A 57671-nucleotide genomic window follows, 5' to 3' on the forward strand; every position below is an offset into this window, starting at 1 on the left:
CCCAGCAGCGTGCCGGGCACCACGAACCACTCCTGCACGCCGCTGCCGAACAGCTCGAACGCCTCGACCTCCAGCGCGTCCAGCGAGAACGTCTTGGTCAGCGCCTTGCGCAGCATCGGCGGTGGCCCGCTGTCCGCCGGCGGCAGGACACCCCGCTCGGTCAGCGTGTCGAGGATCAGCTGCAGGGGCGGATCGTCGGTCTGCAGCCGTTCGACATGGCTCGCGGCCCGGCCGAGCTGGGGGTCCAGCTCCCGCCGCGGGGCCGGCGAATCGGCGAGGGGGACGGTACCGGGCAGCCCGAGTTCGTGCGCCATCCGGTTCGGCACCTGGAACTCCATGCCGTTGTGGACGTCGACCGTCGCCCAGCGCTGCACCACCGCCGGGTCCGAGCCACGCCAACCCTTGACCGTCACCGTGAACCGGACCAGCTCGGGTCGGTAGCTGTGCACCGGCCCCTTGTAGGTGGCGCGGGTGACGTCGATGCTGCCGGATCCGCTGGATGCGGAGCGACCGGACTCCGTGGCGGCGTGTGCGGAGACGTAGCCACCGCCGATGTTCGACGCCGCCGAGTCGTCGGCCGTCCGACGGCCGCCCGAGTAGTACGCGCCACCGCCGGCGCCGATCGAGACCGCCTGCTCGGTCTCCTCCGCGACGTCGAACTGGGACGCCGCCTGGGCGTACTGCTCGATCTCCACCGCCTCGCTGGTCCCGAGGTGGGGCACGTCGTGCACCGAGGCGGTGATCTCGGCCTCCACGGTCATGCCGTCGCGGGTGCCGAGCGGGATGGTCCAGCGCTGCTCCGAACTGGTGAGGGCCGGCAGGTTGGCGCTCAGTTTGGTGGGCACCGCGAGTTCGGCGTCCCACAGCTCCACGGGCCACTTCGACGGGTCGAGGTGCCAGTCGGCGGCGAGGCCGTGCGCCTGCCCGTAGAGGCGGGCCACCGTGGCCGGAAGCTCGTGCAGCTCCCCGAACCGGGGGTACACCCCGGTGACGCCCTCGCGCTCGAACGGCACCGCGCCGGGCAGCGGCGGCGGTGGGCGGTTCCCGTGCGTCTGGACCGTGACCCCGACCGCGGCGATCTCGGCGGCGGTCGGGGTCGTGGCCGGCAGGTGTTCGACCGGTACGACCACGTGCTGCTGCACGTCCGGGCCGTCGATCAGCCACCTCGTGGGGGCCCCGTCGTCCGGCCAGACGGTGACCTCGTACACCAGGTTGTAGTCGTGCTGGACGACGTCCTTCGTGGTCTCCGTACGCCGGTAGCTCTTCAGCGTCCGCGAGTGGCCGCGCTCGGTGCTGCGCTCGTACGACCCGTCGACGTGCAGACCCGCCAGTTGTCCCCGGACGCTCTTGTCGTATCCGAAGGAGGCGTTGGCCGAGAGACCGCCGTGCAGCCGCTGCTTGTTGGTGACGCCGGCGCTCACCTTCGCCGTCGACATGGCCCGGTTGTTGACCGGCATCGGGTACGTGCTGCTGCCGATCCACTCCCGGGGGTGCGCGGTCACCAGCACCTTGTACCGTTCGCCGTCGATGTCGAAGGTGGTGAAGATGCCCGCCCGCACCCGCGCCGGGTCGGCCTCCAACGCCGGCAGCCCGTAGCGGATGGAGGCGAGCCGTCGCACCTCGCCCCACGAGTCCGTGCCCGGGGTGAGGTCGTCCATTCCGAGCCGGTTGCGCAGCTCGCGAACCCGGCCGACGGTGTCGCGCAGCGCGGTGAGCACCTGCGGCATGACCCGCTCGCCGCCGGGCAGGTGGTTGGTGGTGCCCGGACCGTCGCCCTGCCGCGCCGCCATGAGCAGCGGCTCCCGGTCGGCCGCCTGGTCCGGCCGGAACGGCGCGCGGACCTGTGGCGCGTTGCGCCGGGGCGCGCCGAGCCGGTTCGTGGCCTCCTCGGCGGTGACCGGTGCCGTCGGCGTCACGGTCGGCACGACGGCCCCGTACCAGTGCGGTTGCGCCGGGGCCGGTGGCAGGGGCTTACCGTGGTGCTGCCGCTCGAACGCCTCGGCGTCGGTCGTCGGGACGCCGAACTCGGCCATCACCCGGGCGTCGAACCACGGGATCCGGTGGGTGCTCGAGTCCACCTTGACGTTCACCGACACGTCGGCGGCGTACCGGGCGTGCTCGGCCGAGCGGACGAGGATCGTGTGGTTCATCGCGCCGCCGCCGACGTCCTGCGAGACCGACTTGCCCCACTCCATCCCGACGTTCGGCCCGAGCCCGCCCCGGTCGTTTCCGGCGGCGGTCGCGGTCAAGCCGCTCGGTACGACCCGGGGCGCGAAGCCGAAGGAGTAGGAGCCGGAGCGGGTCTCGGAATCCCCCTGCGCGGCGCCCAGGTCGTCGCGGACCGACACGCCGTCGGTCTCGCCCAGGCGTTGCAGCCGGCGTACGACGAGTTCGACGGTCACGTAGCCCCGGAACTCCTTGCCGGTGCCGATCGGCGCCGTCAGTTGCTCGGACATGTCCCCGCCGTTGAGCAGCCACCGGCTGCGTCCGCGCGCGGTCCGTTCGTTGAGCAACTGCTGGGTGACGTGCTGCGAGACCGTCGCCACGGTCTGCGCGGGCAGGTCGTGGTCGCGGAGCTGCCGGTGCAGCGCCGCGACGGCCGGGGTGTAGTCGATCGCGGTCAGCACGTCGTGGGCCGTGGCCGGCCCCGGCTTCGCCGCCTGGTCCGGGTCGACCGTGGCGCCGGTACGCGGCCGCTGGTCCCGCCCGACGTACTGCTCGGGGAACTTCACCACCAGCAGGCCGTCGTCGGGGTCGAGTTCCCGGGTGTCGCCCCAGCGCCGACCGTCGACGAACACGTCGACCGCCAGCCCGCTGGCGTAGCTGGGCCCGCCGTTGAAGAAGAGCTTCCGCCCCGAGATCACCCGATCCGACGAGCTGACCGAGTGCGAGTTGGCGTACTCGGCCTCCAGCGGCAGCCCGATCGGCATGAGCTGGAACTTGCGGGGGAGCTTGAGGATCAGGTCCGGGCCGGTGCTCAGCTCGCCCGGCTTCTTCTGGTCCCGGGCCGAGCTGGACGCGGTCGAGTTGAAGGCGACCTCGAACTTGTTCCCCTGCGCCGGGCGGGCCGGCACGGGCTTCGCCGCGTGCAGGCGCGGCTTGATCCAGACCAACCGGCCGTCGATGACCTCCGTCCAGCCCTCGCGCAGCAGCTTGTCCCACCGGTCGGTGTTCGCGTCGGCGGAGGCCAGGTCGACCAGTGCCGCGGCGCTGACCGGGGACTCGTCCGGCCGGTTCGCCGCGGGCGGGGTGTGGCCGTCGATGCCGAGGAGCGCGGTCAGCCGCGCCCGTACGCCGTTGCGCAGGCTCTCCGACTCGGTGACGGTGGCGTTCGGCGCGCCGTCCGGCAGCGCGGCCACGATCTGCGCGGCGACCCGCCCCGGGTCCGCGTACCCGGCCGACTGGATGCTCATCGCGCCCGTCGCGCCGTGCTCGATGTACCAGGGCGGCTGCGGTACGTCCTCCGGCGGGTTCACCGGCTCCGCGGGCGACTCGGGGGTCGACCCGGGGGTCGACCCGGGGGTCGATCCGGGCTCGGCCGGTGGATCGGTGACGTTCGTCGGTGTGTCGACGACCGACTCGGGGGTCGACCCGGGCTCGGCGGGTGGATCGGTGACGTTCGTCGGTGTGTCGACGACCGATGCGGGGTCGGCGGGTGGATCGACGACGTCAGTCGGCGTCTCGGCTGTCGATGCGGGTCCCGCCGGTGGTTCGGTCGTCACCGCGGGTGTGGCCGGCGGTGCCGACGACGGCTCGGCGGCCAGGTTCTGCGGGCCGCCGTCCACGGCCCGGCGGGCGCGCTCCGTCAGCTCGTCGACGGCTTCCGGGTCGAGGCCCGCACGCGCGAGCGGGTTCACCGGCTCGACCGGCAGATCGACGGCGAAGCGCACCCCCGGTCGCAGGCCGGGCGGGAGCGGCGGGACGTGCTCGCCCTCGACGGCGGCGAGCGGCCCGGTCGTTTCCGGGCCCCGCCCGGGCGCGGCCGGCGCCGGGGTCACCGACGCCGGCGGCGGGACCGGGGTCGTCGGCTCGCTCACCGGCCCGTCCGTCGGCGGCACCGCGGGGGCCGTCGTGGAGGTGGCGGCCGGCTCGACGAAGGACGCGGGTCCGGCCGGCGGCGGCGTGCCGGGCGTCGGAGTCACCGCCGTGAGCTCGGCCGCCATCGATGTCACGGTCGGCGGCACGGCCACCGTGTCCGGCACGGCGGAGGTGAGGACCGGTGCAACCGTCACCGGCGCTGGGGTCAGGTTCTCCTCGCTCTCCCGGGGCTGGTCGGCGGAGTACGTCGAGGCCTCGCTCACCGACGTCTCCGGCGTGGGCGGGGCCGCCGGTGGGGTGGGGGAGCGCCGCCCCCGCCGGAACAGGGCACCGTAGCGGTGGTCGGTCGGCGCGTCGACGATCGCCCGCGCGACGGACTCGGACTCGGGCCCGGTCGGGAGCACCACCGGGGCCGGCTTTCCGGCGTCGGGTCCGTGGGCCGGTGGCTGCTCGGTGAGCGGGATCTCGCGCCCCGTCGGGTCGAGGACGAGCACCCGCGCGGCGATGGCGGAGCCCAGGTCGTCACGGGTGACGAGCCGGCTCCCCTTCGGCTGCTGCGGCTCCAACCACTGCAACGGTTCGGAGAGGTCGGTGGTGTGGTAGAGCGCGAAGGCGTGGCCGATGCCGCTGGGCTGCTGCCACAGGACGAGCGCCATGCTGCCCGGCCCGGCCTGCTCGACGGCCCGCTCGACGTCCGTCCAGGACGAGATCGGGCGCCACGTCGCGCCGCCGCCGAGCCGGTCCGCCACGTGCCCGGTGCCGACCTTCAGGTCGTCGGTGCTCCGGCCTGCTCGGGCGATCGGCGCCCGCTGCGTGAAGACCGACTGCTGGATGGCGATGAGTTGGTCGACACAGAGCTCCGGATCCGGCTGCCCGTCCGGGTTCCCGGACTGCGGGCGTACCCGGTCGGCGACCTCGTCGACCAGCTGCTCGACGCCGTCGCGGTCGAGCCGTACGGCCGGCTGGTCCCCGAACTGCGGCACCTGCGACGGGACACGCCGCGGCCCGTCGCTCTCGGATCCGGGTGGGGTGTCCCGGCGCGTGCTTTCCGCTCGCCGCCCGCCGGTCTCGTCGAGACTCGTAGCCGGCGTCGGGCTCGCGGGCCCGCCCGGCGCGGGCGCCGGCGCGTCGCCGGAGTCTCGGTACGGGTTGTTCGACCCGAGCCCGTCGGTGGGCGCGGGGGCCGGCGTCTCGACGGAGTCTCGGTACGGGTTGTTCGACCCGAGCCCATCGGTGGAGGCGGGCGCCGGAACCTCGGCGGCGACCCGGAAGGGGTTGTTCGCTCCGGTCTGATCGGTGGCCGTGGGGGTGGGCACCCCTGCGGAGGTTCGGAACGGGTCGTCCACCCTGCTCGGACCGTTGCCGGCGCCGGAGCCGTTCGGTGGGCCGCCGGTGCCGTTGTCCCGGATCGGCGTGGGCTGCGACGTCGTCCCGGTCGACGCGGCGGGGCCGTTGGCGGCCGTGCCGCTGCCGGTGCCGGTCGACCCGCTGCCGGTCGTGGTGGTGCCGCTCGTGGTGGTGCCGGGTCCGGTCGTGGTGGTGCCCGTCGTGCCGGGTCCGGTGGTGCTGGTGGCGCCGGGTCCGGTGGCTCCGGTAGTGCCGGGCCCACCGGCGGGCGACGGGGCGGCCGGTCCGGCGGCGGGTGTTCCGCTCCACGTGCCACCCGCGGCCGGCGGGCCGCTGTCGACCGAGGTGCCGTCGCCCTGACCGGTCGTGTCGGCCGTGCCGGAGGTGTCGGACACGCCGCTCGTGTCGGTGGTGTCGATCGTGTCGAAGGGGCCGAACTCCACGGGCACCACGGTTATCGGTGGCGGTATGTAGAGGCCCTCCTCGTCCGGGGTGGTCGAGCTCCCGGAGTCGGAGTTCGTCGAGCCGTCGGAGACGTCCCTGGTGGGGGAGTTCGGCCCGTTCGCGTCGGTCGGGCCGTCGCCGGGGTGCTGCTGGTCCACGCTCGGCGGGTCGGCGTACGGCGGGGGCGTGACCCGCGTCGGCCCGTCGTCGCTGTCGTCGCCGCCGGGCCGCGCGCCACCCTCCGCGCCACCCGTACCGGTGCCGGAGGTGTTCCCACCGTTCGAAGCTGCGCCGTTCGAGCCCGCGCCGTTCGAAGCTGCGCCGTTCGAGCCCGCGCCGTTCGAGCCCGCGCCGTTCGAAGCTGCGCCGTTCGAGCCCGCGCCGTTCGAGCCCGCCCCGCCGGTGGAACCGCCGCCACCGGATGCGCCCCCGGTGCCACCCGCCGATCCGGGTGTGGTCGAGGGTGGCGCCGTCGCCTCGTCGTAGGACGGTGGCGGGTCGACCGGTATCGGCGGGCCGCCGACGGGCGGTCCGTCGCCCGAGGAGCCCGCGCCGATGCCGCCACCGGGACCGTGGGTCTCCATCCGGAGGTGGGTTCCCGCTATCGTGCCGAGTCCGCTCAGCAGGCCGGAGAGGGCGCCGGAGACGAAGGTGGCCGGTGTGCTGCTCCACTCCCAGCCCTCGCCCGTCATCGCGCCGTAGGTGCCCTCGCCGACGACCTCGGTCGCGCCCTCGTGCAGCGTCTCCCCGGCGAGCGACTGGTGCCCGGCCGCCGGGTCGTGCTTGCGGTACGGCGGCGGCGCGTCGGGGTCCTTCTTCGTGTACGGGGGCGGGGCGTCGGGGTCGTTCTTCGAGCCGGAGTACGTCGGTGCGTTGTCGGACTCCTTGACCACGGTCTCGATGACGGGCTGCTTGACCGGGGGCGGGAGTGGGCCGTCGTCCTTGATCGGAGCCGGGGTGGGCAGGTCGTCCGCCGCGCCCTTTCCCGGCGGCGGGATCGGCACGTTGCCCTTGCCGAAGAGCTTGTTGAAGATCGCGCCACCGCCGGCGCCCAGGACCATGCCGACCACGCCGATCCAGGCGCCGATCTCGGCGGCCTTCCCGGTCTGGTCCCAGTTCCAGCCCTTCTGGTTGCCCTCCGAGATCATGATGCTCTGCGCGATGATGTCCATGAGGACCTGGAGGCCGACGCCCATCGCCTGGCTCATCGCCACCGCGTAGATGAGCTTGGCCAGCCATCGGGCGATCATCAGCTTCTCGACCAGCAGGCGCATGGCGAGCTTCTCGAGGACGCCGGGCACGAGCCAGGCGATCGCGAGCGCGATGGCGACCTCGATCATCAGCTGGATGACCGAGAGGAAGATCATCAGCTTGGCGTACTCGACCTGGTTCGCGGTCTTGTCCAGCTCGTCGCCCATCCGCCGGACGTACCGTGACGCGACGCCCAGGAAGCCGTCCTCGGAGAGGAAGCCCTCCATCGACTCGACGAAGGCCTGCTCGGACTTGCCCATCACGCCGTCGCGGATGTTGTTCACCCCGGTGATGAGCAGCGGCACGACGCGTTCGATGCCGTCGGCGGTGTCGCCGAACGCCTCCGCGATCGCGCGCACCTTGTCGGGGTTGGTGGCCGGGAACTCCTCGCCCGAGAGCCACTTGAGGAAGGCGGCGGCCTCGTCCGACATCTCGATGTCCACGGCCGTCACACCTCCTCGTCATTGAGGGAGGGGCCACACCGCCACTGTGCGGTGTGGCCCCGGAAACTCACTCCGGGCCGACGCTGGCCCGTAACTCAGTGCCGACCGCCACCGTCGCCCTTCGGCGTCGCGAGGTCGATGTTGGTCTCCTCCACGCGGGACAGTAGCGAACGCAGCGAGTCCACCTTCGAGCCGTCTCCCCGGGAGAGCCGGACGAGGCCGTCGATGATCGACGTGACCAGCTCGATCTGGGTCTTGAGCCCGTCCTGGATCTGCTTGTCCACCTTGGCGCGGACCCCGCCGGGCGGGTTGTTCAGCTCGACCACGGAGGCGAAGTTCTTGTTCACCGCGGTCATCTCGCGCTGCGCCGGGGCGAGCTTGCCGCTACGCAGCAGATCGGTGTCGGCTCCGACGCTAGCCACGGTTCACCCCCGGCTCCCCGCCGGCCGGCGACTTCGCCTCGCCGAACGACTCGTTGATCGACTGCATCGCCTCGTCGAACATCTGGTCGGCGGTCTTCGAGCCGCGCAACAGACCGGCCAGCGGCAGTCCGGGCGGCAGGATCGACTCGAACAGCTTCATCGCCTTCTCCCGAGCCTCCTCCCGCGCCGTCTTCTGCGTCTCCACCAGGAGACTGGCCAGCTCCGCGGGCGCCATCGTGCGGTAGGCGTTCGTCGGGAACTTGACCTCGACCAGGTCACCCCGGCCGTCCACGGTGACGCTGACGGCCCGGTTCTTGGCCGTCACCGTCGTCTGCGCCCCCGACATCTGCTGTTCGACACCGCTGATCGCGGCCTTCTTCTCCTCGAACTCGGCGTACGCCTGCTCGATCCGGTCGTACAGCGGACTGGTCATCTCGTTCTCCTCTCAGTTGGCGCGACGGACCTGCTGGCCACTGCCCCGACCGGGGCCGTACGGGGAGCCGGGCGTCTGCGGCGCGGCCGGCGACCAAGGGGTGCGCTGCCCGCTCGATGGCTCGGGGAGCTCGTCGCGGCCGATCACCGCGGGGGCCACGTCCGGGTCGGTGCCCCAGACCTCTTCCTCCTCGGCCAACCAGGTGGTGCGTTCGCGCTCCTTCTCCTGCTGGTTGCCCGCCCCCATGCCGCCCATCGGCGGCATCATGGGCGGGTAACCGCCGGCCGGTCCGAACGCGCCGGGCGCGCCGTTCAGGCCCGGCTGGTTGACGCCGGGGACCAGGTTGAGACCGTTCAGCCCGGCGCCGGCCGGTGCCGGACCCAGCGAACCGACCATCATCCCGTTGGGGTTGTTGGAGCCCGACCCGGCGCCGCCGTTGCCGAGACCGGCACCACCGAAGTCGTCGAAGGCGTGCCCGCCCGAGGCCCCGCCGAAGAAGTCGTTACCCCCGAGGCCGCCGGTGCCCGAGCCGCCGAGGCCGGGGAAGTTCCCGCCGTCGCCCGAGCCGCCGAGGCCCGGGAAGTTGCCGCCCGCGCCGGGGCCGTCGGAGCCGCCGAGGCCCGGGAAGTTGCCGCCCGCGCCGGGGCCGTCGGAGCCGCCGAGGCCGGGGAAGTTCCCGCCGGCACCGGGACCGTCCGAGCCGCCGAGGCCGGGGACGGTGATGCCGGACCCGGAGCCCGAGCCGCCCGATCCACCGAGGCCGGGGAAGTTCCCGCCGGCACCGGGACCACCGAGATCCGGGAGATCGTCGATGGAGGACGGCCCCTCGTCGAAGTCGCCACCGGTGGTCGGCCCGTTCTGCGACGGCGGTTTGTCGTCGTTGCCCCGCGGACCGTTCAGGCCGCCGAATCCGGGCAGGCCACCGAGACCGAGGTTGCCGCCGAAGCCGGCGCCGCCACCCGCGCCCGATCCCGACCCGGTCAAACCCTCCAGCCCGGTACCGCCGCCGCCACCGTTGCCGTTGCCGAAGAGCCCGTTGGTGTCGAGGCCGCCTCCGCCGCCGCCTCCGCCGCCGCCGAAGAGGCTGTTCGCGTCGAAGCCGCCACCACCGCCGCCTCCGCCGCCGCCGAAGAGGCTGTTCGCGTCGAAGCCGCCACCGCCTCCGCTTCCGCCGCCACCCTTGTTCAGGATGTCGTCGAGGTTGATGCCGCCGCCGCCGCCCCCTCCGCCGCCACCGCCCTTGTTGAGGATGTCGTCGATGTCGAGCCCGCCGCCTCCTCCGCCACCCTTGTTGAGGATGTCGTCGAGGTTGATCCCGCCGTCGTCGCCTCCGCCGTTGAGGTCGTCCTTCGACGGCGGCGGGGGCGTGTACGTCCGGGGGTCGACCAGGTTCCGGTAGGTCGTCTCGAAGCTGTCGTGCAGGTTGCGGTACTGCGTCGTCATCGCGTCGTTCAGCACCTTCGCCGCCTCGGCGAAGAACGCCTTCATGTTGTTGTTCAGGCTTTCGAGTGCCTTGTCCGCGTGGATGAAGTCGTACGTCTTCGGCCCGTTGCCGATGTCGATCGTGATGGGCCAGGTCGTGAGGTCCTTCCAGACCACGAGCAAACCGTTGTCCCAGGCGCGGCCGTTCCAGTCGTCGGTGTCGTTGCCCAGTTGGTCGACCGCCCGCTCGAGGTCGCGCATCGCGGCCTCGGCCATCGCCCTCGGGCTCCGCCCCGGGTGCTTGTCGAAGGCCTCCCACGCCTTCCCTATCTCCGTGAGGAAGGTCTGCACCGCGTCGCCGTTGCGGTGCAGCATCGCCACCCAGTCGTCGGCGGTCTTGAGGTCCTCCCGGAGCAGCACCATCTCGTCCCGGAGGTTCGTGAGCGACTCACGAAGCCCCTCCGCCGCCGCGCCCTTGAACCCGTCGCCGAGGTTGTCGACCTCGGTCTTGAGCTGCTGGGACGCCGTGTCGAGCCACATCGCGAGGTTGTAGAAGCTCTCCGCCGACTCGTGCAGGGTCGCCGGGTCGAGCGGCGGTGGCAGCGGCGGACGGGACAGCGCGTCGTCGGAGCTCTTGTAGAACTGGTTCCAGTAGTCGTCGGGCGCGTAGTCGCCCGACTTCTCGTACCAGTTCACCTTCCCCTTGATGATGTAGAACGCGGCGTGGGACTTGCCGATGTACCCGTCGCCCTCGTAGTACCACGCCTGCGCCGTCCGGCGGTAGAGGGTGAACTCGTTGTTCGCCGGCGTACCCATCGGGTCGTCCCACGGCTTCGCCTTCGAGTTCACGTAGAAGCCGGAGTTCGAGAGGCTGATCCAGGTCGGCTCGGTGAACTGCCGAGAGTCCATCTCGGACGCGCCGAGCACCTCCCGCATGCCCTGTTCCCAGGCCGGCAGGCTGTTCGGCAACGGATTTGGCTGAGTCATCGGGACCTTCGTTCACCGCGGAGCAGACGGTCGTGAGGGGGTCGGGGTCGCGGACCGGTCAGGGGGTCTTGTTGCCGTTACCGGTCGGGCCGTTGTTGCCGAGACCGGTCGACGACGCGTACGAGGTGTTGGCGTTCTCGATGTCGTCACTCGAGGCGATGATGCGCTCAAGATTCTGGCCGTAGCTCGACAGCTTCTGGTCGTACGCGGCGAGCCGCTGGTCGACCTGGCCGCCCACGGTCCTGATCCGCTCCCGCAGGTCCTTGCCGGCGGTGAAGTTGTCCGTGCCGGTGCGGACCACGAGGCTGTTGAGGTGCCCGCCGTGCGGGTGGGCCATGTCGTTGGGGTTCGCTCCGGCCCGGACCGTGGTGACCTGGTTCCTGATCCCCTTCAGCTTCTGGACCACGCCGCGCAGGTACGCCTCGTCGATCTTGATTTCTTTCGGCACCGCTGGATCCCTTCCCTTGATCTCTCGCTCTGGACAGGTCCCGGCCGGGCGGCGCGGGTGCTTCCGGGCCGCCCGACCGGCTCAGCCTGTGCCGGGGTGAGCCCCGGGTCAGGCGACGAAGAGAGTCGCGCCCTGCTGGTCACCGGCGTGGTAGTTGTCGCCGATCTTGCGCAGCTCGGCGACGGCCTTCGCCGTGCCGCTCTCCACCATCCGCATGCCGTCTTCCCACTTCTTCTGGACGGCGTCGTAGTTGTCGATCGTCTGACCGGCGTTCTCGCTCAGGAAGACCTGAACCTGGGACTTCAGCTCGTCGAGGGACTGCCGCAGCCGCTGCGCGACGCTCTCCAGCTGGCTCGCCGCGGCGTCGACGTCGGAGAGGTCGACGGTGTAAGTGGCCATTGCTCGTTTCCTTCCTGCCTGACGTGTCGTACGGAAAAGATCAGTTGGTCCAGCTCGCCTTGGGGGTGAAGGTCTCCGTCTGCAGCGAGATGCTGGCCGCCGCCGCGATGTTGTCGTCCTCGGTGGAGTCCGTGATCGCCGCGAACCGCTGCATGGAGCCGCTGATGTCGCCGAGCCCGGAGCGGATCTGCACGATCCCCTGCGAGATCTCCTGGAGCCCCTGCTGGTAGCGCATGGACGCCTCGCCCAGCCAGCGGGCGCCGAGCTCCGAGGAGCTGCTGATCACCGTCCGCTCCGCCTGCTCCAGCTCGTCCACCATCCGCTGGAAGGCGTAGATGACGCCGGTTCTGGTCTCGTCGTCGGATCGCTGCTGAGTCCAACTAGCCACGGCCCTGCTCCTCTCTCGTCTGCTGTCTCCGGGACGACTCCGTACCGAGCCGTCACCGCACTTCTGCCTTGCTCTCTCCGGTCGCCCGGCGACCGTCGGGTGATCGCGTGCCGGTCGCTCGCCGGCGCTGCTGGAAGGGCGATCACCCCCCGCCCGCGGCGGATTCCAGCAGGGGTCCGGTGGGCAACATCTCCAGGAGCTGTCGGGGCACCGGGCGGGCCGAGGCCGGCGGGAAGCCGAGCTGGTTCGCGACCGTGCTCGAACCCACCGGATACTTGATCCCGGCGTCGGTGACCAGGTAGAAGCCCGACCCGGCGGCCTGGTCGGCCCGGCCCGCCAGCACCAGGCCGCCGACCCCGGGCTGCACCTCGACCGCCTCCGCGCTCGCCGAGGTGCGGGTGACGCCGACCCCGTCGGAGAGGGTCGTCGCGGAGGGGGCCGGCAGGTCGGCGGTCACCTCGACCGCACCGCCCGACATCGAGTGGCGTATGCACCAGGTGCCCTGCTCCGGCGTCTTCGCGAGGCTCGGCGGGGTCGCCGGCAGCGCCGCCACCCAGGCCGGCTGCGGGGCGACCGGCAGCGCGACCAGGGCGGCGGGGCTCAGCTCCCGCGGCTGCACCGGCCGCCCGTCGTACACCTCAGCGGTCGCCGGGTCGGCGGCGACGATGGCGTACGCCATCGGGCTCAGCTCGGCCAGGCCGTTCTGCTGGAGCAGGTAGCGCCGCTCCGCGCCGTCCGGCGTACGGGCCGTGAAGAGCTCACCGACGACGCCGCGCCGACCGTCCACCGTCGGTCCCGGGCTGCCCCGCCCCGGCACCTCCGGCGGCGCGATCTCCGCCCCGACCGGTACGGACTCCAGCCAGCCCGCCTCCACCGGGAGCGCGTTGCGGTCGTAGCCGAGCACCCGGGCCAGCCACGGCTCGGTCAGCCGCAGCCGCCGACCCTGCCAGACCAGGAAGCTCTGGCCGCCCGAGGTGACCAGGATCGCCTGGTCCCGATCGAGGGGCCGGTCCCGGCGCGCGCCGCCGCTCGGCTGCTCGATGCGTACCGTCGTCGCCGTGAAGGTCGTGCCCGCGTCGTCCGGCATGGCCAGCGCGCAGACCGTCCACACCTGACGGTCGACGGCGGTCGTGGTCGGCAGCGCGTCGGGCGCGCCCGCGATACCGAGCGGCTGACCGTGCGCCACGTCCCGCAACGACTTGCCGGAGACCGAGACGACCTTGGGCTCGGCGCCGAAGAGCAGCCGCGCCGACGTGTAGTTGAGGACGGGACGCAGCAGGCCCTCGTCGTAGACGTAGCGGCTGCCGGTCTCCTTCTCCACCACCAGCACGCCCGGCTGCCGCCACTTGGTGGCCCCGCCGGGAAAGAAGAATCCGAAGATCACGAAGCCGACGAAGACCACCGCGGCCACGAGCACCCCGGAGACCGTGCCGACCACCATGCGCCGGTTCGGGTTCTCCAGGCCGTCCGGCTCGGCGGCGATCAGCGCGCCCGTCAGCCGGCCCAGCACGTACGTCTGGGCCTGCACCTGGTCACGGCGGGACTGCACGGCTCAGCCCGCCAACGCCCGGGCGGCCGCGTACGCCCCGAGCACGGCGAGCAGCACCGGCACCATGGCGACGGTCGCGGTGAGCTGGACGACGTCGCCGATCCGCGCCCAGTACGGCATGAGCCGCCGGTCGGGCAGCAACCGCCCCAGCAGGAAGAGCAACGCCCCGGCCAGCGGCAGCAGCGTCACCGGCGCGAGCAGCCGGAACAGCGACGGTGCCCCGGCCAGGCTGATCACGGTCAGCGCGGCGACCCCCACCACCGCCGGCAGGGCGTGCGCGAGTCGGTGCCACGCGCTGGTCATCGTGCGCAGCGCCAGCAGCCGGACCAGGGCGACCAGCCCGAGCAGGGTCCAGGCGGCCCAACCACCGGAGACGGCGACGAGCAGGAGGCACCCGACGACGGCGGCCGCCGCACCGGCGTACAACCCCGTCATGTACCGGTCGGCCACGGCCGTGCGCTCCAACAGCTTCTCGCTCGGCTCCGGGTCGATGTCCTCCTGGAGGTGCTCCGGCTCCGTGGGCAGCGGCGCCAGGCGGATGCGGGCGAGGCGGAAGGCGACCAGCGGGATGCGTACCGTCGCCACCGTGGCGGCCACCGCGACCACCGCGGCCGACTGGCCCGCGTCGAGCCCGACGAACGCGGTCAGCGCCGAGCCGACGGCGGCGAAGAGCGCGCAGCTGACGACGGCGGCGAAGAGCGGCCCGGCCCAGCCGACCAGGACCGCCGCCAACGCCGCCACCACCAGCGCGGAGACCGAGGCGGTGAAGACCTGCGGGCCGGCCACGACCAGCGGGGAGCTGTCCCGGGTCAGATCCGGGGCGACCATCCCGGCCAGCGCGGCGAAGCCGATCGCGGTCACCGCCGACGCGAGTCCGAACGGCCGGTCCGCGCCGGCCCGGGTGAGCCCGAACGCGCCGGCCAGCGCGAGCACCGCGACGGCGGCGGCGCAGAGCGCCCGGGCCAACGGCGGACCGGGCATGGCCAGCGTGACGGCGCCGAGGCCGGCGACGAGGACGAACGCGCCGAGCGCGGTCCACCGGATCATCTCGGGGCGCCACAGCCCCGACCGGGTACGCACGCCGGTGGCGAGGCCGTCGGCCAGGTCGTCGAAGTCGACCGGAGGCAACTGGTCGGCGCGGGGACGCAGGAAGACCGTCTCCCCGTCCTGCAGACCGAGCAGCGCGACTGTGCTCTCCTCGTCCAGGGGCGGGCCGCCCAGCCGTTGCAGCACCCAGCCGCGGTGCGCCAGGCCGGCGTCGGCCAGGTTGTCACCGAGGTGATGAAGCAGTGCCGGAAGAAGGTCCGCGACCAGCACGTTCGCCGGTACGGCCACCTCGATCTGCCGCCCAGGACCGGACACCACGAGGCGGCACATCTCCGCGGGGGCGGTGACGCTCATGCCCACACGACGGTCCGCGAACCCCGCCGGTTCAAACTTTCCCCGCGAACTGGTTGCCGAAGCCGTTGACCCGAACCGGCTCCGGCTCCGTCGTAGAGGTGTCGGGCGGCGACGCACGCGGCCCGACGTGAGCGCAGGAGGCGGGCGACGCCCGTGACGTGGAAGGCTGCCCCTTGAGTACGGTGCTGTTCCGACGCCCCGCACGCCGCAACGGCCCGGAGATGCCGTCCGGTGAGATCAGTCTCCAGGAGCCACCGGCCCTGCCCGAGCCGCAACGCAACGGGCTGCGGCAGGCGTTCCTGATGCTGCCGATGGCGCTGATGTCCGGTGTCATGGTGCTGCTGTTCATCAGCCGCAGCGGCGGCGCGTTCACCTGGATCATCCTGGCGCTGATGGCCGTCGCGCTCGGTGGTCTGGTGGTGGGTCAGATCGCCGTCGGCGGCATGGAACGCAAGTCCCGGCTCGGCGGTGACCGCCGCGACTACCTGCGCTACCTGGCGCAGAACCGCAAACGGGTACGGCAGCACGTGCTGCGGCAGCGGGAGGCGAGCGACTGGCAGCACCCGGAGCCGAACGCCCTCTGGTCGTTGACGATGACGTCCCGGCGCTGGGAGCGACGCCCCACCCACCCGGACTTCCTCGAAATCCGGGTGGGCACCGGCGAGCAGCGCCTGACGGTGCGGATCACGCCGTTGCAGACCAAGCCCATCGAGGACCTGGAGCCGCTGGCGGCCAAGTCGCTGCGGCGGTTCATCCGCGCCTACACCACCCTCGAGGACCAGCCGATCGCGTTGTTCCTGCGCGGTTTCGGGCAGATCCGGATGTCGGGGGAGAAGGAGCAGACCCGGGCCGTCGTCCGGGCGCTGCTGGTGCAGCTGGTCAGTTTCCACGCCCCCGAGGAGGTCCGGCTCGCGCTCTGCGTCGCCGACGACACGGTCGCCGAGTGGGAGTGGACGAAGTGGCTGCCGCACCTGCAGCACCCGACCGAGCAGGACGCCGCCGGCGCGGTGCGGCTGGTCGGCAGCACGGTGGAGGAGGTGGAGCTGCGGCTCGGCGAGACCTTCACGGCCCGGCCACGGTACGAGTCGGGCGCGGCGCCGAGCCGGGAGGAGCCGTACGTCGTCGTGGTCCGCGATGGCGGGCGACTGGGCAACGGCAGCCGGATGGCGACCGCCGGCTACCGCAACGCCGTCCTCATCGACCTCGACGACGCCACCCCGGCCGCCGGCAAGGGGGCGCTCTGCCTGGAGGTCGAGGGCGACGACCTGCTGATGGTCCGGCAGGACCGGGTCGGCAGCGAGGTGCGTACCCGGCTCGCCACCCCCGACCGGCTCGGCGTCGCCCAGGCCGCCGTGGTGGCCCGGACGCTGTCGCCGTACCGTCTCGGGGTGGTCACCGAGACCCCGGCGGACACGTTGAAGACCGACTTCGACCTCGGCGCGATGCTGCAGATCCCCGACCTGCGGCAGCTGGACCTCAGCCGGCTCTGGGCGCCTCGTACGGTGGGGGAGCGGCTGCGGGTGCCGATCGGCATCGACGCCACCGGCCAACCGGTCTCGCTCGACCTCAAGGAGTCCGCGCTCGGCGGCATGGGGCCGCACGGCATGCTCATCGGCGCCACCGGCTCCGGCAAGAGCGAGCTGCTGCGCACCCTGGTGCTCGCGCTGGCCAGCACGCACTCCTCGGAGACGCTGAACTTCGTCCTCGTCGACTTCAAGGGCGGCGCCACGTTCCTCGGTCTCGACCGGCTGCCGCACACCTCCGCGGTGATCACGAACCTGGCCGACGAGGCGGCGCTGGTCGGCCGGATGCAGGACGCGCTGCACGGCGAGATGGTGCGCCGGCAGGAGCTGCTGCGTCAGGCCGGCGGGTTCAGCTCGGTGCTGGAGTACGAACGGGCCCGTACCCAGGGCGCCCCGCTGGACCCGCTGCCCACCCTCTTCGTGGTGGTCGACGAGTTCAGCGAGCTGCTCGCCACCCACCGCGACTTCATCGACCTGTTCGTGATGATCGGGCGGCTCGGCCGGTCGCTCGCCGTGCACCTGCTGCTGGCCAGCCAGCGCGTCGACGACGGGCGGATCGCCCAGCTGGAGTCCCACCTGTCGTACCGGATCGGGTTGCGGACCTTCTCCGCGATGGAGTCGCGCTCGGTCATCGGGGTTCCCGACGCGTACGAGCTGCCGCCGGCCCCCGGCAACGGGTATCTGCGGACCGACGTGTCGACCCTGATCCGGTTCAAGGCGGGTTACGTGTCGGGCCCGTACCGGACCACGAGTGCCCGGGTGCGGCAGGAGATCGTGCAGCAGCAGGTGGTGCCCTACTCGCTGGAGCACGTGCCGTTCCGCGAGCCGGAGCCGGCGCAGGTCGAGGAGGCGGTCGAGGAGCCGGCCGACGGCGACCAGGCCACCGCCGAGCGCAGCGTGCTGAGCGTCGTGGTGGAGCAGCTCATCGACCAGGGGCCGCCGGCGCACCAGGTGTGGCTGCCGCCGCTGGACGCCTCGCCGACGCTGGACCAGCTGCTGCCCACTCTCGCGCCCGACCCCGATCGCGGGCTCACCGCCGTCGACTGGCCGGGCAACGGAATGCTCGTCGCGCCGGTGGGCTTCGTCGACCGGCCGTTCGAACAGGTACGGGACCTGCTCCTCGTCGACCTCTCCGGCGTCGGCGGGCACGTCGGCATCGCCGGCGGACCGCGCAGCGGCAAGAGCACCCTGCTGCGTACGCTGATCAGCAGCGTCGCCCTGACCCACAGCCCACGCGAGGTGCAGTTCTACTGCCTCGACTTCGGCGGCGGCGGGCTCGGCGCGCTGGCCGAGCTGCCGCACGTCGGCAGCGTCGCGGGGCGTCTCGACACCGACCGGGTGAGCCGCACCGTCGCCGAGGTGACCGGCCTCATCGTGGATCGGGAGCGCCGCTTCGCCGAGCTCGGGGTGGACGGCATGGGGACCTACCGGAAGCTCCGCGCGGAGGGCCAGGTCACCGACGACCCGCACGGCGACGTCTTCCTCATCGTCGACGGATGGTTCACGCTGCGCCAGGAGTTCGAGACGCTGGAGAGCGCCGTGCGGCAGATCGCCGCCCAGGGCCTCAACTTCGGCGTCCACCTGGTGCTGACCGCGTCGCGCTGGTCGGAGGTGCATCACGCGATGCGCGACCAGATCGGCACCCGGCTCGAACTGCGTCTCGGTGACCCGGTCGACTCCACCATCGACCTGCGCCTGGCGGCCACCGTGCCGAAGCTGCCCGGTCGTGGCCTCACGCCCGAGAAGCTGCACTTCCTCGGCGCGCTGCCCCGTATCGACGGGTTCGCGGACGCGTCCACCGTGACCGAGGCGGTTCGGGGCCTGACCGCCATGGTGGGGGACTTCTGGGACGGCCCGGCGGCCCCGCCGGTGCGTACGCTGCCCGCGCTGCTCCCCGCCGACACGCTGCCGGTGCCCAACGGTGACGTGCGCGTCGCGATCGGTCTGGACGAGGCCGGGATGCAGCCGGTCTGGCACGACTTCGGCGACGTGCCGCACCTGACGGTGCTCGGCGACACCGAGAGCGGCAAGACGAACATGCTGCGCCACCTCGCCCGGTCGGTGATGGCCCGGTACACGCCCGACGAGGCCCGCATCATGATCGTCGACTATCGCCGGCAGCTCTTCGACTCGGTGCCGCAGGAGTACCGGCTGGGCTACTCCGTCTCCACCGACTCCACCCGGGAGACGGTGGCGGACGCCGTGGCCGGGCTGGGACCGCGCATGCCGGGCGCCGACGTCACCCCGGAGCAGCTGCGCCGCCGGGACTGGTGGACCGGACCGCAGCTCTTCGTCCTGGTCGACGACTACGACCTGCTGGCCGGGCACGACAGCCCGCTGACGCCGCTGCTGCCGTACCTGGCGCAGGGCGCGGACATCGGATTCCACCTGGTGCTGACGCGGGGTGCGGCCAACGTGCTGCGGATGTCGATGGATCCGCTGATGCGCCGGATGCAGGAGACCAACAGCCCGGACGTGGCGCTCTCCTGCCCGCCCACCGAGGGTCCGCTGCTCGGCAACACCAAACCGCGTCACCTGCCGCCGGGGCGGGCGCTGCTCTGCACCCGGCGCGGGGCGCGGTTGATCCAGACGGCGTGGAGCCCGACGGAGGTGGAGCAGCCCGCCTGAGGACGTCGCGGGTGGACGGGGCCGGCGCCGGCGCCGGGGCCGCTCGACAGTGTCGGCTCGGCGCCGCCCCCGCCGGGGTGGTGCCGCGTCGCCCCGGCTGCGGGTGTCACCGCCGCGCCGCGTGCTCCCCGGGTGTCCGGGACCGGTTCACGGGCGCCAGCGGCGGCGGCGGCCCCACTTGACGGTCATCGCCGAGAGGTACGCGAGCCCGGCCAGGCCGACCATGCCGGCCGCCACGGAGCCGGCGATCAGCGTCGTCGGCTCGCCCGGATCGGCCGTCGGCAGCGGCCGCAGGACCTGGGGCTGGGACGGCACCGGCGTTCGGCCCAGCTCCAGCGCGGCGACCGCGTGGTACAGGTCGAGGGTGCCGTACCCGACGCTCGGCGCGGGCCACGAGCCGAGCGGGTGTTCGGCGGTCAGCTCCAGCCGGCGCCGGACGTCGGCCTGGGAGAGCTTCGGGTAGTGGGCACGGATCAGCGCGGCGGCCCCGGCCACGTAGGCGGCGGCCACCGCCGGGCCGGCGACGGCGTAGTGCCCGTCACCGCGCGGTGCGACGCTGACCGCGTCGGAGGCGGGCGCCAGCAGGTCGACGCCGGCCTCCGCCGGGGACTTCTCGGTCGGTACGCCCTTGGCGTCGATCCCGCCGACGGCGAGGACGTCGGGGTGCGCCGCCGGATACCAGGGGGCGGGCTTCTGGGTGGTGCCGGCCGGTCTCGTGTCGTCGGAGACGGAGGCGACGAGCACGACGTCCCGGGTGACCGCCTCGCGGATGGCGGCGCGGAGCTCCGCGTCGGGAGCAGAGGTTCCGACTCCGAGCAGGACGACGTCGGCCTTCGCGGCGGTCGCCGCCCGGATCCCGGCGGCGATCGCCCCCGGGGCCACCTTCCCCTTTCCGTCGACGATGCGGATCGGCAGGATCGTCGCCTCGGGCGCCACCCCGACGAACGCGCTCCCGGTGACGGGCCGGGCCGCCACGATGCCCGCGAGCGCGGTGCCCCGGCCGTAGCAGTCCCGGTCGGCGGCGCCGGAGCCCACCACGTCGGTGCCGCGCCGTACCGCGCCGCGCAGGGCGGTGGCGCCGGCGCTCACCCCGGTGTCGATCACCGCAACCACGACGCCCCTGCCCCGCGTCAGTGGCCACACCGCGGACGGGAGCATCCGGCGTAGAGCCCACGGCGCGGTGTCGGCGACCGTCGGTGACTCGCCCACGCAACCCCCGGTGACCTGCGGCAACGCGGGCGGTTCCGCGGCCGTGGTGGTGCGCTCCGCGGCGGCCGTACCCGCCTGCGCGGGCACCGCCGGCACCGCGCCGACGACTCCGGTGATCAGCAGCGCCGCGGCCACCGCGCGGGCTCGGACCGGCGAGGTCACCAGCGTGCGCCGGCCGGGTCGGTCCCGGACGTACCGGCGGCGGTCGCCATGGTGGTCGCCTCGCCGGTGGCGTCGGCTCCGCTGCTCGCGTCGTCGGCGGTCGGCTCCGGATCCTCGCCGGGCGTGGCCGGGCCGCCGTCGTCGGTGGCCGTGGCGTCGTCGGGCCGTTCCCGCCCGGCCGGCTCGCCGCCGTCGTCCCCGGCCTCGTCGCCGGTGTCGTCCGTGGCCGCTTCGCCGCCCGCGCCGGGACGCCGGGCCAGCAGCGCGATCGCCGCGATTCCCGCCACGGCGAGCAGGGCGATGACGAGGATGCGCAGCGCGCCGGAGCCGCCGGCGTCGTCGGGGGCGGGCGGCGCCTCCTCGGCGAGAGTCGTGACGACGGCCGCGTTGGGGTCGATCATGCCCCAGCCGGTCGCCGGGTCCGCGTCGGGACGTCCGGCCCGGTCGGCCGTGGTCTTGATCCGGTGGGTGACCTGCGCGGCGCTCAGGTTCGGGAACGCGCTCCGGACCAGGGTCGCCGTGCCGGCCACGAAGGCGACCGCGTACTGCGATCCACTGCTGGCGCGTACCCCGGAACCGCCCGCGCCGAGGCTGGCCACGTCGATGCCCGGCGCGATCACATCGGCCCCGGAGGGCTGGTAGTTCGCCGCGGGCTGCCCCTCCGGGCCGACGCCGCCGACGCGCAGCAGGGCCTCCGGTCCGTCGCCCGCGGCCGGTGACGGCGAGGCGGCGGTGCCGGTCGCGGCGGGCGCCACGACCACGACGTCGTGTTCGGACGCCCGGCCGATCGCCTCCGCCACGGCAGGGTCGGCGAGGTCGACGAAGGCGCCGAGCGCCACCACGCGGGCCCCTGCCGAGACCGCGACCTCGATGGCGGTGGCGGCGTCGGCCGGCTTGGACTGCGGCACGTCGCCCACCACCCGCAGCGGCAGGATGGTTGCCTCCGGTGCGACTCCGACGACCGGCGCCGCGGCGGCACCGGCCGGCGGGGTCTCCGCGGGGCGGGCACCGATGATGCTCGCCATCGCGGTGCCCGAGCCGAGGCAGTCGACGTCACCCCGGCCGCTGCCGGAGGGGATGTCCGCGCCGACGGCGACCCGTCCGCTGAGCTCCGGGAGGCCGGCGTCCACACCGGAGTCGACGACCGCGACGAGCACCCCCGCGCCGCGGGTACGGCCCCAGGCCTGGTCCGGGGCCATCCGTTCCTGCGCCCAGCCGGAGCCGGGGCGCGACGGCACGGAGTTGGCGCACTGTGACGAGGCCGGCAGCCGGGTGCCTCCGCCGGGCTTGGCCGGCGGCTTCGGTGGCTGAACCGGCGGCACCGGCGGCGCCTGGTCCGGTCCCGACGACGGCTGGGTGGGCAGCGGTCCGATGCGCACGCCGTCCCCGACCGCATCCCAGGGCAGGATGAGCGTCCAGCCGGCGCGCAGCTGACGGGAGTCCGTCAGGCTCTGACCGTCGGCCTGCCGACGGCCGACGTTCAGCCGGTAGAGCTCCTCGGCCCGGTTCGCGGCACCGAGCAACCGCCCGGCGATCGCCGCCAGGCTCTCCGCGCCGTCGGCGCCCGCCGCCACGGTGTAGTACTTGACGAACGCGCCGTTCTGCGCGTCCGCGTTGGGAGTGGGCGTCGCCGGTGCCGCGACGGACACCAGGGCCGGTCGGAGCGGGTCCGATCTCTGACCGGCACCGCTCAGCTGCGGCAGCGCGGCCACCATCGCCACGCCGCCGAGCAGGATGGGCCAGGCCCGCACCTTCGCCGTCACCGCCGGCCTCCTTCGCCTCGCCGTCTGCTCGTGGGTGATCCGCGGTGGAACGCGCAGTCGCCCTCACCGACGACGCTGCGCCCCGCCCGCCGGTTCAAAACTGCGGTGGGTGATGCCGAGGAAACGCCGCCGACCGGCGCGCCGGAGGTCGGCCGGTGGCCGAACCGGCTCAGCGCGCCGACCCGGTGACCCGTACCGACCAGCGCGATCGCACCACCTCGCCGACCAGCACGGGCAGCATCCGATGGCCGGTACGGGCGGCCAGGCCGCGCGCCGCGGTCAGCTCCGCCCCGCGCAGGCCACCGCTGAAGATCACCGCGGGTCCGGTCGCCGTCGCGCCGATGCCGGCCGCGTCGGCGAAGGTCGCCAGCCGCCGGTACTGCGCCGGAGCGTCCGGGCCGAGCGCGTCGCCCACCACGAAGACCGCCGCGCCCGCCGCGTCGAGCTGCGCGGCGAACGCGAGCGCCTGCCGGCGGGCGACCGGCGTCGCGCCGGTGACGGTGAGGACGTCGGGCGCGGCGGCGAGGTCGACGAAGAGCCGCCGCTCGCCGTCCCGGCCGAGGACGACGGGCATCGTGGCGTCCGGGAGCGGCCCGTCGCCGATCCACGCGCAGGGCGTCTGCGCGCCGCCGTCGCCCGCGGTACCGAGCAGGCGTACGTCGAGACGATCCGGGTCGGCCGTCAACGACTCCAGTTGCACGGCCACCCGACCCGACGTGGTCAGCAGCGGGACCGGGCGGACGACGACCACTGTGGTGGTCGCGACCTCCACCGGCGGGGCCGGGGCGGGCTCGCCGTCGTCGGGATCGACGGTGCCGGTCGGTCCGTCGGCCTCGGGCTCGACGCTCTCGGTCGGCCGGGCCGTCGCGGCCGGATCGCCGGTCGCCGCGGGATCGCCCGGCTCGGTGACTCTCGGCTCGGCGGGTTCGACGGTCTTCGGCTCGCCCGGCTCGGCGATATCCGGCTCGGTGGGTTCGGCGGTCTCCGGGGCGGCGGGCCGGGGTCGTGCGCCGCCACGCACCAGTCGGAGCACGACGGCGAGCAGAACCGCCATCACCACCAGCCCGGCGGCGCCGACCAGGTACGGGGTGGCGCCGGCACCGTCCTTCTCGGCCGCCGACCCGTTCGCCCGCGCCTCGGACGGTGCGGGCAACGGTCCGACGCGCACCGCCGAGCCCTTCGCGTCGGGCGGGAGTTCGAGGATCCAGCCGGGTTGCAGCGCGGTGAGCGGCTCGGTCAACGTGCCGCCGTCCGGCTGCGGGCGGTCCCGGTTGAGGGCGAAGATCTCCCGGTACCGGTTGCCGTCGCCGAGCGTCTGCACCGCGATCTGGTACAGGTACTCGCGTTGGCCGTCCCGGGGCGGGCCGACCACGTAGTAGCGGGTGGTCGAGGGGCTCGCCGGGGTCCCGACCGTCGCCGTGGGCGCGCCGGCCCGTACGGGCGGGCCCGACCGGGCGGCGGCCAGGTCGACCGGGCCGGCCGGCGCGGTCACGGCCGACGGCGGCTGGGCGGCGCCTGGTGGGGTGGCGAGCGCCGCCACGGGGGTGAGGACCGGGGCGAGGCCGAGCAGGAGACCGAGCAGCAACCAGGGGCGTCGGGGTGGTCGCGCGGCCCGGGTCGCAACCGCCGGTGGCCGATCGTCTCCGCGCCGATGAGGTCCGCTCCCGGCCCACCTGCCCATTCCGCACCATCCCTCGCGAACGCTCGCCCCCGCAGGTTCGGCCCAGACCGTACGCGACCCGGTTCCGGGCGGGCGAACCGCGTTGGACGGTGTCCCGGCGCGGCCCGGTGGCACCGGCTCGCCGGTGCGCGGCGGCGTTCGAGGGTCCGTCGGGGACGGTGCGGGAGCTGCCCGACCGTCGATGTCGACCGGTTGGCGGTCGGCCGCGAAAGTCGTCCGGGTGGCGGCGGGGGCGGCCATGATGGCCCGGTGAGACGGCGCGAGGGGGAGTGATCAGCGATGACCGACCGGAACTCCGCGACCGTGCTGCTCACCGGGGCGACCAGCGGGATCGGCGCGGCGGCGGCGCGGCTGCTCGCCGGTTCGGTGCGGCGGCTGATCGTGCACGGTCCGGAGCCGGCCTCGGAGGTGCGGCCGCTGCTCGACGAACTCCGCTCCGCCGGCCGGGCGGAGATCGGGTACGCGTCGGCCGACTTCGACCGCCTCGACGACGTCGTCGCCCTGGCCGAGCACGTCGCGGACACCACCGATCGGGTCGACGTCGTGGTCAACAACGCCGGCCGGCCCGGTGCGCCGCGGCGGCGGCACAGCCACGACGGGTACGAGGCGACGTTGCAGACGAACTACCTCGCGGCGGTCCTGCTCACCGAGCGTCTGTTGCCGCTCGTGCCCGAGGCGGGGCGGGTGGTGCACGTGGCGTCCGCGACGCACCTCTCCGCCACGTTCGAGCTGGACGATCCGCAGCTGCGGCGTGGCTACGAGCCGACCGCCGCGTACGCCCGCTCGAAGCTCGCGCTGGTCGCCCACGCGGCCCGGCAGGCAGCCCACCTCCGGCCGGAGATCGTGAGCGTCCACCCCGGGATCGTGTCCACCGCGCTGCTGCACGCGATGTTCGCCGTCGAGGGCGAGCCGGCGTCCCGGGGTGGCGCGAACGTCGTGGCGGCGGCGCTGCGGCCGGGCCTGCCCAGCGGCGCGTACCTGGACGGGCAGCGGGTCGCCGAGCCGGCCCGGCAGGTGCGGGACGCGACGTTCCGGGAGGAGCTGCACCGGCTCGCGATGACGCTGCTCGGGCCCTGGCTCGACGGTCGCCGCTGACCGGTGGTCGTGGCGGTAGGGCTTCAGCTCCGCGTCCGGCCCGGGCGGGTGGAACCGCGGCTCGGTCACGCCGCCGTCAGGAAGGCGGTGAGTGGTTCGACCAGCCGGGCCGGCGCTCGGTTGATGCCGTCGTGGCCGGCGCGCGGGACCGGCAACACCCGCATCCGGGGCAGGACGGGTGCCAGGGACGCGGCGAGCCTCGGATAGTGCGGCGGCCCGGCCTGCCCGTAGGCGAAGAGCACGTCGGCGGTGATGGCGGCGTACTGCTCGGCTGGGCCGTCGTGCGCCGCGATCTCGGCGGTCTCGTAGAGCGTCATGTCGAGCAGCTCGCCCATCTCCCGCCCGACGGGGTGGCGCAGGAGCAGCCGGGTGAGGGCGGTCTGCACGGCGAGGGGCAGTCGGGACGCGAGCGACTGCGGGTTGCCCGCCGCGCCGACGATGGCGAGCGCGCGGGCGGTGTCGCCGGTGCGCAGTGCCGCGCGCGCCGCCGGGATGAAGTCGGCCTTGAAGATGCCGTCGACGGAGACGGCCGGGTCGTAGAGCGCGAGCCGGGCGATCGGCATGGTGAGCGCGGCGCGTAGCGCGATGAAGCCGCCGGAGCTGTGCCCGACGACCGCCCGCGCCCTGGTCTGCGCAAGCACGGCGCCCAGGTCCTCGATCTCCTGCTCGACGGAGTAGGGCTCGCGGCGGGCGGGTGCGTCGGCTCGGCCGCGCCGGTTGTAGAGGTGCACGGTGCAGCGCTCGGCGAGGGCGGCGGCGAGCCTGCGGTAGGGCTCGACGGTCACACCGCCGCCGTGCACGATCACCACGTCCGGGCCGGTGCCGGTCGAGTGGAGCACGATCTTCTCACCGTCCGGTGCGATGACTCGTTCCATGAGCGCCCACCCTTCTCGTAACTGCGAACGACGTTTGCAGTTTACAGTGGTTCGGTGAACGACGCGACCCCCGGAACCGGCCACACCCAGCGGGAGTCGATTTTTCGGCGACCCGTACGCGGAAGCCGGGGCCCGGCCCCCGCACACAGCCGGGACGACATCGTGACCGCGGCGATCGCGATCGCGGACGCCGACGGGCTGGCCGCGGTCTCGATGCGAGCGGTCGCCGCCCGGCTGGAGACCGGCGCGGCCTCGCTCTACCGCTACCTCTCCTCCCGCGACGACCTGCTGGACCTCATGGCCGACCGGGTCGCCGCCGAGCTGCGCCCGTACCCGGAACCGGACGGCGACTGGCTGGACACCCTGGTACGCCTGGCCCGCGCGCAACGGGCGGTGCACGAGCGCCACCCGTGGCTGTTCGAGCTGAGCCAGCGGGCCTCCGCCATCGGTCCGGAGGCGCTCGCCTTCTTCGACGCCTGCCTGCGGGTCATGGCACCGGTGGAGGCGCCCTCCGCCGCCAAGTTCGAGGCGATCGGCATGATGAACGGCGTGGCGATCCTCTTCGCCCGTAAACGCGCCGCCGGCGAGTCCCTCACCTTCGTCGGGTTCGACCTCACGCCGTACCCGCATCTGCTCGCCGCGCTCAGCCGACCGGCCGCCACGCCGGCGGCGGCCATGGACCTCTTCGAGCGCGCGCTCCGCAGCCTGCTGCGCGGGCTCCTCACCGCCTAGCGCAGCGGCCCAGCGCGACGGCGGCACCGCCGCACGACGACGGCATTGGTGAGGATGGTGCCCCGCGCCCCGGCTCACCCGGCCGGACAATCGATTGCGATCATGCTCCGCGACGTTCCGCCCCCGATGAACGGAGCCGCATCGTTGAACACACCTCCGATCCGCCGACGCGACGCGCTGCTCGCCGCGGTGCTCGCCCTCGCGCTGGGCGTCGGCACGCCGGCGTCCGCCGCACCGGCCGGTAGTGGCGCCCCCGTGCCGCCGGCCGAACCACCCACCCGGGTCCCCACCGGCGCTCCACACACGATCACCCTGATCAACGGCGACCGGGTCACGGTCACCCCCACCGCGGGCGGGGTCGCCACCGACGTGCGCGGGCCGGCCGGTCAGCCGGTCGGCGCCCAGGTCGTCACCTACGGAGACGACACCTACGTCTATCCCGACTCGGTCACCCGGTACGTCGCGTCCGGGCTGCTGGACCAGCGGCTCTTCAACGTCACCGAGCTGATCGAGGACGGCTACGACGACGCGCACCGCCCCCGGCTGCCGCTCATCCTCAGCTACACCGACGCCGCCGCCCGGGCCAAGACCGCGCCGACCGGCGCGACCCGCCTCCGCGACCTGCCGAGCGTGCAGGGCGCCGCCGTCGAGGCGGACCGCAGCCAGGCGGCCCGCTTCTGGAGCACCCTCACCGGCACCACCGCCGGGGCCCCGGCCGCGAAGCAGTCCCACACCGAACCGGTGCGGTTCACCGGCGGCGTGACGAAGGTGTGGCTCGACGGCAAGGTGCGCGCCGCGCTGGCCGACACCACGGCGCAGATCGGCGCGCCGCAGGTCTGGGCCGGCGGCAACACCGGTGCCGGCGTACCGGTCGCCGTCCTCGACACCGGCGTCGACGCCGAGCACCCGGACCTGGTCGGCCAGGTCACCGAGGCGCGCAGCTTCGTGCCGGGCCGGGAGGTGACCGACCGCAACGGCCACGGGACGCACGTCGCCTCGACCATCGCCGGCACCGGCGCCGCCTCCGCCGGCGCGGAACGGGGGGTCGCCCCCGGCGTGCGACTGCACGTCGGCAAGGTCCTCGACGACACCGGCGAGGGGCAGGACTCCTGGATCCTCGGCGGCATGGAGTGGGCCGCCCGGGAGGCGAAGGCGCGGGTCATCAGCATGAGCCTCGGCGGTGACCCGAGCGACGGCACCGACCTGCTCAGCCGGGCGGTCAACCAGCTCAGCGCCGAGACCGGCGCCCTCTTCACCGTCGCCGCCGGCAACTCCGGCCCGGACATGCAAACCGTCGGTGCGCCGGGCAGCGCGGACGCGGCCCTCACCGTGGGCGCGGTGGACACCCTCGACCGGCTCGCCGTCTTCTCCAGCCGGGGGCCGCGCCGCGGAGACAACGCGCTGAAGCCCGACATCACCGCCCCCGGCGTGGACGTGCTCGCCGCGCGCTCGCAGTACGCGCCCGAGGGCGAGGGGCCATACCTGACGATGAGCGGCACCTCGATGGCGACCCCGCACGTGGCCGGCGCGGCCGCGCTGCTCGCCGCGACCCATCCGCAGTGGAGCGGGCGGCAGCTCAAGGACGCCCTCATGAGCACGAGCAAGGTGACCCGGCAGTACGACGCCTACCGGGGCGGTACGGGGCGGGTCGACGTCGCCGCCGCCGTCTCGGCGACCGTCTTCGCCACCGGCGTCGACTTCGCCGCGCTGCGCTGGCCGTACGAGCCCGGGCAGCGGACCGACCAGAAGGTGACCTACACCAACGGCGGCGACACCCCGGTCACCCTCGACCTGAGCGTCGAGGCGCCCACCGCCCCGCCGGGGCTCTTCACCCTCGACGCCGATCAGGTCACGGTGCCCGCCCACGGCACCAGCACCGTCACCGTGCACGGCGAGCTGGACCGGATGGCCGACGAGGACGGCTACGCGTACGCCACAGTGGTCGCCGCCGGCCCGGCCGGCGCCCCTCGCCTGCACAGCCTGGTCGGGCTCGACAAGAAGGGGCAGCGCGTCGGGTTGACCGTCACCACGAGGGACCGGGACGGCACCGGGCTCACCGGCCAGCTCCTGCTCAAGGACATCACTCGGGACGTGGTGCCGGAGCTGCACCAGATCGACGAGAGCGGCCGACTCGCCCTGCAGGTACGGCCCGGCACCTACAGCCTGCTCATGCAGGCCGACGTGCCCGGCGTGCACGGTCCGCACTCGGTCGGCCGGGCGATGCTGGTCGCCCCCGAGGTCGTCGTCGGCGACGACGCCCGCACCGTCACGTTGGACGCCCGGACGCTGCGGCAGGTCACCGCCGTCACCCCGCAGCGAACCAGCCTCGCCGGGCTCGGGGTCCACTACTTCCGCTCCTACCCCGACCGCTACCGGCTCTCCGACAACTACCTCCTCGACCCCCGCTACGACAGCCTCTGGGCCACCCCGACCGGCCGCAAGGTCGAGCGGGGCGCCTTCACCCTGGGCTTCCGCTGGTCCCTGATCCAACCGCCGCTGACCGTGGCCGGCAAGGGCGACGACTACGACGACCTGAGGATGCAGAGCGGCTCGGCGATCGGCCCGCAGGGGCGGCACGACCTCGACGCCGTCTTCGTCCCGGGCGGGACGCCGGCCGACGTCGCGCGCGCCGGGGTGCGTGGGAGGGTCGTGGTGGTCCGGCACACCGACACGCCCACCGCGCTGGCGCAGGCCGACGCGGCGGCCGCCGCCGGGGCCCGGCTGATGATCGTCGTCAACGACGGGTACGGGCGGCTGGACGCCTGGGCGGACGTGCCGGACCCGAAGACCCCGTTGCCGGTCGCCTCGCTCGGCCGGGACCAGGGCGAGGCGCTGATCGAGCGGATCCGGCGGGGCCACGGACGGCTCACCGTCGAGGGGCACGCCAGCCCGGAGTACCTCTACGACCTGGTCGACCGGCACGCCGGCGCGGTGCGGGCGGAGCTGACCTACCGCCCGCGCGGCAAGGACCTGGCCCGGGTCGAGGTGTCGTTCCGCCACCCGAACCCGGGCACCGGGGTCTGGCTCCGGTACAACGTCTCACCGGACGAACCCACGACCGCGTTGAGCGCGGTGCCGGTGCCGTTCCCGGCGCAGGGCGGGCGCACCGACTGGCTCTCCGCCGACGCCGGGAACGAATGGCTGGAGATGGTGAACCTCGCCCCGCTCGTGCTCGGCTCCGAGCCGGTCGCCTACCCGGCGGGGCGCCGCACCGAGCAGAGCTGGTTCGCGCCGGTGGCCCGGCCGCGGGCGCCGCAGCGCTCGATGCTCTTCAGCCCGCCGGTGCTGGTCGGCGAGTGGCTGACCGTGCCCGGGCTGCCGAGCTGGGGTGACGCGGAGCCGCACCACCACGGAATGACCTGGGGTGCCGAGGTCGCCCAGACGACCAGTCTCTACCAGGGCGCGGAGCTGATCACCTCGATGCCCGGGGGTGGGGTCGCGGCGGCGGTGGATCCGGCGCGGCCGGTGCGGCTGGTGACCGAGGCGACCCAGGACGCCGTCTCGCCGTACTCGACCCGGACCGTCACCGAGTGGGATCTCAGGTTCCCCGACGTGGACCCGGACTCGGTGCGGCAGCTGCCCCTGATCCAGCTCGACTACGGCGTGGCGACCGACCCGGCCGGGCGCGCCCGCCGCACCGACGAGCTGACCGTCTCGGCCGGTCACCTCGCCGGGGCGTGGCACGCCGGGGCGATCCGGACGGTCGGGGTCGAGCTGTCGTACGACGACGGCCGGAGCTGGCAGCGGGTCACGAAGCTGCGGGCGGAGCACGACGGCTGGCGGCTGCGGCTCGCCGCGCCGAAGTCGGCCCGATTCGCCTCACTCCGGGTGACCGCCCGGGACGCGGTCGGCAACACGGTCACCCAGACCGTCGTACGCGCCTTCGGGCTGCGGTAACGGTGCCGACGCGGGCCGGTCGGGGCGACGACGTCCCCGGCCGGCCCGGTGGTCCTGCTCACCGAGCGTGGGCGGGCGCCGAGCGGCCGAACTATGCTTCGACGGTGTTCGACTCGCGTCACATCCGGACGTTCCACGAGGTGGTCCGGACGCGGTCGTACTCGGCGGCGGCGCAGGCGCTCGGCTACACGCAGCCGGCGATCTCCCAGCAGATGAAGGCCCTGGAGCGGGAGGTCGGCACCCCGCTCTTCACCCGGGTGGGGCGGCGCCTGCGGCTCACCGAGGCGGGGGAGACGCTGGCCCGCCACACCGAGCACATCCTCGGCAGCATGTCGGTCGCCCGGGAGCAGATGGCGGCGATCGCGCGGCTGCGCACCGGCCTGGTACGGGTCTGCGCGTTCCCCAGCGCCAACGCGACCCTGCTGCCGGAGGCGATGGCGTTGCTCGCGGTCGAGCACCCGGGCATCCGGGTGGAGCTGCTCGAGGACGAGCCCCCCGACTCGCTGCGGCGCGTGGTGCAGGGCGAGAGCGACGTCACGCTCGCCTTCACCTATCCCGGCCTGCGGGAGGAGGTGCCGGCGGAGCTGGTGGAGATCCCGCTGCTGGAGGACCAGCTCACCGTCCTGCTGCCGGTGGGGCATCCGATGGCCCGTCGCCGCGCCGTCCAGCTCGGCGACCTCGCCCAGGAGCGGTGGATCGCCGGCTGCCTGCGCTGCCGTACGAACTTCGTGCACGAGTGCGCGCAGCTCGGGTTCACGCCCGACATCGTCTTCACCACCGACGACAACCTCGCCGTCCAGGCGCTCGTCGCGCAGGGGCTCGGCGTCGCGATGATGCCCGGCCTCAGCCTCTCCTTCCTGCGCCGGGACAAGGTCCGGGGGAAGCCGCTGGCACCCGCCTCCCGGCGTCAGGTGTCGGCGTACGTCCTGCGCGAGCACCTGCGCATCCCGGCGACGGCCCGGCTGCTGGAGGCGCTCGCGGCGGTGGCGGGCCGGCGCGCCGACCCGCTCGAGGCGTGATGCATAAGCGTTCCTTGGGTTCGGCCAAGAAACTGTAGTTGGACGTGATGGGTCACGCTCAGTCACCATGGACGTCATGACCACTCCGACCGTCACACCGGTGACCACCACCGCCCGCCTCGCCCGGCTGGTCGAGGAGATCCGGGCCGTGGTCGACCGTGGCCTGCCGCCGGACCTGACCGCGTACCTGGTGGGGGAGCGGCTCGCGCCGCACCTGGGCGCCTCCGACCTGCTCACGCCCGAGCAGTGCGAGGGAGACCCGGAGCGCTACCGGCAGCACGTCCTGCATGCGGAGCGTGACGGCGGCTTCTCAGTCGTCGCCCTCGTCTGGCTTCCCGGTCAGCGGACCTCGATCCACGATCACGTCGCCTGGTGCGTCACGGGGGTGCACCAGGGCGAGGAGCACGAGCGGCGCTACCGGCTCGTCTCGGACGGCCTCGCCGCCCGGCTCGTCGCCACCCAGGACGTGGTGAACCGGCAGGGCGAGGTGTGCGGTTTCGCACCTCCCGGGGACATCCACCGGGTCTGGAACGGCGGCGACGGCACGGCGATCTCGCTGCACATCTACGGTGCCGACATCTCCCGTCTCGGATCCAGTGTCCGGCGGGTGTACGCACAGCCGACCGACGAGAAGTGAACGGGACGCGGGTGCCGGTATGGCACTGACCGGCACGACCGCGCACGCGAGCGAACCGGCGGGTGCGGCGAACGGCGGAACCGGCGCCGACCGGACCGGGGCCGCGAGGGGCTCGGACGGTCGACGGATCCTCCCCGGGCTGGTCGCCGCCGCCGTCGGGGCGGCCGCCGCCTGGGCGGTGCACTGGTTGCTGCCCGCCGTGCCGGTGCTGACCGCCGCCGTCGTGCTCGGCATCGCCGCCGCCCACCTGCCCGCCGTCCGCGATCGGGTGCGCGGTGCGGCCCGGCCGGGGCTGAGCGTCGCCGGCAAGCGGCTCATGCGGGTGGGCATCGTGCTGCTCGGGCTCAAGCTGAGCCTGCAGGACGTACGCGAACTCGGCTGGCCCAGCGTGGTGATGGTGATCGCGGTGGTGACCGCCACCTTCGTCGGCACCTGGTGGCTGGGCCGCAAGATCGGGCTCCCCGGTGACCAGCCGCTGCTGATCGCCGCGGGCTACGCGATCTGCGGGGCCTCGGCGATCGGGGCGGTCAGCGCGGCGACCCGCAGCGACGAGGAGGACGCGGCCGCCTCGGTCGCGCTGGTGACGCTCTGTGGCACGCTCGCCATCGCCGTGCTCCCGCTGCTGCACCAGCCGCTCGGGCTCGACGACGCGCAGTTCGGCCGGTGGGTCGGCGCGAGCGTGCACGACGTCGGTCAGGTCGTCGCCACCGCGCAGACCGCGGGACCCGCCGCTCTGGGCGACGCGGTGCTGGTGAAGCTCATGCGGGTGGCCCTGCTCGCCCCGCTGGTCGCCGTGGTGGTCGTGGGGCTGCGGCGGCGGGCCGGTGGGCCGGAGTCGGCCGACGGGTCAGGCGCGGGACGGCCCTCCCTGGTGCCGCTCTTCGTCGTCGGCTTCCTGGTGATGATCGCGGTACGCAGCACCGGCTGGCTGCCCGAGGGCGTGCTCGACGGCGCGGCCCTCACGCAGGAGATCCTGCTCTCCGCTGCCCTGTTCGGCCTCGGCAGCGCGGTCCACCTGCCCAGCATGGCCCGTACCGGCGGTCGGGCCGCCGCCCTCGGCCTGAGCGCGTGGGCGGTCGTCGCCGGCGTCTCGTACGCGGGCGTACTGCTGACGACCTGACCGAGATCGTCGCGACCGGGAAGTACCGCGAGCGGTGCGCCCGGCCGCGACGACCGTGGGTCTCCGACCTCGGCTCCCGGCCTCGCGTCGGCCTGGATCGGGGGTCAGGTGGGGCGGAGTTCGCGTCCGGGCCGCGCGCGCCGGCGCAGCAGGTACCAGACGGCGGACGCGATGAGCGCCGCCAGCGCCGCTCCCAGGCTGAGCGCGTAGAGCACCCAGTCGGCGCGGTCGGTCTCCATCGCCAGGTTCGTCTCCACCGGCAGTCTGATCCGACCCTCGGCCGTGCGCTCCACCATCCCGCTGCGCAGGACGAGCCGGGCGGCCCAGACCCCGGCCGGCAACGGCTCGGCCACCTCGACCTCGACCTGCCCGCTCTCGCCCGGCGCGATGGTCGTCCCGTTGGTGACCTTGAACGGACCGGCGCGGACCGGGTCCTTGGTGAGGGTGAGGGTCCCGGTCATGTCCAGCGCCCGGTCGCCGGTGTTGACGACCTGGGCGGTGACCACCGGGCTCTTGCCGGGGCCGGGCCCGACCGTCAGACCCTCGATCCGGAAGTCGGTCGGCGGCTCGCCGCCCGGCCCGACGTCGAGGTACATCCGGATGCCCACCCGGTGGACCTGGGTGATATTGCCGCCCTTCTCGGTCGCGCTCGTCGTCTGCGCCCAGATCACGCCGTACCGCTCGCTCTTCGAGGCGGCCCGGGGGACGTCGATCCTGACCTTGACCGCCTCCCGCTCACCGGGATCGAGTTCGAGCCGATGCTTCGCGATGCTCGTCCACTCGGTGAGCTCGTTGCCCTTGCGGCCCTCGTCGGGAGTGAACGCGTTCTCCTCGATGGTCGCCGCCGCCGCATACAGCTCGATCTGCTGACGCTCGCCGGAGGTGTTGTTGACCTCGACCCGGCGGTTGATGGCCTGCCCCGGCGGTACGTGGTCGACGAGGTAGGCCTGGGCCCGAGGGTCGTCGGCCCGTGCGGCCGGGATCTCGAGCAGGCGAATCCCGATGGCGGGCGCGTCCGGGTCCGCCGCGTGCCGCTGCTCCCGCACCGCCGCGGCTGGTGCCGCCGGAACTCCGATCGCCAGGAGGGCGACGGAGGCGAGCAGCACCAGCCGGCCGAGCGGGTCAGAACGCCGAATGCGTCACCGTCCCGGTGTAGGTGCCGGCGACGGTGCCCACCGGGATGTCCACCACCAGGGTCGGGTTCCAGGTGGCGAAGTTGTTGCCGGTGCCGCCGGTGTGGCTGAACGCGGTCCGCGGCACGTTGATGATCACCTGGTCCGGTGAGCTGGGCTGCCCCGGAGTGAAGGTGCCGCTGCCGGCCGTGGCCGTCGCCGGGCCGGACCAGTACCGGACGTTGATGTTCGGGATCGTCTCGCCCGACGTGCCGCCACCGGTGACGAAGTCGGTGCTGATGACGGTGGCGGCCCAGTTCGGGGTGAGCGAGCCCCGCTGGTCCAGCACGGTGACCGGGCCGAGCTGCCCGGAGACGGTGCTGTTCTCGGTGCCCTGGCCGATGTTGGCCGTGGCGGGCACCGTGATCTGGAGGCCGCCCGCAGCGTTGACGGTCAGCGTGACGGTCGTGTCCTCCGCGGCCGCCGGCGCGGCCAGGGCGGCGGACGCGGCGACGCCTACGAAGGCGGCGGAGATGGGTCGCTTCCGCATCGAGGCTCCTTTCCTGCTGTGGTGAGCGGGGCGGTCACTCGGAGATTATGTGGGCCGGTGGGCGATTAGCGAGGATTAGCCCCGAATGTACGAATTGTTCATCGTGTGTCCGGCTGCCGACCGCGCCGATCAAAGGCGCCGTCGCGGCGGGATTGAACCGGAGCGCGTCCCCAACCGTCGACCGTCGTGGGTGACCGGGACGGGGCACCGGCCGACCGCGACGGCGTGGAGAGGAAGCAGGGGTCGATGACGCAGACCGGCGAGGTACGGCAGGAGCAGGCCGCCTTCCATCAGCTGCTGCTGCGGATGGCCGGTCGGCTGCCCGACGAGCTGATCGCGGAGGCCCGGCGCTGGCTCGTCGCGGGCGAACTCGTCGAGATCGCCCAGGCGGTGGTCTTCGCGGCGCTCGCCGCCCGGGTCGCGGTGACCGAGGCCGAGGCCGCGCTGCTCGCCGAGGCTCTCACCGCCGCAGGTGAGGACGTCGAGGCGCTCTCCGACCTGGAGCGCTCCGAAGCGGACCCGCAGCCGCTGTACGGCGTGGCCCCGGTCAGTCCCGAGGTGCTCGCGGAGCACGGCGACGCCGTGCCGTACGCCGTCGACCTGACCCAGCCGTACGACGGGCCGGGCGGAGCGGACGAGGTCGACGCCGCCGCCGTCGCCGCGATGCCGTCGCTCACCGCGGGCGCGTCCCCCCGGGCGCTCTGGCGCACCTGGCGGTTCCCGGCGATGGGCACCCAGTGGCCGCCGCCGCGTCGGGTCTACCTGCTGCAGGCCGACGACGAGGCGGTCCTGCCCGCCCTGGCCGCCGGACTCCAGGACGCGCTGAGCGCCGCCGGGGAGGAGAACCCGCAGGTGGAGGCCTTCGTCGACGCCGACGGACTGCCGGCCTACCAGCGCACCGCCCTCGGCTTCTCCGCGCTGCTCTGGACCGCGGCACCGGGCGAGACGCCCGCCGTGGCACGGGTCTTCGACACCTTCGAACCCGGCGTCGGCCCGGGCTTCGAACCCGACCACCCGGAGCTCGACGAGAGCGAGGCGGAGCGGGTGGCGCGCTACCTCGACGAGGGCGTGCCGCTGCTCATCACGCCGGACCTCGCTCCGGACGTGGTCGACCCCGCCCGGCAACCCGTGGTGCCGACCGCGTTCCGTACCGACGGGCGGTGGATCTGGAGCGACGCGGTCAGCTACTACCTGCGCGGCTACGGCCTGGCGCCCGATCCCGCGCTCCTCGCCGACATCCGGCGGAGCGGATACCAGCCGCCCGAGGTCGACGCCGTGGCGCTGCACCGGACGCTCTCCGTCCTCTACGCCTCGGCGGCGAGCGGGGTCGACGACGCCGACCGGTCCGAGGTGGCCGGCGGCGGGAACGAGCCCGCCGACAGCGGGGACGTGGCCGGGGAGGCCATGGCGAAATCGGTTTGAACCGACCACGGATGATCTCCGTCGTACAACCGAGCACCTGGCTTAGGGAGATCGAACAGTGTCCATGGCCTCCGGAGGTGGCGTACGGTCCCGACTGCGGCGTGCGCTGCTCGGGCTGGGCGTACCCCGTCGCCTCCTCGGCCGCCCGGCCCGCCGCTGGACGGCCGCGCTGCTCGCGCTCGTGCTCGCCGGCGCGGCCGGAGTCGTGGCGAGCTCCGGCTTCGGCAGCGCCACGGCGGGCCAGGCCCCGCAGCTCGTCGGTCGGCCGGTGCCGGCCGCCGACGCGCGGATCGTCGCCGCGGCGGCGCTCTCCTGCCCGGTGCTCACCCCGGCCCGGCTCGCCGGGCAGCTGATGGCCGCGTCCGGGTTCGACGCCACCGCGCGGACCTCCGCCGGCAGCGGCCTCGCGGGACTCTCCGACGCGTCGTGGGAACAGTGGAAGCCCGGTGTCGCCGCCCGCCGGGGCGACCACGCCGCCGACGTCACCGCCCTCGCCCACCTCACCTGCGACCTCGTCGGGCAGGTGCGGCAGGCCGGCGTCGAGGGCGACGCGTGGCTGCTCGCGCTCGGCGCGTACCACTCGGGCGTCGCGGCCGTACGCGAGGCCGGCGGCATCCCCGCCCCGGCCCGCGAGTACGTCGACACCGTCGCCGGCTACGCCGCCTGGTACGCCCGCCAGCCGCTGGCCGGCTTCGACACCCCCACCACGGCCACCGGTCCGGTCGGGGTGGCGCCCGGCCGGGGCACTCCCGCCAAGCCGGTGCCCGACGACTACCTGGCGGCCGTACGCGCGGCCGGCGCGCACTGCCCCGCCCTCTCGCCGGCCCGGGTGGCCGCCCAGTTGATGGCGGCCTCCGGGTTCAACCCGAACCTGCTCGGCGCCGACGGCGGACAGGGCATCGCCCAGTTCACCCCCGAACGCTGGGCCCGGTACGCCCCCTACGCCCAGGTCGCCTCACCCTGGGACCCGGGCGCCGCCGTCCCGGCGCTCGGCCGCACCATGTGCTCTCTCGTCGACGAGCTCGACGGCGTGGGAGAGGACCCGTACCTCGCGGCGCTCGCCGCGTTCCGGGCCGGCCCCGAGGCGGTACGCCAGGCCGGCGGCGTGCCGGAGAGCGCGACGGTTCGGGACTACCTCAACCTGGTCTCGACGTACGCGGGCTACTACGGCGGCGACAAGCGGCTCGCCGACCCCGCACCGCCGAAACCGCCCCGGACCCCGGCCGCGACCCGGACGCCGCACGCCCCCCGACCCACCACCAAGCCGGGCACCGGTTCGACCACGCCGCCGTCGCCGACCCGGACGGTGACCCCCGCGAAGCCGCCGCAGCGGCCGCAGTGGCAGACCCGAGTGGTCAACGGCACCTCGGTGCTGCGTCCGGGCGGGTCGTGGCGCACCAACCGGCTGACCTTCTCCCTCACCTCCGACGGCAACCTGGTCCTCAACGACCAGGGCCGTCGAGTGTGGAGCGCGCAGACCGGTGGCAAGGGCGCGGACCAACTGGTCTTCCAGGACGACGGCAATCTGGTGCTCTACACGCGAAGCATGGCGACGATCTGGAGCACCCGCACCAACGGTCACGACGGCGCCATCCTCGTGCTGCAGAACGACGGTAACGTGACGATCTCGCAGAACGGCCGGACGCTCTGGCAGACGGGCACGGCGAAAGCGGGCTGACCCGCGACCTCGACCCACTCCGTCCGTCCGTCCGTCGAAAGCGAGGTGATCCGCCCCATGCCCCCGGGCTGGACCGATCCGCCGCCGACGGCCGACGTCACCGTGGAGGTCGTCGGTGACGCGCTGGTGCTGCGTACCGAGGCGGACAGCCGTGCACCGCTCGTCGCGCTGGCCGCTGCGCTGCCGGTCGAGGCCGGGCAGAGCGCCGTGCTGAGCGCGGCGACGGTGACGGGCCGGACGGACTTCTTCGAACTCCTGCCGGACCTGCTGATCGAGCACCTCGGCGGCAGCGCGGGCGCGGTCCGGGTCGTCGCGACGGGCGCGTACGCCGACTCCGTCCAGCCGGTGCCCGCCGCCCGGAAGCTGGCCGAGTGGGTGGGGCAGGACGTGCTGGTGCCGGTGGTCGGGCTGATGGTGGCGCCGGACGGCGTCCACCTGCTGCCGGCCGACGCGCTCGGCTCGATCTGGGTGACGTGCTCGCCCGACGGCCCGCCCCGCCCGGCGGCCGTGTGGCCGCCGCCGGCCCCGGCGGGCACTGAGCCGGTCCCGCCCTCGGCGACGTCCGAGCCGCCGACGGAGCCTGCGTCGACGGAGCCTGCGCCCGCGCCGACGGAGCCTGCGCCTGTGCCAGCGCCTGTGCCAGCGCCTGCGCCTGGGCCGACGGCGCCCGAACCTGCGCTCGCGCCGACGGCGCCCGAACCCGGACCTGCGTCCGCGGTGCCGCAGCCGGTGCCCGCGCCGGCCGTACCGGACCCGGCAGTCGTCGACGAGCGTCCGGACGTGGTTGTCGAGGTCGAGCCGGTTCCGGTGGCGGTCGCCCTGCCACCGGCGGCCGTGCCGGTTCTGCCGCTGGTCGTCACACTGCCACCGGCCGCGGCCGTGGCGCGGCCCGAGCCGGTCGAAGCGCTCCCCGAGCCGCAACCCGCCCGGGTCGACGCGGTTCGCGAGCCGGAGCCGGAGCCGGAGCCGGAGCCGGAGCCCGAGCCGGTCGAGGTGGTTCCCGAGCCGGAACCCGGCCGGGTCGAGGCGCTCCGCGAACCGGAGCCGGTGCCGGTCGAGGCGGTCCCCGAGCCGGAGCTGCCCAGGGTCGGGCCACCGCAGCGAGTGGTGCGGGCCGAGTGGCCGGACGGGGGACCGTGGTGGCTCGTGTCCGGGGAGGACGGCGTCGTCGCCGTGCCGCGCGAGCGTCCGCCCCTCGTGTGGCTGCCGACCCGTTCCGTGCCCGCCGCGCCGGCATCGAGCGAGGCCTCCGTCCCGCCGCCCGACCTGCCCGGGGTACGTACCCGCGCGGGCTGGTCCTTCGTGGACGAGCCGACCGACCGGCTCGCCCCGGCGCTGGTCGGCTTCGTCGTCGAGGTGACCGTCGACGCGACCGGTTTCCGGGTCGGTGGTCGACCGACCCCGCCGCGCAGCTTCGCGAAACTGATCGCGGCCTGCCGCCCGGACGCGCGCCAACCGGTCGTGCTCGTCTCCCGGGGCGTGACGGTCGCCGGCCCGGCGGCCGACCTGCTCTACGGTGGCCTGGCGGACGCGCTGGCGGTCCATGTCTACGCCGCCGACGGGGAGGTGCAGCACGCCAGCAGCGGACTGCTGCGAACCACCGGCGTCTTCCGCCGTTGGAGTCCCCGGCGGGTCCGGTCGGGCGACGGGCGACCTACGCGTCAGGTCCGAGTGGTCGGCCAGGTGCTACCGCCGCTGCCCGGTACGGTCGGCCGTCGAACCGCCCCCGCCGACCGGCCGTCGGCCACCACGACGGCCCGGCGCGTCCCGCCGCCCGTGGCTCCGGCCGGCGCCGAAACGGCAGCGGCAGCGGGGGTCCGGACCGTTCCGCAAACTCCGCCCGGTACCGGTCCGGCAGCGGCAGCGGAGGTCCGGACCGTTCGGCCGGCTCCGCCCGGCACCGATTCGGTGCCGACAGTGGAGGCCGGGACCGACCCGCCGCCCGTGGCTCTGCCCGGTATCGGTCCGGCGTCGGCAGGGCGGGAGGCCATGGCAGCGGACGCGCCGAGCAGCGACGACCCGTCCGTGCGGCCGGACGCGCGGCCCGGCTCGCCAGACCGGACGGACGGCCACTCGGAGCCCGGAACGGATGCCGGAGCCGGCCACCAGCCCGAGGCGCTGTCCGGGACGGACTCGCGACGGGTGCCGACGCCCGCGGACCGCCCGGAGACCGAATCCGTCGCCGCGGCGGGCCCGCACCCGGTCGGAGTGGCCGACGACGCGAACTCCGAACCTGTTCCGGAGCCCGAGCCCGAGCCCGTTCCGGAGCCGGAGCCGGTGGCCGCCTCGGCGGCCGCCCTGCTCGACGCGGAGCGTTGGCGCATCCGCTCGGCGGTGCCGCCGATCGCGGCGCGACAGGCACCGCCGCCGCCGTCGGAACCGGCGGCGCCCGCGCCGGCCTCGACCGGTCCGACCGCCGGGTCGCCCTCCACGTCGGCCGGGCCGGCGCCTGCGGCCGGGCCATCGGCGACCGCCGGGGTGCCGGCGGCAGGGGCGGCGGCCGTGGGAGAGCTGCCCGGGCCGGTCGCGGTCGTGCCGGCCGGCGATCCGGGCCTGCCGACCGGGCCGGCCGCACCGGCGGCCGGCGATCCGGCGGCCGGCGCGGCGGAGGACTCCGACCCGGTCGTACCGGTCCGGGTCAGCCTCCCCGGCCCGGCGGCCACCGTCCCCGGCCCGCCCGCCGGGTTGGTCGCCGCCGCCACCGGCCGGGTCGACACCGGCACCGAGGAGCCGCCCGCCGCAGCCGTCGAGCCCTCCAGCGGTGGCCCGGTGAGCGCCGGCGGCTCCGACGCGGCCGAAGTGCAGTCCGCTGCCGTCCCGGTGCGCCCGAGAGCGCGCTGGCTCCCGAGCGCCGACCCGGAGTTGACCGTCGCGAACCGGGCCGCGCTGCGCCAGGCGGTCGGCGGTCGGTACGACGCGTACGCGCGGGTGGTCACCCGGACGCTGGCCGAGTCGCCGGGGCTACGGGCCGCGGTGGGCGCCGTCGCCGACCTCGCGGCCGGGCTGGTCGCTGTGCGGGCGTACTGCGACGGCGAACGCGAGCGCGTCAACGAGGTGCTCCGCGGTGGCGGCGACGAGGAGGAGAGCGGGCGGGTCGAACTGCTGACCCGCTGGGCCACGTACGGGCTGCGCCGGCTGCCGTCGGTCTTCGGCCCGGTCTTCCGGCCCGGTCCCGCCGACTTCGCGCAGGCCCACGCGTACCGGCCCGGTGACGTGCTCGCCGAGCCGGCCTTCGTCGACGTGGATCTGGCCGCCGGTCCGGTGCCCCCGTCCGGGGTGGAGTTCGCCATCTGGTCGGTGAGCGCCCACCGCCTCGGCGGGCTGGCCGCCGACGGCGGGACCGGGGCGGCCGTCTTCCAACCGGGCAGCCGGTTCCTGGTGCTCGCGGTCGAGGAATCAGCCGGGGGTGACGCCCCGGTGCGGGTGATGCTGCAGGACCTCGCCGCCGCGCACCGTGGCGAGCCGCGCCGCGGTGGGCGCGACGACTCGGAGCGGATCCTGGCGAAGCTGCGGGCGGTGCCGCGTACCGGGGCGAGCCGGCCGACGAGCTTCGCGCCGGGGCTGGACGACGAGGGCCGTCCCTTCCGGCCGCCGGCGGAACCCGCCGGCGCCGCCGTGCGAAACAAGGGTGGGAGAGCGTGAGCAACGGCATGCTGCTGGTGTCCCAGACGGACCCGGGATACCTGTCGACCATCGAGGAGGCCGTGCGGGCCGCCGGGCCGGGCGCGACAGTCGTCGTCCAACCGGGCACGTACCGCGAGCAACTGCGGCTGACACGGGACGTCGTCGTCACCGCGGAGGACGGGCCGGGCACGGTCACCATCGACGGTGGGGACGGCGTGGCGGTCTTCGCCGCCCGGGGCACGGCGACGTTGCGCGGCCTGACCGTGCGGGGTGGTGGCGCCGACCTGCCCGCCGTGCAGGTGGGGCAGGGCCGGCTGAACCTCGCCGACTGCGAGGTCGTCGGGCAGGGCATCGTGGCGGTGCACGCGCCCGGCGGCGCGTTCGAGCTGCACGACTGCCGGGTCAGCAATCCGGCGGGCGCGGGCTTCCTGATCGACGGCAGCGCCACCGGCGAGGTCGTCCGGACCACCGTGCGCGACGTCGGCAGCGCCGCCATCGTGATCACCGGTGGCGCCGATCCGGTGTTCCGCGACTGCACCCTGGCGGACGGGCGCGGCGCGGGTGTCCTCGCCACGAAGGGTGGCCGGGGCAGTGTCGTGGGGTGCGACATCAGCGCCGTCGAGGGCCCGGCCGTCGCCGTGGAGGAGAACGGCGCGGTGCGGGTGGTGCGTACCACCGTGCACGACACCGCGGGCGCGGGCGTCTTCGTCGCCGGCGGCACACCCACGTTCGAGGAGTGCGAGTTGCGTGACCTCGGTGGCCACGGGGTGGTCCTCTCCGGCACCGCCGACCCGGTGCTGACCCGCTGCCGGATCAGCGGCACCGCCGGCCACGGGCTCTACGCGTTGGAGAACGCGACGGGTGTCTTCAGCGACGGGGAGATCAGCGGCACCGAGTCCGCCGCGGTGGCCGTGACCGGCTCGGCCGCGCCGCGGGTCGAGGGGGGCCGGGTGTCCGGCGAGGAGGGCGTGGTGCTGCTCTTCGACGGGGAGGCGGCCGGCACCGTACGCGGCGTGACCGTGCACGGTGGACGCGACGGCCTGCTGGTGCAGGGCGGGGCTCACCCGGCGATCGAGAACGTCACGATCACCGACTGCGCCGAGTACGGTCTGCGGGTGGCCGACCGCGCCGGGCCGACCGTGAGCGGCGCGCGGATCGACGGGGCCCGCGGCGGTGGCGCCCTGGTCTCGCGCGGCGCGACTCTCACGATGACCGAGACGACCGTCCGCAACGGCGCGAACGCGCTGCTGATCGCGGCGGGCGGCGCCGCCACGGTCACCGCCTGCGAGTTCGGTGGGGCGCGGCAGGCGGGCATCCTGGTGCAGCAGGAGGCCACGCTGACGTTGGCCCGTACCCGGGTGCGGGGCAGCGGGGGGCCGGGGATCCGGTTCGGGGCCGGCTCCTCCGGTCGGCTCGACGGCTGTGAGGTGCTGGAGAACGCCGGCGACGGGCTGCTCGTCGAGACGGTGGAGCCGGTTCGGGTGCGTACCAGCACCATCGTGGGCAACGGCGGTGAGCCGATCCGGCTGACCGTGCCGGGGGCGGTCGACGTGGACGACTCGCGGGCGTCCCGGCCGCCGTCGGCCGGCGAGTCGGCCCGGCCCGAGGAGCCCCCGGCCCGGCCGGGCGCCCCGGCGAACCCCGACCCCACCGGCGACCCGTCCACCGCCACCCCAGCGGCCACCGCGGTCGTCGCGCCGCCGGCCGCGCCCGTCGATCCGGCGACACCGCTGCTGGCGGAGCTGGAGGCGCTGGTCGGGTTGGCCGGCGTGAAGCACGAGGTCGCGACGCTGGTCGGGCTGCACCGGATCAGCCAGCGTCGGGCCGCCGCCGGCCTGCCGGCGCCGCCGATGTCCCGTCACATGGTCTTCGCGGGCGCGCCCGGTACCGGTAAGACGACGGTGGCCCGGCTGTACGGGCGCATCCTGGCCGCGCTCGGCGTGCTCAAGACCGGTCAACTGGTCGAGGTCGCCCGGGCCGACCTGGTGGCCGAGCACATCGGTGGCACGGCGGTGAAGACCACGGAGAAGTTCAACGAGGCGCGCGGCGGGGTGCTCTTCGTCGACGAGGCGTACGCGCTGGCCCCGGTGGAGAGCGGCGGCGGCCACGACTTCGGCCGGGAGGCGATCGACACCCTGGTCAAGTTGATGGAGGACCACCGGGACGAGATGGTGGTCATCGTCGCCGGCTACTCGGCGCAGATGCGCCAGTTCCTGGACGCCAACCCCGGTCTGGCCTCCCGGTTCTCCAAGACCGTCGAGTTCGAGAGCTACGCGACGGAGGAGTTGGTCACCATCGTCGAACGGCTCTGCAGCACCCACCACTACTCCCTGGAGTACGACACCCGGGTGGCGCTCGCCAACCTCTTCGACGGGATGAACCGGGACGCGAACTTCGGCAACGCCCGGGTGGCCCGCAAGGTGTTCGAGGAGATGATCGGACGGCAGGCGTACCGGCTCTCCCAGGCCGGTGACCCGTCCGGCGTCGAGCTGGCGCAGTTGCTGCCGCAGGATCTGGGCGCGCCGGCGGGGACCGGGGTGCAGGCCGGGGTGGCGCGCGACGACGAGCTGAACCGGCTGCTCGGCCGGCTGAACGCCATGATCGGCCTGTCCGGGGTGAAGCGGGAGGTGGCCGACATGATCGACCTTCTGGCCACCATCCGGACCCGGGTGAAGGCGGGCCTGCCGGCGCCGTCTGTCTCCCGGCACCTGGTCTTCTCCGGGCCGCCCGGCACGGGTAAGACCACGGTGGCCCGGCTCTACGGCGAGTTGCTGACCGCATTGGGTGTGCTCGCCGGTGGGCAGCTGGTGGAGGTCGCCCGGGCGGATCTGGTGGGGGAGTACATCGGACACACCGCGCAGCGCACCCGGGAGGCGTTCGACCGGGCTCGGGGCGGGGTGCTCTTCATCGACGAGGCGTACACGTTGGCGCCGCCGGACGCCCGGCAGGACTTCGGTCGGGAGGCGATCGACACGTTGGTGAAGCTGATGGAGGACCACCGCGACGAGGTGGTCGTGATCGCCGCCGGGTACGAGGAGGAGATCGAGGCGTTCCTCGCCGCCAACGCGGGTCTGGCGTCCCGGTTCTCGCGCCGGATCCACTTCGCCAACTACGACGCCAACGATCTGGTCGCCATCTTCCAGAATCTCGCCGCGGCGAGTGGCTACGAGTGTCCGGGGCAGACGCTGGCGGCGCTGCGGCAGCACTTCGAGCATGTGCCGCGCACGCGGACCTTCGGTAACGGCCGGTACGCGCGGCAGGTGCTCGACGAGACGATCACGCGTCAGGCGGGCCGGATCCGTTCGCTGCGCGACCCGAGCGTGGAGCAGCTGCGGATGCTCCTGGTCGAGGACGTCGCGACAACATGAAGGGTTTTCAGTGTTGTGTCGCGCCTGCCGGCGTTTGTAATGATTTCGTGAATGTTTCGCTTGATTGGCCGGAGGCTGCCCGTATGCTTCACCGAAGCTCCAGCGTGGATCCGTCGACACCCGACGAACCGCGTTCCGGGGCGGGGCGGGGTGTGACGGTAACCGGGGAGGCAGTCGTTGTTGGTGCCGGCCAAGCTCGTCGGCACGGCCCCTTCCGGCATCGGTGGTGGTGACGGAGGGCCGGGCGACGAGGCACGGGCGCAGGCCCGGATGCGCGAGGTGCACGCCGAGCACGCCGAGCCGCTCTACCGTTTCCTGCTGCGGCTGAGCTGGGGCGAGCGGCAGCTCGCCGAGGACCTGCTCCAGGAGACGATGCTGCAGGCGTGGCGGCACCTCGACCGCCTGCCCGACAGCAGCGAATCGGTTCGCCGGTGGCTCTTCATCGTCGCCCGGCGGATCGCCATCGACGCGGCGCGGGCCCGACAGGCCCGACCCACCGAGGTAGGCCTGAACGACCTCACCCGGCTTCCCGCCAGCGGCGACGTGACCGAGGACGTGGTGGCCGTGCAGACGGTCCGTCGCGCCCTGCCGAAGCTGACGCCCGCCCACCGGGCCGTCCTCATCGAGCTCTACTACCGCGGCCGTTCGACGGACGAGGCGGCGGCCCGCCTCGGCATCCCGGAGGGGACCGTCAAGTCGCGCGCACACTACGCCTTACGGGCATTACGGGCTGCCATCGGTCGTACCGACGCGGATTGACGATCCGTGGCGAGGTCGGAATGCGCGAGTGCTGACCCGGACGGGTGTCCACGTCATACAGTGACTGCCAGTTCGAGGATCGCCCTGACCTGCGCCAGGACGGCGGCCGGGTCACCGAGAAGATCTGGCGCGCTGATGACCGACGATGGCGACGGCACCCGCGGGTGTGCCGACTGCGGGACGTACCTGCTGGGTGCGCTCCGCCCCGACGCCGTGCTGGCCTTCGAGGCGCACCTGCTCGACTGCGCCCGATGCCGGGCCGAGTGCGAGGAGCTCGGGCCGGCGGTCACCGCCCTGACCGGGCTCGGCCCCGACGAGGGGGTCGGACTGCCCGACCGGGCCGTTCGAGCGGTCCGGCGCGGGAGCGACACCCGCAGCTTCCCGCCGGCCGGCGTCGACTGACCCGTCACCTGTGGCCCGGGTGCCCCCGTCCGCGGCCGGATCCGGCCGCGGACGGGGGTCAGCATCCGGTCAGAGCCGGGCGCACTGGCCCGTCGCCGGGCCCTTCACCGTGTTGGGCCGGCTCTCGTTCACCGGCGCCGGGGTGTTTCCGGAGCAGCTCAGCGGCCCGCCGACGGTGTTGGCGGCGACCACGACCGGCTGGCTGCCGGAGTTGCCGGTCACGGTAACCGGCCCGCTGACCGAGACCGAGTCGATCCGTACGCCACCGGTGTTACCGGTGAGTGAGAGCGGACCGTTCACCTTGCCCGCGCCGATCCGCAGCCCGCCGGTCGCGCCGGAGACCGCCACCGGGCCGGCCACGGTCGCCCCGGAGAGCTCGAAGAGCACCGGACGGGTGGCGGAGATCGGACCGTTGACGGCGCCGCCGGTGACGATCAGCGACGCGCCCGGGTGGACCGTGACCGGCCCCGCGATGGTGGCGTTCTCCAGGCAGGTCAGGCCCGCGCTGACGACCAGTGGCCGGGTGTACCGGCCGGTGATCGTCGTGGTGCACTGCGGGCCGCCCTGGCCGACCGTCGACCGCGGCGCGGTGTCCGCGGTGACCGGCGAGTTCGCTGCGAAGTAGTCGACCAGCATGGTGAGGTCGTTGTCACCGGTGGTCGCCGGGTCGGTCCCGCCGCCGAGCGCGGTGAAGTTGTCCCCGCCGGCGGCGAGGAACGAGTTCACCGTGACGCGGTACGTGCCCGACGGGTCGACGGCCGCTCCGTTCAGCTTCATCGACGTGATCCGCGAACCCTTGGGCGCCTCGGGGTTGTAGGTGTAGCTGAACCCCTTCGAGACGCCCAGCCACAGCACCGGACGCGACGCGCCGTCGGGCTGCCACTGCTGCTCCAGCGCCTGCTTGATCTCGGCGCCGGTGTAGCTCTTGGTGACCACGTCGTTCGCGAACGGCTGGACGGCGAAGGCGTCGGCGTACGTCACCGTGCCGTCGGTGCGGTAGAGCAGGTCGGCCCGGAGCCCGCCCGGGTTCATGAACGCGATCTGCGCGCCGCCCCGACCGGCGTCCTTCGTGCCGGCGAGCTGCACGTCGGCGACGAGGTTGCCGAGCGCCGACTCCTTGCCCCGATCCTCGTTGCCGTCGGTGTAGGCCCGCTTGACGTCCGCGGTGATCGACCCCAGGTGCTCCTTGCCCAGCTCGGCGGCCTTCTCCTTGGCGGTCGCCACGATGCCGGCCACCGCCGGGTCCTGCGGCGCGCCGACCACGTCCACCAGCGCCGCGTCGGCGGTGGTGACCTGACCGGCCTCCGGGTCGTACGTCAGGGTCAGCTTGCCCAGCCGCTTGCCGTAATCCTCGGCCTGCAGCACCGGACGCAGCCGGTCGGTGCCGGGGACGGGGAGCTCGAAGGCGTACGGCTGGTGGGTGTGACCGCTGACGATGGCGTCGATGGTGGCGTCGACCCGGGTGAACGGACCGAAGACCGGGTCGGCGGCGAGCGCCTCGGCGGAGTCGATGTGCTCCGTCGCGGCGCCCTCGTGCGCGAGCAGCACCACCACGTCGGCCTCGCCGTTGTCCGGGTTGCCGTCCTTGAGCTGACCGGCGACCAGGTTCGCCTCGGCGACCGGGTCGCGGAAGGTGAGCCCGGCGATGCCGTCCGGGCTGACCAGCGACGCGGTCTGCTTCGTCACCACACCGACGAAGCCGACCCGGACCCCGCCCACCGTGCTGACGGAGTAGGCCGGCAGCTCCCGGGCGTTCCCGCGGTACACGTTGGCGCCCAGGTACGGGAAGTCGGCGCGGTCGGAAACCCGGCCGGTGAGGTCCGCGGCACCCTTGTCGAACTCGTGGTTGCCCACCGCCGAGGCGGCGAGACCCATCTGGTTCAGCGCGTCGATCGTCGGGTTGTCCCCGTCGATCGCCGAGATGAAGGTGGAGGCGCCGATGTTGTCGCCCGCGGAGACGAACGCGGTGTTCGGGTTCTGCGCCCGCAGCTGGCCCAGCAGGCCGGCGAGCTGGGCGGCGCCGCCGACCGGCTGGCCGTCCACGGTGGCCGGGGACTCCAGCCGGCCGTGGAAGTCGTTGACGGTCAGCAGCTGCAGGTCGACCGGCTTCGCGCCGGTGCTGATGCCGACCACGAGGGGGTTGTGGTCGCTGGCCCGGTACGGGCTCGGCTCGTAGAAGGCGGGCAGGCCGTCGTACTGGAACGCGAACGACTCGACCGCGTTGATCTGCCACACGTCGACCCCGGTGACCCGGGCCGCCAGCGACGGCGAGGCGAGCGCGTGGTCCAGGGAGCCGGACTCGCCACCGAAGACGTAGGTGGCCTTGCCCGTGTCGTTCAGATCGCGGTACTGCTCCCCGTAGAGGACCTGCATCGGGTCCTCGTGGGTGTACGCGTTGAAGTCGCCCAGCAGCAGCACGTCCTCGGTGCCGCTGTCGGCCTTCACCTGGTCGACGAAGGTGGCCAGCGCGTGCGCCTGCCGGACCCGGTCGCCGTTCCAGGACCCCTGACCGTCACCGGTGTCGGCGTTGTCGCCCGTGCCGGTGCCGCTCTTGGACTTGAGGTGGTTGGCGACCACGATGAACGACACGCCGTCCGCGGTGAACGCCTGCGCGATCGGCTCGCGGGCGTTGAACCAGACGCTCTCGTCGTTCACCGAGCGGGCCGGGCCCTTCGGCTGCGCCTTCGCCGGCTTGAAGATGATCGCCGTGGTGATGAAGTCCTGCGCCGCCGGAGCCGGCAGCTCGGCCGGGCTGCGGACGTAGTCCCAGGTGCCCGCGCCGCCCTTGGCGTTCAGCGCGGCGACCAGGCGCTTGAGCGCCTGCTGCGGGTCCTCCGGGTTGAAGCGGACCGAGTTCTCGATCTCCTCGAGGGCGACCACGTCGGCACCGAGGGCGCTGATCGCGGAGACGATCTTCGCCTCCTGCCGGCCGAGCGCCGCCTCGTCGGCCGCGCCCCGGGCGTCCCCGCCGAAGTGGACGAAGTAGTTCAGCACGTTGAAGCTCGCCACCCGGAGGTCACCGCCGACGTTCACCGGCGCCGAGGTCCGCGGGTTGGTGGCCTTGAAGGTGGTCCGGGCGGGAGCGGCGGTCTCCGCGCTGACCGGCAGCGTCGGCTGCAGCCGCCACTCGTCGAAGCCGTACGACAGGACGGACGGCCCGAAGGCCTCCACCGAGTCGCCGACCCGCAGCGGGCTCTCCTTCGACACGTACGGCGGCAGCAGGCCGCCGGTGGAGAGGTTGGTGGTCCGGCCGTCGTCGACGAGGATCCGGCCGCGCTCGTTGGCGGCCGCCACCTGGTGCGCCTCGTCCGAGCCGGGACGGGCCAGGTCGGTCGGGTTCGCGGCGGGACGGTCGCCGGCGGCGAGCACGACCTCGCCGTACCGGTTGGTGTTGTAGACCTCGGAGACGGTGTACGCGCCGACCGGGGCGACCAGCATCGACTCGACCGACTCACGGGCGGCGTCGTCGAGCGGCAGGCTGACCGGCACGGGCGCGGGCAGCGGCGCGTCGTGCGCGCAGACCTGCACGTCGGCCTTGGCGCCGATGGTGACCTGGGTGAGGCCGTTGAACTCGCTCAGGGTGCCGCTGACCCGCACCCGGTCGCCGATCGCCACCGACGGGTGGTTGGCGGTGCTGGTCGTCAGGTAGACGAAGACGCCGTCCGAGGCGGTACCCGCCGTGACCGGCCGATCTCCGCCGCTACCGGCGCTCTGCACGTAGACGCCGTTGTAGCCACCGGTGCGGTGATCGGCGGTGACCACGCCCTCGACGGTGACCCGGGTGCCCGCCAGCGGGGTGGCGGCGCCGGTGCCCTGGACCTCGGCGATGGTGTGGTCGACGGTGACGGTGCAGCCCACCGGGGGCTCGGGGTCGTCGTCGCCACCGCCGGCCTGGTTGAGGCTGCCGAAGCTGTTCGGCGCGGCCTCCCGCCACGTGCCGTCGAGCTTCTGCAGGGAGTGGCCGGCCGGGGTGGTCGCGGTCTCCGCGACGCCGAGGTCGACGGCGGTGCGCCCGTTCGCCGGCCCGCCGGACGCCGTCATGGTGCCCTCGTAGCTGAGGAACTCGGCGACCGTGCCGTCCGGGGCGACGAGCGCCACGCCGTCGGGCGACCCGTTCTGGATCCCGTCGACCGGGTACGACGCGACGACCACGCCCGTGGCGGGCACCGTGCCGCTGAGGGTCCGCGTGTTGTACGCCGCGTTGTTGGCGCCGTTGTAGAGGACGACCTGCCAGCCGGTCAGGTCGTAGCCGACCGGCGCCTGGATCTCGATCGCCTCGCCGGTGTCGGTGCCGGCGTTGTCGTAGTGGATCTCACTGACGAAGGGCGTGGTCGCCGTCGGCGCGGCGACGGCGGTCGTACTGCTGGCCAGGGTCAGTGCGCTGCCGGCGAGCAGCACGCCCACCGCAGCCAGTGGTCGTCTGGTCATGTGCCTGTACATGAAACTCGGGCCTCCGATGGGAGTAGACCGTCGGAGGATATGGGCAACGGGTGTCCGCGCGGGAGCCGCCAGATGTACGAGACCTGCCTGGCCACCTGTGGTGACCTGCGGGCGGAAGGCGGCCGCGGGCAGCCGATCGTGGTCGATCCCACAGCGCACGGCCCGCCGCTGGCACAATGGCCGGACCGTAGAGCCGGAGCCGGGAGGCCAAGGTGAGCGAGGAACGCGTCCACCCGAACGAGACCATCCTGCCGCTGCTGCCCTGCGTGTCACCCCAGGAGACCCTGGCTTTCTGGCGGGCGCTCGGCTTCGCGGTGACCTGGGAGCAGACCAGGCCCTACCTCTACCTGGCCTTCCGCTGGAGCGGGTTCGAGCTGCACTACGGCAACGCCGCCCCCGGCGTCGACCCGGCGGCCGAACAGACCGGCGGATGCCTGGTGCTCGTCGACGCGGTCGCGCCGTACCACGCGGCGTTCAGCGGGGCCATGCGTGCCGCCTACGGCAAGGTGCTCGGCAAGGGGCTACCGCGGATCACCCGGTACCGGCCGGGCGCGTCGCGGTTCAGCGTCGTCGACCCCTCCGGCAACACCATCACCTTCATCCGCCGGGACGAGCCGGAGGAGCTGGAGTACGGCGGCTCGAAGGACCTGGTGGGGTTGGCCCGGGTGCTCGACAACGCGCGGATCCTGCGCGAGTTCAAGTCGGACGACCGGGCGGCGTTCCGGGCGCTCAACTCCGGGCTGCGCCGGCACGGCGACGCGGCATCCGCCGTCGAGCAGGCGGTGGCGCTCGCCGGGCTGATCGAGCTCTCGATCGCCCTGGCGGAACCCGAGCGGGTGCCCGACTGGGGTGCGCGGCTCCAGGCGATCCGGCTGACCAGGTCGGAGCGGGACCAGGTGCGCCACGCCGTGGCGGATCCGGCCGTGCTGGAGCCGTGGCTGCCGGAGGTCGACTGACGGCGGCGGGCACGCCGAGGTGACGCGGTGATGTCGGTGGGACCAACCGGTGGTGGCGGAGTTCCGCCATGTCCGGGCTCCGCCAGCGATCATGCCGCCCGTCGGGCCGTCCGTCGCCCCAGAATCTCCGACGGCGCTGCCGGCCTCCACCGGTGGTCGCCCGGAGGAGGGAATTCATGCGCAGATCCAGATACGGGGCGCGCCGCGCGAGCGCCACGGTCGCCGCGGCGCTGACGGCGTTGCTCGTACTGCCCACCGGTGCCGTCGCGGCGACGACCCCGACGCCCACGAGCGGCATCGTGGAGCCGCTGCGGAAGGTGGACCCGCAGCTGCTCGCCGCGGCACGCGGCGGCACCAGCACCACCTTCATGGTCGACCTAACCGGGGAGGCCGAGCTGGACGGGGCGGAGCTCGACCGCGTCGAGCGCGCCGCCGGTGGTCGGGCCGGCCGGGTCGCCCGCACGACCCGGGTCTACCAGACCAAGGTCGCGCACGCGGAGCGGACCCAGCGCGGACTGCGGGAGCTGCTGCGGGACCGGCACGCCGAATTCACCCCGTTCTGGATCGCGAACGTCATCGAGGTGACCGGTGATCTGGACCTGCTGACCGAGCTGGCCGGCCGTTCGGACGTCGCCCGGATCACCGCGGTCGGCGTGACGACGCTGGAGGAGCCGGTCCGTACCGCCGGCGCGGACGCCGACGACGCGCCGCTGCTGTGGAACCTCGGCGCGGTCGGCGCCGACAAGGTGTGGCGCGAGTACGGCACCCGGGGCGAGGGCGTCGTCGTCGGCAGCGTCGACTCCGGGGTGCAGTACGACCACCCGTCGCTGGTGCGCCAGTATCGCGGCAACAACGGTGACGGCACCTTCACCCACGACTACAACTGGTACGACCCCACCGGGTTCTGCATGTCCGAGGGGCCCTGCGACAACGCCGGGCACGGCACGCACACCGTCGGCTCGATGGTCGGCGACGACGGCGCCGGGCACGTCACCGGGGTCGCCCCGGGCGCGACCTGGATCGCGGCGAAGGGCTGCGAGCTCACCTACTGCACCGACGCGTCGCTGCTGGCGGCCGGGCAGTGGATGCTCGCCCCGACCGACCGCGACGGCGCGAACCCGCGCCCGGAGCTGTCGCCGGACATCGTGAACAACTCCTGGGGCGGCACCGGCGGCGACCCGCACATGTACGACGCGATCGTCGACTCCTGGGTGGCCGCCGGCATCTTCCCGGTCTTCGCCGTCGGCAACGAGGCGGAGCAGGCGCCGGAGCCGTGCGGCTCGGCGGGCCACCCCGCCACCAACCCGCGGACGTACGCGGTCGGCGCGACCGGCCCGGACGGCCTGATCACCGCCTTCTCCAGCCGCGGTCCGGGCCGCGACGGCGCGGTTCGGCCGGACATCACGGCCCCCGGCGCGCAGATCCTCTCCACCCTGCCCGGCGGTGAGTACGGCTACATGGACGGCACCTCGATGGCCGCTCCGCACGTCGCGGGTGCGGTCGCGCTGGCCTGGTCGGCGGTGCCGAACCTGCGGCGGGACGTGGCGACCACCCGGGAGCTGATGGACCGCACCGCGCACGACGTCGACGACGCGCAGTGCGGCGGCACCCCGGCCGACAACAACGTCTACGGCGAGGGCCGGCTGGACGCCTACGACCTGGTGACCCAGGCCTCGACTGCGCAGCTCGGGGGCGTCGTGGTGCACGCGGAGCGCGACGGACGCCCGCTGGCCGGGTCGCGGGTCACCCTGACCTCCGACCTGGTCACCCGGACGGCCCGCACCGACGCGCACGGCACGGTCCAGCTGGGCCGGGTGCCGGCGGGGGAGTACACGCTGACCGCGACCTACTTCGGACAGCGGACCCAGCGGCGGACGATCACCGTGTCGCAGAGCGGCACGGTGAACCTGACCCTGGACCTCTCCGAGGTCGCCCCGTGGCAGCCGGTGGGCGGCCGGGTCACCGACCCGAACGGCAAGCCGGTCGCCGGCGCGCGGTTGACGCTCGCCGACGAGTCGTTCCCCGGCTTCGTCACCGACGCCAAGGGTCGTTACGCAGGGACGCTGCCCGAGGCCGACTACGACCTGCTGGTCGAGTACGGACGCTGGCTCGCCCCGCGGACGGTCGCGGTGACCGTGGACGGACCGGAGACCGTCGACGTGGCGCTCGCCGCCAAGGCCGACCGGCACGGCTACGCGGCCGGGGTGGTCGCCGGCAAGTGGGACGACGGCGGCAAGGTGCTCGCGCTCACCGGTGACACCGCGAGCAAGGGGCTCGACCTGCCGTTCCCGATGACCTTCTACGGCACCACGTACGACCGGATCACCGTGCACACCGACGGCTACCTGACCTTCGGCACGGACGCCGCCGCCTCTGTCGGCGCCAACGGACCGCTGCCCGCCCCGGCGGTGTCGGCTCCGGCCGTCTACGCGTTCTGGGACGACCTGGTCCTGGACCACGCCTCGACCGTGCGGACGAAGAGCACCGGGTCGGGGAAGAACCGGCAGCTCCTGGTCAGCTGGGTGCGGGCCGCGCTCAAGAGCGACCCGAAGGTTCGGGTCGACGTGCAGGCGCGGCTCGGCGAGAACGGCACCGTCGCCCTCCGGTACCGCAAGCTCGGTGCCGGTTCGGCGGCGGCCGGCGGCTCGGCGACGGTCGGCATCGAGGACGGCAGCGGCACCGACGCGTTGACGTACTCGCGGGACGAGGCGGTGCTCGACGCGGAGGCCGCGGTCACCTTCGAGGTGCCCGGCCGGGGCCTGCTGCGCGGCACGGTCCGCGACGCGAACGACCGTCAGCCCCTGGCGGGCGCGACGGTGCGGGTCGAGTCGCCGAACGCGCGGCTACCGATCACCGCGACCACCGACGCGGAGGGCTTCTACCAGCTGGAGGCGCCGGCCGGGCCGGTCACCGTGACCGCGATGCAGCCCGGCTACGAGCTGCCGCCGGCCACCGCCACCGTGGTCGAGACCAGGGTGGTCACGCAGGACCTCGCGCTGCGTACGCCGCTGCTGCTGGCGAACCGGAGCGCGGTGTCGGTGAGCGCCCGGGCCGGACAGACCCGGACCGCGACGGTGACCCTCGCCAACAAGGGCGACCTGCCGGCCACCTGGTTGGCGAGGGAGATCGACTCGCCGACCCCGCCAGCGGGTGTGCCCGGCAAGGTGCTCGGCTCCTTCGCCGTGAAGGACTTCTACTACGCGTTCGGTGTCGGCTACCGCAACGGCGAGTTGATCGTGTCGAACTCGTACCTGTTCGGACAGCTGCAGCGCTTCTCCACCGACGGCACGTCGCTGGCCAAGGGGGTGCTCGACATCGGCGGCTGGCCCTCGGACATGGCCTACGTGCCGGGGCGGGACCTGATGTGCGCGCCGAAGATGTCGATCGTCGGGGAGCTGCCGATCGTCTGCTTCGACCCGGACACGTTGGAGGTCAAGGAGACGATCAGCGGGACGTGGGCGGGCAAGCTCTACTACGGGCTGGCCTACCGCGCCGCGGACGACACCTTCTACCTCAGCGGCGACGGGGTCATCCGGCACCTCGCCGGGCTGTCTCACTCGCAGCCGGGCTCGGTGCTGGGGGAGTGCACCCCGCCGGTGCCGTGGATGACGGGGCTCGCCCTCAACGAGGAGCAGAACGTGCTGTGGGGCATCAACCAGGATGCGAAGGAGTCGATCTGGGCGATGGAACCGGACACCTGCCGGGCGCTCGCCTCGGTGCCCGACCCGGACCCGAACCCGCTGAGCGGCGCCGGGCTCGACATCGACGAACAGGGCAACCTCTGGACGGTGGCGTTCCGGAACCAGCCGTTCGCCAGCAAGGTCTACCACGTGGACGGCTCGCTGCCCGGGTACAGCGACGTGTCGTGGCTGTCGGCCGGAGCCTCCGGTGCGGTGGCGCCGGGGGAGAAGGCCACGTTGACCGTCACGGTCGACACCACCGGCCTGGCCCCGGGCAGGTACGTCGCCACGCTGCTGGTCACGAACAACGGCGCGAAGGGGGCGGCGACCCCGGTCACCGTCTCGGTGACCGTCACCAGGTGACCGTCGGGCCCCGCCGGCCGCTCGCCGGGTGGCGGGGCCCGCTGCGGATCCTCGCGAACCGTCCCGCCGCAGTTCGGTGGGGCGGTTCGTGGGGGTCAGAGCCAGTTGTTGCGGGCGACGAACCAGCCGAGCTGCATCCGGGTGGCGCTGCCGCTGACGTCCATGAGCTGCCGCAGCCGCCGCTGCACGGTACGCAGTGAGATGCCCAGCTGGGAGGCGACCGCCTTGTCCGGCAGCCCGGTCATCAGCAGGGAGAGGATCTGCCGGTCGGTCGGCGTCGGCACCGTCCAGCGGTCGGCGTCGTCGAGCACGGTGGTGGCCGGGGCGAGGCGCAGCGGCGTGGCCCGCTCCCAGATCTCGGTGAAGAGCGCCACGAGCACCTCAACCCAGGTGGCGCCGCGTACCACCAGCGCCCAGGGCTCGACGGTGTCGTCGCGGGACGGGAAGGAGAGCAACCCCATCCGGCGGTCCGCCACGGCGAGCTTCGCGGGGACGTCCGTGGCGACCCGGGCCTGCTCGCCGGCGGCGATGAAGCGACCGATGTGGGTCGAGGCCCCCGGCCGTTCCAGGCCGCGCCGGTCGTAGACCACGCGGAAGCGTACGCCCCGATCCAGCAGCTCCAGCTCCGCCGGGTTGTCGGAGAAGTCGGCCGCGTACGGGGGTCGCTCGAACCCGAGCACCTCCTCCTCGGCGCCGCGCAGGAACTGGTCGAAGGTCTGCAGGATCGCGGTCACCCCGACGACCATCTGGACGCCCGGATCCGCCGGCTCCGCCGCGCGCTGCTGCCGCAGCCACTCCCGCAGGTCGATCCGCGCCTCCTGGAGTTCGCGGATGCGCTGGGTCAGCAGGGAGTCGATGGCCAGGTCGGGGGAGGTCGCGGCGGCCTGCTCGCCGGCCACCCGGACGAGGCCGTGGCGGGTGAGCGCGTCGAGCGCCGCGACGACCTGACCGGAGTCGGCGGCGAAGCGCTGCGCGAGCTCCGTCGCGGTGCCCGGGTGCCCACCGGCCAACGCCAGGTAGAGCTTCTCTTCCAACTCGGTCAGACCGAACGCGCTCAGCACTCTCCACCACACCCGACTCGCTCGGCCCCACCGGTGGCGCGGGGCGCTGCGTTGATCTTGGAGCGTTCCCATCAGGAGCGTCAAGGGCTGCTGAGCAGCCCACCCGTCCGGCCTCTCGTGGGACGGGCCGAATTCCGCTACGGTGATCGAATCGTGTTCTCCTCTCGTCGCCGTATCGTTCTCGCCGCCGTGGCCGCCGCCGTCGTCCTCGGTGGGGCTGCCGTCGCCGCGGCCCAGCTCACCGGCGACGCCCCGGCGGGGCCGGTCGCCGCGCCCCGGGTCGTCCAGCCCGGCGCGCCCGGTCAGAGCGGCCGCGCCCTCTCGCCGGCCGAGCAGTCCCAGCTGCCCGCGCCTCCGAAGCACACCGCGGCCGACACCCAGTTCATGCAGCGGATGATCGCGCACCACGTGCAGGCGCTGGACATGACCGGGCTCGTCGCGGAACGCGCTACCAGCAAGGAAGTCTCGCTGATCGCCAAGCGGATCGAGACGTCGCAGCGCGACGAGATCGCGCAGATGCAGCAGTGGCTCACCGACCGCGGCGAACAGCTCCCGGGGCCGCACGAGCACCACGCCGACCACGACGCGGTGATGCCGGGCATGCTCACCCCCGAGCAGCTGGCGGAGCTGGCGAAGACCCGAGGTGAGCAGTTCGACCGGCTCTTCCTCGACCGCATGATCCGGCACCACGAGGGCGCGCTCACCATGGTGCAGCAGCTCTACGCGGCCGGCGGCGGGCTGGAGCCGGCGAGCGACCGGTTCGCCCGGGAGGTCAACGCCGACCAGGGCATCGAGATCCGCAGCATGCGGGAGCTGCAGGCGCGCCTCGCCGGCTAGGTCCTGTCCTGCCGATCATGGAAGCCAGATGATGGCGGCGATGAGGACGAGGCTGGCTCGGTAGAGGGATGCGCGTTTGGCGTAGCGGGTGGCCAGGTCCCGCCAC

The 57671-nt window shown here is 73.9% G+C and carries 34 protein-coding genes (2 of these 34 cut by a window edge); 16 read left to right on the top strand and 18 right to left on the bottom strand.

What is annotated here, in order from left to right; translation table 11 throughout:
* The 9 genes from D7044_RS10670 to eccD all read right to left on the bottom strand — a co-directional run.
* Positions 1-7532 carry the beginning of a toxin glutamine deamidase domain-containing protein gene (locus tag D7044_RS10670; RefSeq protein WP_120688722.1) on the bottom strand. Its footprint begins 22705 nt before the window's first position, so only the first 7532 of its 30237 coding nucleotides appear in the window; it begins with the start codon at positions 7530-7532; the stop codon falls past the left edge of the window.
* 86 nt (positions 7533-7618) lie between these two features.
* Positions 7619-7945: a hypothetical protein gene (locus D7044_RS10675; RefSeq protein WP_120688723.1), complete on the bottom strand. Its 327-nt coding sequence runs from the start codon at positions 7943-7945 to the stop codon at positions 7619-7621.
* Entirely contained in the window at positions 7938-8378 is a 441-nt protein-coding gene (locus D7044_RS10680) for a YbaB/EbfC family nucleoid-associated protein (RefSeq protein ID WP_120688724.1), read from the bottom strand. The genes D7044_RS10675 and D7044_RS10680 overlap by 8 nt, the downstream gene beginning before the upstream one ends.
* Positions 8379-8390: 12 nt before the next feature.
* Complete coding sequence (locus D7044_RS33405) at positions 8391-10787, bottom strand: WXG100 family type VII secretion target (RefSeq protein ID WP_147434632.1); 2397 nt, start codon at positions 10785-10787, stop codon at positions 8391-8393.
* Positions 10788-10845: 58 nt separating this feature from the next.
* Entirely contained in the window at positions 10846-11235 is a 390-nt protein-coding gene (locus D7044_RS10690) for a hypothetical protein (protein ID WP_120674703.1), read from the bottom strand.
* 108 nt (positions 11236-11343) lie between these two features.
* Positions 11344-11634 carry a WXG100 family type VII secretion target gene (locus tag D7044_RS10695; RefSeq protein ID WP_120674705.1) on the bottom strand — a complete coding sequence of 97 codons (291 nt, stop codon included), beginning with the start codon at positions 11632-11634 and terminating at the stop codon, positions 11344-11346.
* Positions 11635-11674: 40 nt separating this feature from the next.
* Positions 11675-12022: a WXG100 family type VII secretion target gene (locus tag D7044_RS10700; protein ID WP_120674707.1), complete on the bottom strand. Its 348-nt coding sequence runs from the start codon at positions 12020-12022 to the stop codon at positions 11675-11677.
* A gap of 142 nt (positions 12023-12164) precedes the next feature.
* Positions 12165-13571 carry a type VII secretion protein EccB gene (gene eccB / locus D7044_RS10705; RefSeq protein ID WP_120674709.1) on the bottom strand — a complete coding sequence of 469 codons (1407 nt, stop codon included), beginning with the start codon at positions 13569-13571 and terminating at the stop codon, positions 12165-12167.
* 3 nt (positions 13572-13574) lie between these two features.
* On the bottom strand, positions 13575-14972 hold the full coding sequence (gene eccD / locus D7044_RS10710) for a type VII secretion integral membrane protein EccD (protein WP_147434633.1): 1398 nt from the start codon (positions 14970-14972) through the stop codon (positions 13575-13577).
* A gap of 221 nt (positions 14973-15193) precedes the next feature.
* Here eccD and eccCa point away from each other — a divergent pair, with 221 nt between their 5' ends.
* Positions 15194-19123 carry a type VII secretion protein EccCa gene (gene eccCa, locus D7044_RS10715; RefSeq protein ID WP_199716573.1) on the top strand — a complete coding sequence of 1310 codons (3930 nt, stop codon included), beginning with the start codon at positions 15194-15196 and terminating at the stop codon, positions 19121-19123.
* 147 nt (positions 19124-19270) lie between these two features.
* On the opposite strand, the gene D7044_RS10720 is transcribed toward eccCa, so the two are convergent.
* From D7044_RS10720 to D7044_RS10730, 3 genes are all read right to left on the bottom strand, one after another.
* On the bottom strand, positions 19271-20494 hold the full coding sequence (locus D7044_RS10720; RefSeq protein WP_120688728.1) for a S8 family serine peptidase: 1224 nt from the start codon (positions 20492-20494) through the stop codon (positions 19271-19273).
* Positions 20491-22257 carry a S8 family serine peptidase gene (locus D7044_RS10725; RefSeq protein ID WP_120688729.1) on the bottom strand — a complete coding sequence of 589 codons (1767 nt, stop codon included), beginning with the start codon at positions 22255-22257 and terminating at the stop codon, positions 20491-20493. Before D7044_RS10725 ends, D7044_RS10720 begins: the two co-directional genes overlap by 4 nt.
* A 169-nt stretch (positions 22258-22426) precedes the next feature.
* On the bottom strand, positions 22427-23842 hold the full coding sequence (locus tag D7044_RS10730) for a hypothetical protein (protein ID WP_120688730.1): 1416 nt from the start codon (positions 23840-23842) through the stop codon (positions 22427-22429).
* A 375-nt stretch (positions 23843-24217) separates the two neighbouring features.
* Here D7044_RS10730 and D7044_RS10735 point away from each other — a divergent pair, with 375 nt between their 5' ends.
* Positions 24218-25033, top strand: coding sequence for an SDR family NAD(P)-dependent oxidoreductase (locus D7044_RS10735; RefSeq protein WP_120688731.1), 816 nt, complete (start codon positions 24218-24220; stop codon positions 25031-25033).
* A gap of 65 nt (positions 25034-25098) precedes the next feature.
* Here the strand turns inward: D7044_RS10735 and D7044_RS10740 are convergent, their stop codons facing one another.
* Positions 25099-25908, bottom strand: a complete 810-nt coding sequence (locus D7044_RS10740) for an alpha/beta fold hydrolase (protein ID WP_120674724.1) — start codon at positions 25906-25908, stop codon at positions 25099-25101.
* A gap of 162 nt (positions 25909-26070) precedes the next feature.
* Here D7044_RS10740 and D7044_RS10745 point away from each other — a divergent pair, with 162 nt between their 5' ends.
* From D7044_RS10745 to D7044_RS10765, 5 genes are all read left to right on the top strand, one after another.
* Positions 26071-26640 carry a TetR/AcrR family transcriptional regulator C-terminal domain-containing protein gene (locus D7044_RS10745; RefSeq protein ID WP_233564940.1) on the top strand — a complete coding sequence of 190 codons (570 nt, stop codon included), beginning with the start codon at positions 26071-26073 and terminating at the stop codon, positions 26638-26640.
* A gap of 144 nt (positions 26641-26784) precedes the next feature.
* The gene (locus tag D7044_RS10750; RefSeq protein WP_233562979.1) at positions 26785-30537 is read left to right on the top strand and encodes a S8 family serine peptidase; all 3753 of its coding nucleotides are present in this window, start codon (positions 26785-26787) and stop codon (positions 30535-30537) included.
* Between the two features lie 104 nt (positions 30538-30641).
* Positions 30642-31556 carry a LysR family transcriptional regulator gene (locus D7044_RS10755; RefSeq protein WP_120674728.1) on the top strand — a complete coding sequence of 305 codons (915 nt, stop codon included), beginning with the start codon at positions 30642-30644 and terminating at the stop codon, positions 31554-31556.
* A 76-nt stretch (positions 31557-31632) separates the two neighbouring features.
* Positions 31633-32193, top strand: a complete 561-nt coding sequence (locus D7044_RS10760; protein WP_120675286.1) for a cysteine dioxygenase family protein — start codon at positions 31633-31635, stop codon at positions 32191-32193.
* A gap of 19 nt (positions 32194-32212) precedes the next feature.
* Positions 32213-33313: a YeiH family protein gene (locus D7044_RS10765; protein WP_120688732.1), complete on the top strand. Its 1101-nt coding sequence runs from the start codon at positions 32213-32215 to the stop codon at positions 33311-33313.
* A 104-nt stretch (positions 33314-33417) separates the two neighbouring features.
* Here D7044_RS10765 and D7044_RS10770 read toward each other — a convergent pair whose 3' ends face one another.
* Together D7044_RS10770 and D7044_RS10775 are read right to left on the bottom strand one after the other, a co-directional pair.
* Entirely contained in the window at positions 33418-34419 is a 1002-nt protein-coding gene (locus D7044_RS10770; RefSeq protein ID WP_120688733.1) for a COG1361 family protein, read from the bottom strand.
* 16 nt (positions 34420-34435) lie between these two features.
* On the bottom strand, positions 34436-34975 hold the full coding sequence (locus D7044_RS10775; RefSeq protein ID WP_120688734.1) for a hypothetical protein: 540 nt from the start codon (positions 34973-34975) through the stop codon (positions 34436-34438).
* Between the two features lie 246 nt (positions 34976-35221).
* Between D7044_RS10775 and D7044_RS10780 the strand changes: the two genes are divergently transcribed.
* The 6 genes from D7044_RS10780 to D7044_RS10805 all read left to right on the top strand — a co-directional run bounded on the left by D7044_RS10780 (position 35222) and on the right by D7044_RS10805 (position 46228).
* The gene (locus D7044_RS10780; RefSeq protein ID WP_199716565.1) at positions 35222-36397 is read left to right on the top strand and encodes a hypothetical protein; all 1176 of its coding nucleotides are present in this window, start codon (positions 35222-35224) and stop codon (positions 36395-36397) included.
* Between the two features lie 58 nt (positions 36398-36455).
* Complete coding sequence (locus tag D7044_RS10785; protein ID WP_147434634.1) at positions 36456-38075, top strand: hypothetical protein; 1620 nt, start codon at positions 36456-36458, stop codon at positions 38073-38075.
* Between the two features lie 57 nt (positions 38076-38132).
* Positions 38133-41717, top strand: a complete 3585-nt coding sequence (locus D7044_RS10790) for a hypothetical protein (RefSeq protein WP_120688736.1) — start codon at positions 38133-38135, stop codon at positions 41715-41717.
* Positions 41714-45067 carry a right-handed parallel beta-helix repeat-containing protein gene (locus D7044_RS10795; RefSeq protein ID WP_120688737.1) on the top strand — a complete coding sequence of 1118 codons (3354 nt, stop codon included), beginning with the start codon at positions 41714-41716 and terminating at the stop codon, positions 45065-45067. Before D7044_RS10790 ends, D7044_RS10795 begins: the two co-directional genes overlap by 4 nt.
* Before the next feature lie 270 nt (positions 45068-45337).
* A complete protein-coding gene (locus D7044_RS10800) occupies positions 45338-45826 on the top strand; it encodes a sigma-70 family RNA polymerase sigma factor (RefSeq protein WP_120675288.1) in 489 nt (162 codons plus the stop codon).
* Positions 45827-45961: 135 nt separating this feature from the next.
* Positions 45962-46228 (top strand): zf-HC2 domain-containing protein, encoded by a 267-nt coding sequence (locus tag D7044_RS10805; protein WP_120674737.1) that lies wholly within the window; start codon positions 45962-45964, stop codon positions 46226-46228.
* Between the two features lie 69 nt (positions 46229-46297).
* On the opposite strand, the gene D7044_RS10810 is transcribed toward D7044_RS10805, so the two are convergent.
* Positions 46298-50656 carry an ExeM/NucH family extracellular endonuclease gene (locus tag D7044_RS10810; RefSeq protein ID WP_233564941.1) on the bottom strand — a complete coding sequence of 1453 codons (4359 nt, stop codon included), beginning with the start codon at positions 50654-50656 and terminating at the stop codon, positions 46298-46300.
* Positions 50657-50880: 224 nt separating this feature from the next.
* Between D7044_RS10810 and D7044_RS10815 the strand changes: the two genes are divergently transcribed.
* Positions 50881-51624 carry a VOC family protein gene (locus D7044_RS10815; RefSeq protein WP_120674739.1) on the top strand — a complete coding sequence of 248 codons (744 nt, stop codon included), beginning with the start codon at positions 50881-50883 and terminating at the stop codon, positions 51622-51624.
* A 176-nt stretch (positions 51625-51800) separates the two neighbouring features.
* Positions 51801-55667 carry a S8 family serine peptidase gene (locus D7044_RS10820; protein WP_158609980.1) on the top strand — a complete coding sequence of 1289 codons (3867 nt, stop codon included), beginning with the start codon at positions 51801-51803 and terminating at the stop codon, positions 55665-55667.
* Positions 55668-55762: 95 nt separating this feature from the next.
* Here the strand turns inward: D7044_RS10820 and D7044_RS10825 are convergent, their stop codons facing one another.
* Positions 55763-56728 (bottom strand): helix-turn-helix transcriptional regulator, encoded by a 966-nt coding sequence (locus D7044_RS10825; RefSeq protein ID WP_158609301.1) that lies wholly within the window; start codon positions 56726-56728, stop codon positions 55763-55765.
* 153 nt (positions 56729-56881) lie between these two features.
* On the opposite strand from D7044_RS10825, the gene D7044_RS10830 reads away from it, so the two are divergent.
* Positions 56882-57565, top strand: coding sequence for a DUF305 domain-containing protein (locus tag D7044_RS10830; RefSeq protein ID WP_147434635.1), 684 nt, complete (start codon positions 56882-56884; stop codon positions 57563-57565).
* A gap of 15 nt (positions 57566-57580) precedes the next feature.
* Here D7044_RS10830 and D7044_RS10835 read toward each other — a convergent pair.
* Positions 57581-57671, bottom strand: a protein-coding gene (locus tag D7044_RS10835) for an IS5 family transposase (RefSeq protein ID WP_120688782.1); it runs 775 nt beyond the window's last position. Within the gene, positions 57581-57671 belong to an annotated coding region that runs on past the window's edge; the region does not span the whole gene.

Origin of the sequence: Micromonospora musae (genome assembly GCF_003626635.1) — a bacterium.
Lineage (GTDB): Bacteria > Actinomycetota > Actinomycetes > Mycobacteriales > Micromonosporaceae > Micromonospora > Micromonospora musae.

What these genes read in the sequence shown, in the direction of transcription:
- D7044_RS10780 (WP_199716565.1), top strand. Translation starts at nt 35,222, where the DNA reads ATGACGCAGACCGGCGAGGTACGGCAGGAGCAGGCCGCCTTCCATCAG.
- D7044_RS10790 (WP_120688736.1), top strand. Translation starts at nt 38,133, where the DNA reads ATGCCCCCGGGCTGGACCGATCCGCCGCCGACGGCCGACGTCACCGTG.
- D7044_RS10800 (WP_120675288.1), top strand. Translation starts at nt 45,338, where the DNA reads ATGCGCGAGGTGCACGCCGAGCACGCCGAGCCGCTCTACCGTTTCCTG.
- D7044_RS10680 (WP_120688724.1), bottom strand. Translation starts at nt 8,378, where the DNA reads ATGACCAGTCCGCTGTACGACCGGATCGAGCAGGCGTACGCCGAGTTC.
- D7044_RS10695 (WP_120674705.1), bottom strand. Translation starts at nt 11,634, where the DNA reads ATGGCCACTTACACCGTCGACCTCTCCGACGTCGACGCCGCGGCGAGC.
- D7044_RS10805 (WP_120674737.1), top strand. Translation starts at nt 45,962, where the DNA reads ATGACCGACGATGGCGACGGCACCCGCGGGTGTGCCGACTGCGGGACG.
- D7044_RS10765 (WP_120688732.1), top strand. Translation starts at nt 32,213, where the DNA reads ATGGCACTGACCGGCACGACCGCGCACGCGAGCGAACCGGCGGGTGCG.
- D7044_RS10820 (WP_158609980.1), top strand. Translation starts at nt 51,801, where the DNA reads ATGCGCAGATCCAGATACGGGGCGCGCCGCGCGAGCGCCACGGTCGCC.
- D7044_RS10760 (WP_120675286.1), top strand. Translation starts at nt 31,633, where the DNA reads ATGACCACTCCGACCGTCACACCGGTGACCACCACCGCCCGCCTCGCC.
- D7044_RS10810 (WP_233564941.1), bottom strand. Translation starts at nt 50,656, where the DNA reads ATGACCAGACGACCACTGGCTGCGGTGGGCGTGCTGCTCGCCGGCAGC.
- D7044_RS10740 (WP_120674724.1), bottom strand. Translation starts at nt 25,908, where the DNA reads ATGGAACGAGTCATCGCACCGGACGGTGAGAAGATCGTGCTCCACTCG.
- eccCa (WP_199716573.1), top strand. Translation starts at nt 15,194, where the DNA reads ATGCCGTCCGGTGAGATCAGTCTCCAGGAGCCACCGGCCCTGCCCGAG.
- D7044_RS33405 (WP_147434632.1), bottom strand. Translation starts at nt 10,787, where the DNA reads ATGACTCAGCCAAATCCGTTGCCGAACAGCCTGCCGGCCTGGGAACAG.
- D7044_RS10775 (WP_120688734.1), bottom strand. Translation starts at nt 34,975, where the DNA reads ATGCGGAAGCGACCCATCTCCGCCGCCTTCGTAGGCGTCGCCGCGTCC.
- D7044_RS10735 (WP_120688731.1), top strand. Translation starts at nt 24,218, where the DNA reads ATGACCGACCGGAACTCCGCGACCGTGCTGCTCACCGGGGCGACCAGC.
- eccD (WP_147434633.1), bottom strand. Translation starts at nt 14,972, where the DNA reads ATGAGCGTCACCGCCCCCGCGGAGATGTGCCGCCTCGTGGTGTCCGGT.